The following is a 44,775-nucleotide window of genomic DNA, read 5'->3' as shown; positions in this document are numbered from 1 at the left end:
AAAATTTATTATTCATTCAGATCACGGCATTCAATATTCTTCTCAAGAATTTGTAAGTTTTATTAATTCTATTAATGGCGTTATATCAATGTCAAGAATAGGAAACTCACTGGATAATCGAGAAATTGAATATTTCTTTTCTATATTAAAAACTGAAATTTTTCCGAACTTCTATCAAACCGTTAAAACACTTACTTTTATTGAATTAAAAAATAAAATAAAAGAATTTATAGATTGGTATAATAATGAGAGATTTTTAAAAAAATTTAATTTAAAAACACCCCAAGAATTATGGGATGTTTACAACAACAAAAATTTTACAATTTAGTCCAAAATTTTTGTCCTAGTTTAAAATGAGTCCTTTTTTGTTTTAAAAAATTATTCTAAATGCTATTCAATTAAATCCGTTGAATGCTCAAATGATAAGAATGATAAAGACTTATCTTGTGCGCAAAGTCTAAATATATTTTCAATTAACTTAACTTTTTTATTATATGTTTCTTCATCTTTAGCATGAATTATAAATTTAGTATTACGTTCTAATTTTCGCTTAGGATTAATTCGCTTAATAAAGTTTTCCATCATACTAAAAGGCATAGTGGTATGGTAATCGGGTTCAAAATGTCCAAATGTTCCTTCAAAAGTGCTTGGAATATGGATAATTTGATCTTTATATTCATCGCGTGGCGCAAATGAAATACTTAAAAATGGTATGTAACGTATTCCTTCTTTAAATACAATTTCTTTGCTATTATAAAATTGTGTAAATTCTTGATTATTTTCTAATTCAAAATTATATAGTTTAGAGATAAATACTTTACCATTAAAACCACTAAATAAGGATAATTTATTATTTGATATAGATCTGTTATATCATTCATCTAAATCTAGCTCAGTTTTTCCATTAACTGTTTCTAAAAATGGAGAAGCAAAATTAATACTTATTTTTTTAATACTATCAGGAATAATTACTTCCTTTAGAAATGGAAATGCGCCAGCTGGTTTGCTATTAATGCCTAAAGCAACAGTTTCATCTGCATCTAATAGTACGTCATTAGCAAACACTAATTTTTCACATGCTGATCAGAACTTTTCAAGGCCATTGATTTTTCTTGCAAAACTATCAGTAATATATAGTTCTTTACCAAAAGAAGCAAAAGTATTTATATTAGCACCTTTTTGAATTCATTCATCATTATTTAATGTAGAACTACCATTTACAGTATCATAAAGTTTATAAAGGATTTTTTCGTCATTATTAGAAAAAGATAAATTAATTGTAATTTTTGTAAGTGAAGTAGGTAAAATTATATTTCTTAATCTTGGAATATGCCCATCACTAAATTTGTTTGCAATAATATCTTTAGTAAGTTCGGTAATGCCTTCTGCAAATTCTATTTCAGAGAAATAAAAATCTTCAAAGCATTTTATATCAGCCCCACCAGGGTTTGTTCTGAATTGAGACAATGCCGAATTAGATATAAACAATTTACCACCAAAACCATTAAATGCACTAGGATGTATATCATTGCCTGGTTTAAGTCAATCATCTAGATTCAATATAGTTTTTCCATTTATTGTGCTAATTCCGTCAATTAAACTAGATGAACCAAAAGCTTTTTTACCTATATTTTTAACTGATTCAGGTATTACTAAATTTTGAATTTTACTATTGAAAAATGCTTTTTCGCCTATAGTAGTTAAAGTATTTGGCAATTCTAACTCTTCTAAAGTATCACAAGAAGGATCTAAGAAATTAGCAGGTATTTGTGTTACACCATTTTCAAATTTTATTGAACGGACATATTTAAGTCTTGGAGTAGAAGTGGTAGGGTTATTTGAAAAAATAATTTTACCAGCAAATAATTGAAGTAAATATCCAGGAACTTCTGAAGCATTAATAGTTGTTTTTCCATTAATGCTTAATATTTTATTTTTTGAGCCACTTAAATTAATACCATGATTTGTTAAAGTGGTTGGATATGTAATATGTTCTAAATTAGGACAATCATTTAATGCATCATTTTCTAAAGTAGTTATACCCGAATTAATAACTAATGTTGAAAATAGTTTGTGATTAAAGTAGTTTGCAGGTATTTTATTAGCATTAAATGTATTAGTAGTTGCAATAACTTTACCCTTAAATAAACCAAAAACAAATTGTTTATTGGTAATATTATTTCAATCACCTAAACTTAATTCATTTTTTCCATTAATAGTGTTAATTCCTAAATCTTTAACATTTGAAGCTTCTTCAGTATAACCAAAAGCATCTATACCAATATTTTGTAAGTTTGTAATGTGTCTAAAATCAAGTTCTTTTAAATTAGCATTTAAAAAGGCCATTGTTCCAATGTGAGTTAATGAACTAGGTAATGTAACTTTAGTTAATAAATAACTATTTTTTAAAAATGATTCGGGAATTATTTTATATCCTTCACCAAAATGAATTTCTGAAAAACTACTATTTTCAAACATATGATTAGTTAAAGTAAAGCTTGGATTTAAATAGGTTAAATTTAATTTGATATTAAACTTCTTAAATATTTTAATTAAAGATGGGCTTTTTAATTCATTAAGTGATAAATTATCTTTGTCATTTAATGAAGTAAAATTACTTGAGGTATCTCTATTGTTAAAATATTCTAAATCACATGAATCTAATAAATTCAAAGGAAGAGATAAATTTAATTTTCCTGTGTTTTTATCAGAAATAATATTATTAATTGAATTTTCGCCTAATATTTCTCTTAATTTTGTATTAGAAAAATCTAATGAAGCACAATTATTAATTGAACTAAAAGAATTATCAATTGTTTCTAGAAGAGAACCATTAGAAAAACTTATTGTATTATTTCCATAAAGATGTATATTATGAAATGAGTTAATAATTTTTTTAACGCTTGTTGGAAACTTAATTTCTTTTACAGATGTTTGATGAAGGCTTAGATTAGTCAACCCAAATTTTTGAAAACTTTTTCAACCTATATTTTTAATTATTTGAGTACCTTCTTCAAATTCTACAGAGTTTGCAACCAAAGAAGATTGTTGCAATATATCATAATCAAAATCATTAGAAAATACAATTTTATTATTAAATGCAGATATTAGCGTTTTTAAATTATTTACTGACAAAGTCTTCCATTCATTAGTAGTCAATATATTTTTACCATTAATCATGCCTAATTGTGTAAATGCATTTTTACCAATAGACGTAGTAGGAGTAATAGAATTACTAATTAAATTTATACATTGATTATTAAATGCTTCATAAACAAAACCTTGAACTTCATCATGAGTTTTTATGTTTAGTGGTCTATTTCTATCAAGCATAAATTCAGGAGTGATTCCTTTTATATACTCAATTCCCTTACCATATTCAACAAGTTCCAAATTACGATATGGAAGGACTAAATCACCATGTGTATTAGTGCAGAAAAACTTATATCATTCTTCCAATGATGCAATTTTATAATTCATACCATTTACCCATGAAACATCGCCAATATAGTCATATAAAGATTTAGGTATGAAAATATTTCTTAAGACAAATCTTGAAGCAAGCAAACCTTTAGCATAAAAGAATTTAGGAAGTATTGTATCTTCATGCATGCTAATATTTGTAATATTAGCACATCCTGCAAAAACATTATCATTTTTAATATCGGCAACTGCACTAATATTTAGTTTTGTAAAATCATTATTAGCAAAAGCTTCATCTCAAATTTCTAAATTTTTTGAGGTGCCAAAATCAATACCTTTTGAAAGACCACAATTTTCAAAAGCTTTAGCATCAATTTTTCTTAGTGATTTAGGCAATGTAAGTTTTTCTAATTTAACATTTTTAAAAGCACTATTTTTAATTTCTTGTAGCCCTTCTCTTAATTCAAGTTCTTTTAAAGAAGTATTATTTTCAAATAATGAACGATCAACAATTTTTAAATTGCTTAATACTAATTTTTTAATATTGTATGTAGCTAATACTTCTTTACCTAATTTATTAACTAAATCATTAACAATAAATTCTTCTACTTGTATATCTTTTATTGAATCACTTGTAATCTTTTCAGCTTTAGATAAATCTAATTTTTTAAGTGCCTTAGAATTAGCAATAATATTAGCACCAATTGTTTGGACATTATTTAGTACAAATGTTTCAAGTGTAGTAATATTAGCAAAAGCATTTCTACCCAATTTATTTAAACTATTAGGAGTAACTACATTTATTAATTTGGAATTTTCAAAAGCTTTTTCACCAATTTCTACTAATTGATCATTAAAAATAATTTGGCTAATTGAACTATTTTGAAAGGCTTCATCATCTATTTTAAGAACTTTAGTACCTAATTTTAATGATTTTAATGAAGTTAAATCATTAAATACACCCTTTTCAACATTTTCAAATTGGTTAGATAACAAAACATTTTCTATTTTAGAATTATTTAAAGCATCTTTACCGATATAAGATATTTTAGTATCACTTAAATCTAAGGTTTTAACACTACTATTATTTTTAAATGCATTATATGAAATTGTAGAAACTCTTAAAAGTTCTGCTTTTGTTAAAGTAGCCTTATTAAACATAGCTAAATATTCAGCTTTAGAAGCATTAACTACATTATTATCTTCTTTTCTTCCAAATTGAAATGCGGTATTATCACTAGCTAATTTAGGAAAATCATCTAAACTTAAAATCGAAATAGAATCAGGATTTTCAAATGTGATTTTTTTTAAGCTTGTCATCCCCGAAAAAGCTTCATAACCAATTTTATTAAGTACACAATCTTTTTCAAAAATAATTTCTTCAATGTACTTAAAATCTTTAAAAGCTCCAGCGCCTATTTCTTTAATTTTGCCTGTAATTCTTAATTTATTAATTTTTGGTTTATTTTTAAATTCATTAACATTCTCTGAAGTTATAACTTTATCTGCATTTTGCAAAATAGCATCAAATTTAATTTGTTCTTCGTTTTCAAATTGAGGGTTAACTTTTGGTACATTTTTTAACATACCTTCAATAACAACACCTGCTACTAATTGAACAGAAAAAATAGATATCAAAGGAATAGACATTATTTTAACTAATTTCAATTTACTTGTATCTTTATCTGATAGTATTGCAGATTTATTTTTTTTAAGTTTTTTATTATTAGTGTGATCTATATTAGCAATATCTTTAGAAACATCTTCTGAATTGCTTTTAATTTCATCTTTTTTAATTTCTTTACTTGCTTTCATATAATTTTCCTTTAAGTCTAAATATTGTTTTAATTTTAGTATATAAAATACTAATAAATCTTATATATTATTATTTAATTAAATCCGTAGAATGTTCAAATGACAAGAACGATAATGATTTATCTCTTGCACAAATTTGGAATAATTTTCTAATTTGATCAACTTTTTTATTATAAGTTTCATCATCTTTTGCATGAATTATAAATTTAGTATAACGTTCATCATCATACCCATTGAATTTTTTACTAAAAATGTTTGCTGGATAAAAATAATTAAGTCAATTATCTTCTAAAAATTCTAATGTGCTAGGTATATGAATAATTTGTTCTTGATACTCTCTTCTTGCACCAAATGAAATACTTAAAAATGGTAGGTATTGTATTCCTTCTTTAAAAACAATTTCTTTACTGTTGACAAAATAAGCAAAATCAGATATATTTTGAAGAGCTTCTGCTTGATTTTTAGAAATAATAACTTTATTATTAAAACCACTAAAAACTGAAAATATTTCTTCAGGTTTATTAATGATTCCTTTTGTTTGTCAATAATCTAAATCTAATTCGGTTTTACCATTTATTTTTTCTAAAAATTTTGAAGAGAAATTGCCTCTAATTTGCTTAATATTTTCAGGCAAAATTAATTCTTTTAAGTATGGAAAAGCTGATTCTCTTTCAGATTTCCCTCTAAACGATATATATTCTATATCATCAGAAAATCTTAATGTTTCACAAGCAAAACTTATTTTTACATCGTATTTTCTAAACTTGTTATTAAGTGCACTTGAAACAACTAGTTCTTTGCCAAAAGATGAAAAAGTATCGATGCCTACGTCTTTATTAAATCAATCATCATAATTTAAAGTTGAATTACCATTAATAGTATCAAAAACTTTTAAATTGCCAAAATAGCCCAAAAAACTATCTTGGGGTGAAAAATGAAGATTTATATTTATTTTTTGAAGTGATGTTGGTAATATTATATTTTTTAACCTTGGATTAAAATATGTGTTAGGATATATATTATTAAATATATTTTTAGTAATTTCTGTTATGCCTTCTTGAAATTCAATTTCAGAAAATAAAAATTTATAAAAACTTTTATTCGGAATCTTAGATAATGCATTTTCGGAAATTATTACTTTTCCACCAAATCCGTTAAATGCACTTGGTTTGACATCATAATCAGGCTTTAACCAATCATCAAAATTTAATTCTGTTTTACCATTAATTGTTTCTATTCCATTTTCTAAACTTGAAGAGCCAAACGCAAAATAACCAATGCTTTTAACTGAAGATGGTAAAACTAAATTCCTAATTCTTGAATTTTCAAATGCATTGTCCCCAATTTTAATAAGAGTATTAGGAAAAACTACTTCAGATAATTCATTAGTATTAAAAGAAGTTGGACCAAAATTTTTAGGTATTTCAGTAACACCAGGTTCAAATACTAGCGAAGTTACATGATTAAGCATTAAGTTTTCAGGAGGATTATTTGAAAACACTATTTTTCCCGCAAATGCTCTAAGTAATTCTCTCGGAATATTATTAGCATTAATTTCATTTTTACCATTAATTGTTAAAATTTTATTTGCATATGTGCTAAAGTTTTCGCCATCTTCACCATAATTTATTATTGTATTGGGAAGTGTAATATGTCTTACATTAGCCATATATTCTACAGCTTTATTTTCTAATTCTCTAATGCCTGATTCTAAAATCAATTCAGAAAACAAATTAGAAAAAAAGTATTTTGTAGGAATTTTATTATTTTCAAAAGTGCTAGCAGATGCAGTAACTTTCCCTAAAAATAAACCAAACACAAATTTTTTATTAGTAATAGCATTTCATTCACTTAAACTTAATTCTGCTTTCCCATTAATTGTATCAATTCCATATTTGCCTTGTCAACCTTCGTTATATTTAGTAAAACCAAATGCATTTTCACCAATGCTTTGCAAATGAGTAATATGTCTAAAATCAAGATCTTTTATTTTTGTATTTACAAAAGCATTTGATCCAATATGAGTAAGAGTAGTAGGTAATGTAAGCTTAGTTATTTCACTATTAAATAAAAATTTATCAGGAATAGTTGCATATCCTTCATCAAACACAACTTCAGTAAACTTACTATTTTCTAACATATTATTAGTCATGGTAAATTCTGCAATATATGATAAATTTAATTTAATTTTAAATTGTATAAATGCTTTAATTAATGCAGGGTTTTTTAATTCGTTAAGATTTAATACATCTTTATTATTTAAAGATGTGAACTCAGAAGATTCATTAGTATCGGAATTAAAGTATGTATGATCATATGAATCTAATAAATTTAACGGCAATGATAAATTTAATTGTTTTGTTTGCTTATTAGCTTTTATTTTATTAAAGGAATCACTTCCAATTATTTCATGTAATTTAGTTTTAGAAAAATCTAGCGAAGTACAGTTAGTTATATTATTAAATGAATTTTCAATTGTTTCTAAAAGGCTACCTTCAGAAAATGCTAATTCTGTATTATTATCACATCTAAAATTAGCAAATGAATTAACAATTTTTTTAACGCTATTAGGTATTATTATTTTTTTAACTGTTGGTTTAGAATCATATAAATCATCTAAGCCAAATTTGAAATTTTCTGCTCATTTAATATTATTAATAGTTTCAATACCATTTTCAAATTCAACACTATTAGCAACTAAAGCAGTTGTACTAATACTATCAAAGGCAAAGTCATTTGAAAATAATATTTTTCCCGAATAAGAATTTAATAATTTTTGAAAACTTTCAATATTCATTTCTTTAAATTCACTAGTAATTAATGTATCTTTACCATTTATCATACCTAATCTAGTAAAAGCATTATCACCAATAATAGTTTTTGAATTAATTGAATCACTAACTATATTTATATTTTGATTAGCAAAAGCATTTGTTGAAAATCCTTTAATAGTGTCATTAATTTTTATATTAATTACTCTATATTTATTAAACATATGTTCAGGTGTAATGCTTTTAATATATTTAACACCTTTACCATATTCAATAAAATCAATATTTTTATAAGGGAGTTTATATGAATCTGTTGTAGAATCTTTTAGACAGAAAAAACTGTATCAAGATTCATCAAAAGATTGATCCCTTTGCGTTAAACTATCATTTCAAATAGTTTCTGAAATATTTTGATATAAAGATTTTGGTACAAATATCTTTTTTAAAGTATATCTAGATGCTAATAATCCTTTTGAATAAAATGTTGTAGAAATTTTTACATCTTCATGCATGGTAACATTTTGAATATTAGCACAACCTTCAAATACATTATCATTTCTAATTTCAGCAATTGCACTAATATTTAAATTAATAAAATTATTATTTTGAAATGCTTTATCTCCAATAAATAAATTTTGCGATAAACCAAAATCAATACCTTCTTCTAATCCACAATTAGCAAATGCTTCACTATCAATTGTTTTTAATGAATTAGGTAATGTAAGTTTAGATAATTTAACATTTTTAAAAGCTTTTTCTTTTATATCTGACAAGCCTTCTTTTAACTCAACTTCTCTTAAAGTTGTATTATTTTCGAATAAAGAACTGCTAATTGATTTAACATCTTTTAATACTAACTTTTTAATATTAAAAGTTGATAATATATCACTACCTAATTCATTTACTAAATTATTTATTATTAATTCTTCAACTTCAATGTCACTAACAATATCAATTGAAGCTTTTTTAGTTTTAGATATATCTAATTTTTTAAGTGCTTTAGAATTAGAAATAATATTTATTCCAATAGTTTCTACATCGTTTAAAACAAAAGTTTCAAGTGTTGTAATATTAGCAAAAGCATATCTACCTAAAGTCTTTAAACTCTCAGGCATAACAACATTTATAAGTTTAGTATTTTCAAAAGCACTTTCACCAATTTCTAATAAATTATTACCAAAAGTAATTTCAGAAATGGAACTATCTTTAAAAGCTTCGTCCGATATAACTTTAACTCCTAAGCCTGTATCTAATGATTGTAATGAAGTTAAACCATCAAATATACCTTTTTCAATTTTTTCAAAATTGTTAGATAACAAAACATTTCTAATTTTTGAATTTTTAAAAGCATCTCTACTAATATTTGAAATTCTAGTATCAGTTAAATCTAGAGTTTTAACAGTACTATTATTTGCAAATGCATTATAAGAAATTGTAGAAACTCTTTCAAGTTCTGCTTTTGTTAAAGTAGCCTTATTAAACATAGCTAAATAATCAGCTTTAGAAGCATTAACAATATTTTTATCTTCATTTCTTCCAAATTGAAATGCAGTGTCATCATTAGCTAAATTAGTAAATTCGTCTAAATTTAAAATTGAAATAGAATTAGGATTTTCAAATGTAATTTTTTTAACTCCTACCATTCCTAAAAATGCTTGATAGCCAATGCTTTTAAGATCACAATCTTTTTCAAAAATAATTTCTTCAATGTGTTTAAAATCTTTGAATGCTTCTTCGCCAATATGTTTAATATTGCCAGAAATTCTTAATTTATTAATTTTAGGTTCGTTTTTAAACCTTAAAATGTTATTTGATTCAATAGTGTCCCCTATTTTTCTCATAATAGTATCAAATTCTAATTGTTCTTTACTATCATAAGTGGGAGTAATTTTAGGTGTTTTTGATTGCAATAGTCCTTCAATAGCAATACCCGCAACAATTTGCACAGAAAAAATAGATATCAAAGGAATTGACATTATTTTAACTAATTTTAATTTGTTAACATCTTTATTTAATGATGTTTTAGATTTACTTTTTAATAAATCATCAATGTTGTAATTGTCAACCTCTCTTTGAATACTTTTTTCAAATTTTTCGTCTTCCTTGCTTGCTTTGAGTTCGCCCTCGTATTTTTTAAGTTCTTTAGATTCTGCCATGATGTTTCCCTTCATTAAATAATATTTTATGAGCCTAAAAGTGCTAATAAATATTACATATTATACATTATTAAATAGATTAATATTTATAATGAGGACAATGAAATTCTAAAATGCACTAAAAATTTAACAATAATAAAAATGAAAGCATATTTTTGCTTTCATTTTCGTAAGTAGAAATTAATTATTTACTAGTTTTTTAAATTTTTCAGTAGCGTCAACTAAAGCTTCTGCTATACCTTTTTCTTTAGATGAATGCCCTGCGGCATTAATAAAATTGAGTTCACAATTATTTAATTGTTTTGATAATAAATATGCTCCTAAGGGACGACAATCCATGTCGTATCTTCCATGAATAATAATTGTTTTGATGTCTTTAATTTTATATGCATTGTTTAAAATGTAATTATCATCATCTAAAAAATTATGATTTACAAAATAATGATTTTCTAATCTTGCCAATTCTAAATTAGCTTTTGTATCTTGTAAATATTTTTCTAATTCTAGAAGGGGATTTAATGTTATTAAACTAAGTTCTCATTTTGCCCAGTGATATGCAGCTTTTAATGCAATATTTTGATCAGAAGAATTTAAATATTTATGATAAGCTTGGATTAAATTTGCTTGTTTATTTTTAGGAATAAAGTTTTTAAATTCATCATATAACTCAGGAAAATAGTTTGAAGCTCCATCTTGATATAAATAATGATTATCTTCGTCTCTAGCTAAATAAATTCCACGTAAAATTAATCCGCTTACATTTTGTGGATAATTTATTGCATAAATTAAGCTTAAGGCTGACCCTCAAGAACCACCAAATAAAATTCATTTATCGATGTTAAGGTATTTTCTTAGTTTTTCCATATCACTAACTAAGTCTCAAGTTGTGTTTTCCTTAATTTCAGCACTTGGTATACTTTTACCGCACCCTCTTTGATCAAATAAAATAACATGATAATGCTTGGGGTCAAAATATTGACGACTTTTTTCATCGAAACCACCACCAGGGCCACCATGCACAAATAAAATAGGTATACCTTTTTTATTACCAACTTCTTCAAAATAAATTGAATGTAAATCACTAACCTTTAATAATCCTTTATTAAAAGGTTCTACTATTTCATATAATTCCATAATTTGTTCCTCTACAAATTTATTCTGATTCAGTTGAATTAAAATAAATTTGATTTAATGATAATTTGTTTTCTTGTAAATCAAGTATATCAATATTATTATCTTTTGCTATTTGATATATTTTGATTTTTTCTTCAATATTATTTAATTTAATTAAAATTGAATTTTTAGTTTCAAATATATTAAATTTTAATAGTTCCAATTTCTTAAACAATAAAGCATTATTAGTTGAATTAATTTTATAATTAAATTCTTTATTTCTAATTTTTTCCGAAATTTTACCACTGTCTTTAACTTTACCATTTTCTAAAACTGTAAATGAATCAATATACTTTTCAAGTTCTGCAAGAATATGTGATGACATCAAAATAGTTTTACCTTGTTTGTGCAATTTTGAAATTGCTTCATAAAACTCAATTCTAGCTGAAGGATCTAAGTTAGCAGCCGGTTCATCCATAATTAAAATATCAGGATCATTTAACATTGCTTGCATTAATAATATTTTTTTCTTTTGGCCAGATGAAAGCTTTTCGGCTGACTTATTAAATTCCTTAGAAGAAAAACCATATTGAATCATTAAACTATTAACTTTTTCTTTAGCTTCTTTTGTGGATAATTTGGATAATTTTGCAAAATAATATAAGTATTCAAAAATAGTTAAATTCTTGGGAAAAACAGAAATTTCAGGAATATATCCAATTCTATCTTTTGATTTTTTATTAATTGAATCTATTCCATTAATAAAAATCTTCCCATATCCATCTTTGTAATAATTTAAAATCATTCTAATAGTTGTAGTTTTACCTGCTCCATTATTTCCTATAAAACCATGAAATTCACCTTTTTTAACTTCAAAAGAAATATCATCTAAAGCTCTAAAAGGTTGCCCTAAAGTATTTTGAAAAATTTTTGTTACATGTTGAATTGAAATAGCAATATCATCTTTAGCTTTTTCTATTTGTTTTTCAACTTCTAAAGCTTTTTTCTTATATTCATTATTAACTTTGTAATTATCCACAATTTTGTTAATGATATTTGACTTAGATTTATTGCTATTTGATGAATCTTCGGTTCTAATTTCGTTTTTATTTTTTACCATGATTAGTCCTTTAAATTATGAATAATTATTTTTTCTTGAATATATAATACTACCGACTACTAAAAGTAGCGTTGCAAAAGTTATTTGAGATAATATACTTGCATATCATTTTATAGTACGTTTTGTTCCAAATTCAATTATATTATTATTATTTAATTCAATAATTTTTAAACCTGATAAAGAATTTAAAATATTAACTTTTGATTTAAAATCATTAATATTAAAGTTTTGAATTAATGAACCATTATTGTTTTTGATCATTTTGGCTAGTAAATACATAATTGCTGTTGATTTAATCATATTATATTTAACAACTAAGTTGGTAAATATAGGGTTATCTTTTAATTGATTCATTTGTGTTTGATTGTACTTGGCTAAATTTTCTTTAGAATATTCAGGTTGTTCAAACACAACTTTTTCGATAGCAAAATTTTTAATTATTTCAAATACATCATTATCATTTCCAAGACCTTCAAGTAAATTAAGAATATTACCTTTTGAAATTACTGGAAAAGTTAAATTGAAAATTGCCTTTTTATCTTCATACAATTTGTCTAATTTGTTAATTAAATAATTGTATATTTCGTCAAACCCTGTTTTACGTTCATTTGTCATTGATTGTTCATTACTGTTTGATAAAAATTCAGACAAATCATCAAAAATTGAATCAGACCCTTTTTTGGGTGTAGCAATTGTACTTAAAATAGAAATATTAAAAGTTAAACCAAAATATGAAGTAATATCATTACCGCTAATGTCTTTGTCTACTAATTTAAATACAAATTTATTATCATTTAAATCATTATTAAATTTATCTTCATTGTATTCAAATTTTTTAACAGTCATAAATTCTTGTGAAATACCATTTTTTCTCTCAACAGTAAAAAATAATGAATTGAAATAAGAAGTTGCATCTAATCAAAATATTTTGTTATATAAAGTTTGGTTTGAATTATGCACAATTTTGCTAAAAGTTTCTTTAGTTGAAAACTTGTTTTCAATAGGAAAAGAAAAAACATTTACATCTAAAGGGTTACCAATAAAACTTCTAATGTATTTTTTATCTTTTTCTGAAATATTTTCTTTTAGAACTGTAGCATTTTTTAATTTTGCAATTGGAGAAATTAAATTAATTTTTGTTTTTGCAGGCGAAGAAATGAAAAATAAAATCATAATAATAATCATTGGAATTCAACCAGCTATAAATTGGTATGCTTTGGATTGAACAAAATTATGTCCAATAGCACCTATACCTATAGAAATTATGGCTATTAAAGCAGAAGCTAAAAAATAAACTAATCATGATAAAAATTTATCTTTAACTGCTAAAGTTGGTATTAAAAAGGTCCCAATTAAATATCCGACGCTTGTAATAAATATTTGTGAAGTAACACAAATTATAGAAGCAAAAATAGTTGCTCAATATATTTCCATTCTAGTTATCGGTTTAGATTGCATTACATAATAAATGCCTTCTTCTTTATATTTATAAAACAAAGTTTGCGCTGCAAAAGCTGAAGTCATAAATGCAGAGCAAGTTCCGAACATAACCATAAATGATCTAAACATTGCTGGGGCTTCTGAACTATTTATTAATTTGCCTGAAGGATCAGCAACTTTTAATGATATATATAAAGCTACAGCTATAGCAATATTTAAAAGTGAAAGAACAAAAGCAGCAATGTATGATGATATTTGCCGATAAAAAATTTTTAATTGCATCTTAAAAAAACTATTCATATCTTCCCTTTCATATTTTTGTTTAGTTAATAAATTATACCAAATTGAAAAATAGTAAAAAAAAGTTTAATAAAAACAATGTATTACTACATTGTTTTGTTTTTTGTATTTTGTTTGCTTAATTTTTCATTAAGTTGTTTTAATTCTTCTAAAATTAATTGTTCAGTTGTAGGTTCAGGTTCTTTTTCTTCTTCGATAGGTTGTTTTTTAGCTTTTCTATATTCTATTGCATTTTTGATTGCAAATATAATTAAAAGTGCTAAGAATATAAATAATGAAACAATTACAAAGTTAATTAATGCTGCTAAGAATTTGCCAATATATATACCATTAATTTCTCATTTAGCAATATCACCACTTCCGCTTCAAACTTTAGCAATTGCAGCCATAATAACATCGTTTGCTAAAGATGATACAACAGCACCAAATGCAGCACCTAATAAAAGACCAATGGCTAACATAAACATGTTGCCTTTTAAAACTGTTTTCTTTGCATCTTTATATGCATTTTTGATACAATGTTTTTTATTTTCTAATTCGTTTTTTGTCATAGTAAAATTATTATACTTATTTTTTTAAAAAAATAAAATAAAAAAATGGCGATCACAGCGGGAGTCGAACCTGCGACACCAAACTTAGGAGGTTTGTGCTCTATCCACTGAGCTATGTGACCAATACCATTTATATATTATAATATTTTGATGAATTAATCTTTTAATTTATTCTTATTAAAAATTTTGTAATTGTTGTAAACCAGCAATTCAAATTTATTTGGATCAGTATTATTTTCTAAAAATAAGTCGTCCAAGCCATCTTCAATATTCCTTTTTTCAGCTTTCTTAATAATTCATTTATTAAGGTAAGGAGAAATTAAAATTAATGCCCAATATCCAAAGTAAAATAACATTTCTATATATTTAGGACCAGTTTTGTTATTTACGAAAAATAGTCCTCATTTTAAAGTTTCATTATGATATATTTCTAAACTAAGTTGAGTTAAATATATAACATTTGCTCCAATTGAACCTATAATTGCAAATATAGAAATTATTCAATAAAGAACACTATTCATTTTCTTTGTTGCAAACGTTTTTCTTTTATGTAAATAAAAGCAAATAATTAAACCATAAAAATTAAAGAAAATCATGGTTGGTAAATTTGACAAACCATCAAGTAAATAATCACTTTTGGTTATAAATACAATAGTTGAAATAATTATTCAAATAACTAAATAAATTAGAGGAACAGTAAAAGCAATTAATTGCTTTAAATTATATTTTTCCTTAAGTTTTTTAGAATTAATCATTAAATTAGCATTGTAAACATTATTAATATCATAACTAAAAGTTGCAACAAAGCCATTAAGCACACCAAATGTAGAAATAAATAGGAAAATATTAAACAATATTAGTGATGCCTTAATTGCTTTTTGCTTTGAATTAATATCTAAAGCATTTTTCAATATTTCTTCAACAGATCCTGAATTATGTAAGATTGCTGACAAAGCAATTAAACAATAAATAATAACAATAGATAGCATTCCAAAGAGGATTGCTAAAGGGATTTTCTTTTCAGAATGTTCCATGTTAGAACCTACAGATCCAACACTTAAAAAAGCATCATAAGCAAAAAGAGCAGCTGGTAAAGAAACAAACATACCACGTAAACCTTTTGCAGTAAAAGGTTTTAAAAATGTGTTTGCTCCACCACTAAAGTTTTTATTAGCAAATATAATTCCTACAATAATTGCAAATAAAAGGGGAAGTAATTTAATTACTGTAGTAATGCTTTGAATTCACTTACTATTTTTTATACTTAACATTAAAGTTAAAAAAATAATTGTAAATATACTTAAAGCACAAAATGGCAAAACATAAATAGGAACATTTACATTAAAAATAGATTTAATTAGTTCTAAAAAAGTTTCAGCACTAAAAAAACTAATAATGCATATTAAAAGACCGCCATAAAAAAATGTTCAATTGAATGCAATAAAATAACCAAATTTTTTGTTTTTAATTTGGGTCGATCAATTAGCAAGTCCAGAAATTTTAGAATTTTTGAGTGTACCTATTTCTCAATAACTAAGTGCACAACAAATTGCAATAATTCCTGAAATAATTCAAGTTAAAAGTCAAGCTATTCCTTCACTATCAACAGTTTTTTTAATAGAAATATTTTTAAAAAATATACCTATACCAACAACTGTTCCAACAATCATTGTAAGAGCTAAACCAAAACTTATTTTTTTAACATTTTTCTGGTTCAATGTTTTTTCCTTTTTATAATTTAATTATCTTAATTATCAAAATAATCTTGTAATCTATATAAAGCATTTATATAGATTTCTAGAGATTCTTTCATTTCTTTAAATGAATATCTTTCATTACTTGCATGCATTAATTTAACATCACTAGTTGCCCCAAAGGCCACACAATTATCAAACAATCTTGCATATGTACCAGCACCCATAGCAATAGGTTCTAGTGAAGTTTTATGATATTCATTATAAGTGTCCATCAATATTGTAACTAACTTATCATTTCTATCTAGAACTTTGGCACTTTTGGTTGAAATAGGTTCAATATGAATTTTTTTATTCAATGTAGAAATATATTTAGATAAATCACTAAAGATATTGCTTTTAGTAAATGTTACCGGAACACGCAAATCAAATGATAAAACATAATATCCCGGAATAGTTCTAATCATACCTAGGTTTGCAGTTAATTTACCTGAATGATCTTCATAGTTAGGAAAAATTTCTTTTAGGCTGAAATCATTTTCATCACTAAAATTTTGACTAAAAAACTTAAATAAAGCATTGTTTTTTAATTTAGGTTCTGCTTTAATAAATTCTTTAAAGAATTTTAAAATAGCATTTTCCCCTGAAGCTGGATCAGATCCATGTCCTGAAATACCATTAACTTTTAATATATTAAGTTTAGATTCGTATTTAGTTTCGCCTTCTGGAAACTTATCTTGCAGTTTTTCAATATTTGGATATTGAACATAAATAGAATCAGGAATTTGATTTACAACTTTACCTGCTTCTATTGCGAGTCCTTCAATTGCAGGGAATCACAAATTAATATGGTAAATTAATTTTTCTGCATATACTACAGGTCAACATCCATCAGGAGTATAAGCAATTAGCGGTTCTCCAAAATCATGTAAGTAAGTTTTCATAGAAAGCATACTTGTTTCTTCAGATAAACCAAAAACTAATCTTATTGCTCAATCGTCTTTTAAAAGGTTGTGGTCCTTAATATATTTCATTGCATATAAATTAACAATTGTAGGTCCTTTATCATCAACACTACCTCTAGCATATAAATCAGTTGCATTCTTTATTGGCAAAAACGCATTAGTCGTAAGTCACTTTGCGCTATTACCTTCAGGAACTACATCAAGGTGTGCTAAAATAGCAATAATTTTATCGCCTTCACCAATTTGAGCAAAACCATACATTTTGCTTGGATCTTTGTGAATTTTAAAACCAAATTCTTTAGCTAATTTTAATGTATAGTTTAAAGCTTTATTACATTCAACACCAAAGGGATATTCTGCATTTTTTGAATATTCACTAATAGAAGGAATTGAACAAAGGCTTGCTATTTTTTTTACCATTTCATTAAATTCTTCTGGGCTTTGTGTGTATCTTATTAATTTTTTTGCCATATTTTTCTCCATATAAATTAAAAAAGTAATGAAATTAAAATTTCATACTTTTTTTTCATATTTTATTATTTAGATTCTATTTTTTTAGGAGCAGCTTTTTTTACTGTTTCTTTTTTAGGCGCTGCTTCTTTTTTAGCGGTTGATGCTTTAGGTTTAGCTTCAACTTTTTTTACTTCTTTAGAAGTAGTAGTTTTACCATATTTTTCTGCTCTTCTTAATTCTCTTGCTCTTTCTTTAGCAAGTTTTGCTTTTCTAAGTTCAGCACGTTTTTTATTTCTTTGTCTAATTTCTATTCTCATAATAATTCCTTTTTTTGTAAATAAGTTTCTATTAATAAAATTTGTTAAATAAATTAATTGTTTTTGAATTTAATTAAAAATCTATTATATTTTAAACTATTTCTTAAATTTTTTTCAAATTTTAAAATCACCACTACCATTTAAAATTTTGTCTAAATCTAAGTTTTCCATAGCTTCAATTTTTTTATCAACACTTTCTTTAGTTACAGGCTTTGTATTTTTCTTTGGCTTTTCTTCTTCTTTTTCTTTACCAAATATTTTTCCAACATCTAAAGCAGATTCTTCCGTTTTTGTAAAATCTAAATCCACTTCAGTGACTATATCATCATCAACGGTTCTAAAGTCTTCAGAGTTATTTTCATCAGTAAGACTTCTTTCTTGTAATTTGACTTCAATACTTGTGTTTTTGTCAATTTCACCAGAAATTGCAATTTTGTTGTCTTTTAATTTTGAAAGAATTTCTTTTTCTTCATTTTTATCATAAACTGTATCTTCAAAAATGTATCCATGTTTAAAGATTACAGATTCAGCACTTTGTGTTACATCAAGATCATTTTCTTCATATTCATGATTTTGTTTTCTTAATTCATCACGTGCAGCATCAATAACATTTTTATCACTTAATTCATTAACTTTATATGGTTGAATTAAAAATCCGATATTATTTACATTTTTAATTCTAACATTACTGATTGGTTCTTTTAATGGTGAAGGGTTAATTGATTTAAGTTCAAATTTTTCGGGTTGATTTTCTGAATTAGTAAAATAGTATGAAATTTCTTTAGTTCAACTTTCAATACCAGTTACTTCAGATTTGACAGTTTTTGAAGGGAAGTAGAATATTTTTCCACGTGAATTTCTACCAACAGGCTTAATTTCTTTAATTCTACATTTTTTAAATTGACCCTTGTTAGTACATAAAATCATTCTTTCATTAAATGGTCTTAAAGTATTAAATGCTTCAACATATGAATCATCATCTAACTTAAGTAAAGATATTCCGCTTGCCTTAGCTGAATATTCACTAACAATTTTGTCATCAAAGAAGTAATAAATTCCGCCTGTTATTAAAATGAATAACATTTTTTCTACATTAGAAACCTTAACGTCAACTAATCTATCATCAGCTTTTAAAGGCATACATGTTCTTTTTCTTGCAACGTATTTATCTTCAAAATCATTTAAACTCATTTTTTTAGCATAACCTTTTCTAGTTATCATAATAAGTTTTGCATATGTTTGGAATGAAGTAACTTCCATGATTCTAACAATGCTTTCACCATTATCAAGAGCAACAATAGAAGATACGTGAGTTCCTAAATCTTTTCAGCCACATTCTTTAATAGTATGTGCATCTAAAATAAAATAGTTACCTAAGTTTGTGAAAAATAACATTTTAGATAATGAATTTATTTTATCAAAATAAAATATTGCATCATTTTCTTTTAATTTATATGAAGAAAAATCATTTGACATTCTTGTCTTTTTACTAATTCTTTTAATATATCCTTCTTGAGAAATAAAGAAATAATAATCTTCATTTTTAGCAAGCAATTTAGTATTGACAACATTTGATACTTTTTCTTCAGAAATTTCTGTTTTTCTAGGCATGCCATATTCTTTTTGAATATCTTTAAGTTGTGCAATCAAAAACTTATCAAATGCATCAGGGTTATTTAAAAGTTCATTGCAATTAGCAATCAAACCTTCAAGTTCTATTTTTTCTCTAGCATATTCTTCTTGATCCATTCTAGATAATTTATACAATCTAAGTTCAGCAATAGAAGTAGCTTGAAGGTTAGTAAAACCAAATTCTCTTTCTAAAGCTTCAATAACACCTTTCTTAGAATTATCCGAATTTCTAATTACTTTAATAACTTCATCAGAAATTAGTGCTACTTTAATAAAACCTTCAACAATTTCAAGTCTTATTTTATATCTTTCTAAATCAAAAGTAATACCTTTGGTATTAACGTCCTTTAAGTGCAATAAATAAGCATACAATAAACCTTGAAGATTCATAAGTTTAGGTGCATTTTCAAAAATTGCAACCATATTGTAGTTATATGATATTCTAAGATCAGTTTTTGACATTAAATAGTTAATGATAGCTTCGGGGTTAGCTTCTTCTTCAAGTTCTAAATAAATTGAAATGCCTTCACGATTTGATTGGTCTCTAACTTCAGCGACACCATTTATAGTTTTATCAATAACCAAAGTATCAATATCAGCAACTAATTTTGATTTAACAACGCCAAAAGGAATTTCATAAATATCAATTCCAATTATTTTCTCAGGATCTTCTTCACTATAAACATATTTAAACTTAGAAGATAAAATTATTTTTCCTTGTCCTGTTTCAAAAGCTTGATCGATTCCTTCAAGTCCATTTATAAGACCACCAGTTGGAAAATCAGGTCCTTTAACAATTTCTCTTAATTCTCTAAAAGAAGTGGTTGGTTTCTTAATTAATTTAATAGTAGCATCTAAAATTTCATTTAAATTGTGCGGTGGAATTTCAGTGGCAAAACCTGCTGCAATACCTTTAGCACCATTAATTAATAAGTTAGGTATTAGCGAAGGTAAAACAATGGGTTCATATTCACTATCATCAAAGTTAGGCGCCATAGAAACTACTTTACGGTCTAGGTCTTTAAGTAATAATTCGCTTATTCTTTCAAGTCTAGATTCAGTATAACGCATAGCAGCAGCTGGGTCATCATCAATAGAGCCTTTATTACCGTGCATTTCAATAAGTGGATAATTACTCTTTCATTCTTGACACATTCTTACAAGAGCTTCATAAATAGAAGAATCGCCATGTGGGTGATATCTACCAATAACATCCCCTACAATTCTGGCTGATTTTTTAAAGGGTTGATTATTTTTCAAATGTAAATTTCACATTGAATATAATATTCTTCTTTGAACTGGTTTAAGCCCATCACGAGCATCAGGAATAGCACGTTGTTGAATGATATATTTAGAATAACGTCCAAATCTATCATTCATAATTTCAATCATATTTTTCTCAATGATATTCTCAATATAAAGATCTATTTCTTCTTTTTTACTTTTATCATCATTATTTTGATTCCTTTTATTTTTATCATTTTTAGACATTGTGCAACTCCTTTCTATTTATTAATATCAGTTTTAATTTGGAAATCATCTTCATCAGAAAAATCAACGTGAGTGTTAATTCATTCTTTTCTTCCACCAATATCATCGCTCATTAGTGTACTTACATTTCTTTCAGTAAGAGCTTCATCATCAATTCTAACTTTAATAATGCTTCTAGTTTTAGGATTCATAGTAGTTTCTCAAAGTTGTTCGGCATTCATTTCACCAAGACCTTTATATCTTTGAATTTCATAGTTAGAATATTTTGTTGTAAGTTCTTTTAATTCTTCTTCATCTCAAGCATAGTAAATTTTAGTTTTAGCTGATCTTACGGTCACTTTATAAAGTGGAGGAAGTGCTATATAAACCATACCATTATCAATTAATTGTTTCATAAAACGATAGAAGAAAGTTAAAAGTAATATTTGAATATGCGCACCATCAGTATCAGCATCGGTCATAATAACTATTTTTCCATATTGACAATTCTTAAGATTAAAGTTTTCTTGTATGCCCGCACCAATAGTATTAATAATTGTAGCGATTTCTTCATTGCCTAAAATATCTACTAACTTTGCTTTAGCAGTATTTAGTACTTTACCACGCAATGGTAAAATCGCTTGAGTAACACGGTCACGACCCATTTTAGCTGAACCACCAGCTGAATCTCCTTCGACTAAGAAAAGCTCTTTGATTGCTGGATTTTTTGATTGAGCAGGTGTTAATTTACCTGAAAGAATTTTTTTAGCTTCAAGTTTAGTTTTAACTTTTCTTATTTCATTACGAGCATTTCTAGCAGCTACCCTAGCATCATATGCTTTTTTAATTTTAGTTAAAATAACATCAGCTTCTTTTTTGTTTTCATTTAAATAAAACATTAAATTTTCTGATAAAAATTCTTCAACCGCTTCACGTGCTTCAGCTGTTCCTAATTTATCTTTTGTTTGACCAACAAACTCTAAAATAGATTCAGGAACTTTTAAAGAAATTACTGCAACAAGTCCTTCTCTGACATCATTTCCTTCAAAGGTCTTATTTTTCATTATACCTTGTGCACTTGCGTATTCATTAATAGTTTTAGTTAATGCAGATTTAAAAGCAACTTCATGAGTTCCACCATCACGAGTTTTAACATTGTTAACAAAACTAAAGATTGATTCGTTATAGTTATCTGTATAAACCATAGCAATATCAATATCTATTTTTTTATGTACGCCTGAAGCGTGAAATACACTACCAATTAAATTTCTACCTTCAGCTATATATTTAACATATTCTTTAATACCTTCATTAGTTTCAAAAATAACTTTATCGTTATTTAGTTCACTTGTAAAATATATTTTTAAATTAGGAATTAAAAAACTTGATTCACGTAATTTTTCTTTAACTATTTCACTTGAAAATTTAGATTTCTTAAAAATAGTAAAATCAGGTCAAAATTGAATTCTTGTACCTCTTTTAGTTGTGCTACCAATTTTATGAGTTCTAGTTACGATTTTTTCTTGTTCAAATTCAGTTTCATATTCTTCTTTATCACGATAAACTTTAGCAATTAATTTTGAACTTAAGGCATTTACTACTGAAGATCCAACCCCGTGTAATCCCCCACTAGTTTTGTAAACTCCTTCTTCAAATTTTCCACCAGCATGAAGTTCTGTAAAAATTAATTCAACACCAGTTTTTCCACCTGAGTGTTTATCAACAGGAATACCACGCCCATTATCTTCAACAATACATGAACCATCAGCTTTGAGTGTAACTTTAATTTCGTTGGCATATCCTGCTAAAGCTTCATCTAAAGCGTTATCAACTATTTCTCATATTAAGTGGTGAAGCCCAGTACTATCAGTAGACCCGATATACATACCAGGTCTCTTTCTAACGGCTTCTAAGCCCTTTAAAACTTTTAAATCTTTTGCATTATAATTAGACATATTTAAAATTATAAAATAATTATTTTAAGATTTACAAATATCTGTTTTTTATTTTAAATATTATTTAAAATAAAAGAATAAAAGAAAAAAATAATTAAACTAGGACAAAAATTTTGGACTAAATTGTAAAATTTTTGTCCTAGTTTAATTTTGTAAAAAAAATTACAACTTTGAAATGAACGTTTCATTAACAAGTTGTAATTCTAATAACAAAATTTAATATATTATTTTTAAACATGGTAAGAAGGATCTTTTTCCATTCCTTCAATTGTAATGTTTTGCATTCAATTACATTTTAAGGCAATAATTTCATAAACAATTAAACGTACAAAATCAAACCCAAAGAATAAGAAATAAGCTAATGGTAAAGATAAACTTGGAAAATATCTTTTTAAAACAAATACTATTATTAAAAGTCAACCAAAAGATAAAATGTTTGCAGTGAATGTAGTAATCGAACTTAAATAATTTTTTCCCCCAGCTCTAATTAATGCAGAAGTTGTATAAAATCAGCATCATATAGGATTAATACCAATAAATACATAACATGAATTTATAAAAGTAGTTCTAAAGAAATTTTTTCCTTCAGTAATTCTTTCTAAAATAAATGAAGGCTGCAATTCAGATACATTACTAAGTGATAGATTATATTCATTATTAATACTTGCAAGATTATTATTATTAGCGAAATAACCCCCAATATATTCTTGTACACCCTTTGCACTTGAAGGTAAATATGCTATAACATAAATTATACCAATCATAAGCACTGAAGAAATAACTCCACAAATTGTATGAAATCCTCTTAAAGCATATGCATGCTTTTCAGCTTCTTCAAATTCATCTCTTCCTAAATGTCTTGCAACAAAGTATGTAACATTATTTGAACAAGCATAAGTTATAGAAGAAGCTACACTAGAAAGACTTTCAACAAGCCCTAAAATAGTTACACCACTAATACCCATCCAAACCTTTCCAACACTACTTTCGGGAAAACCACGAGTTCAAATCATCATTCTAAGAGGAATAGTAATCATTGCAATAATCATAAAAATAATTGCAGGTAATCTTCTAAAAATTTGTTTGGCAATAGGCTTAGTAATGTTAAATAATTTAAATGGCGACATAAAAATATTTCTGTCTTTAAAATAAGCAAATAATAAATCGCTAATTAAACAAATAACATTAGAAATTATAGTTCCAATTGCTGCATAGTAAGGAAAAGGTTTTTTAAGAGCAAATAATGTAATAGCATTAATTGTACAATTTGATAATAATGTAAGAGTTGAAGACACTAATGCATATTTAGAATGTCCGGTTTCAATTAATAACATATTTGTATTAAAGTTATAAGCGCATATTAATCAAACAGCAGTCATTAATAATAAATACTTTCTTGCATTTGCTAAAGCATGCGTAGAAATGCTCTTTCCGCTGACGGCTATAATCATACTGTTTGGACTAATTCAACTCGGCAAAGCGAAGCAAAATGCTATAAATAAGAACATTCAAAAACGAACGTTCATTATTTGATTAATTTTATCATATTCTTTTTTACCATAATATTGACCTACGAACATAGAAAGTATTCCTTGAATAGCAAAAAACATAGTTGTTAATAGTCCTGTTCAAGTATTGGCATAAGTTAGAGAATCGACTCCTTGACTTAGGTGGCTAACCATAAAATTATCAAGAAATCCGTTTAAGCAAAAAATTACTTCGGCAAATATAATTGGCAAAGTTTTAATAAAATATAATTTCCAATCACTTCTAGATTGTGGAAATATTCTTTTAAAAAAATTTTTCTTTTTTGCTTTTTCAATTGTTTCCATTTTCTTATAATTTCCTTATATACTTATCAAGATCAAATTTTTTCTTTTAAATCTTTTATAGTTGTTTTGTCATCAATATTTAGTAATTTTAAGATTTTAATTAATTCTCTTTTTTGATTAATTTCTTTAGCTAATTTATCAATGTCTTCATTTGACATATGAGTATTAATATAAATCATTCTTTTGACATCGTCTTCAGAATAAGCTTTAAGTTCTCTTAAGAGAGATTTTTTATCTAATGCTAAATAATATTTAGTTCTTTTATCTTTTGGTTTTAAATTTTTAATACTATTGGTATAAAGTCAATATCCAGCAAATGAAGCAATTGCACCATTTCTATCTAACATTTGATTTAAAACTAAATCATCTGAATAATTCATTTTAATTATTTTTTTAAGTTTAGAAAAATAATTGTCGGTTATATATTTAGCAGTTAATTTAGAAAGTGAAATGTTTTTTTGGCTTATTAATGGTTTGGTTTCATTTTCGGGAAAAAGTCTTTTTATACATTTTGTTTCTAAATCAGGGTTATGTCCTATAAAAATAATATTTTTTATATTAACATGTTTATTAATTTTATTTATATCTTGAATTATAAATTTTCTTAAAATAATTCAAATTGAAGTTAATGTATTATGCATTGTAAAATCCATAACAAATGTTTTAGTTTCAAATTGATTTTTTTCATTAAGTAAACCTAAAGTATATGCAAAAGGAGTACCACTAGGTAAATTTATAAGTCTAGCAAATGGATTACTAATAGCTTCAAAGTCAATATATACTTCTGTTTTTTCCATGTTTTGCCTTTCAATATAAAATATTAATTGTAATAAATACAATTATAGTATTCTTAAAAATAAAACTCAAAAATCTAAATTGTAAAATTAGAGTTTTGAGTTTAGAATTAAATTTAGTTAATTATTTTTTATTCATTTGTTCAGCAACTTCAGCTGCAAAATCAACGCTTTTCTTTTCAATACCTTCGCCAACTTCAAATCTTTGTGCTTTAACTAATTCAAGTTTTGCTTCTGATAAAATAGTAGCAACAATTTTTGAGTCTTCCATAACAAATGGTTGGTATAAAAGAACACCTAAGTCGTTATATTCTTTTTTAAGCATTCCAGCCTTAATGTTTTCAACAATTTTTTCTGGTTTGCCTGCAAGTTTAGGACTTTCATTAATTGATTTTTCAATATCTTTTAAGGTTTTTTTATCAACATCTTCTAATAAAATGTATGAAGGATTAAGGGCAGCAATATGCATTGTTATATGTCTTAAAACTTCTTCATTATCACCTTTAGCAAGAGCTATAACAGCAATTTTATTGTTAGCATGTGTATAACCTGCAACAACTTCACCTTTTTTAGCTTCTAATTTTTCAACACGTCTAAGAGATATTTTTTCACCAATTTTAGCAGTAAGATCTTTACAAAAATCTTCAACAGTTAATTTACCTAATTTTAATTTTAAAACATCATCAAAGGTTTTAAATTTTGAGTTTGCTAATAATTCTTGTAATTGATCAGCAAAATCTAAAAATAATTTATTTTTAGCAACAAAGTCAGTTTCTGAGTTAAGTTCAAATAAAACTGCAATGTTATTTTTAATATACGCTCTAGCAATACCATCAGCCGCAATTCTACCTGATTTTTTAGCAGCTTTAATAATACCATTTTCTTGTAATCAAGCTATAGCTTTTTCAATTTCATAGTTTGTAGCTTCTAAAGCTCTTTTACAATCAATAAGAGCAGAATTGGTTCTTTCTCTTAAATCTTTTAATATTTCTAATTTATTGTCAGCCATAATTATTCCTCATCGTTTTTATTTTCTTTTTTTGATTCTGATTTAGAAGAATTGTCTTCACGTTTTGATTCTTCATTTTTATGGAAGTTTCTTTCTTTATTATTGAAAGATCTTTGGTTATTATTTCTAAAATTATTTCTTTGTTGGAACTTTCCTCTATTTTGTGTTTGATTTTGTTCTTTTTTAGGTTCTTCAGGTAAAATAATTTCTTCATTTGGTTTGTAAGCAAATAATTGTTTATTTCCTCTAGCAGCACAAATAGCATCAGCTAAAATAGTTAATACTAATGTAAGTGATTTAACTGAATCATCATTTGCTGGAATTACAAAGTCTGATAAATCAGGATTTGAGTTAGTATCATTAATTGTAAAAATTTTAATACCTTTTTTTCTAGCTTCTTTAATTGCAATTTCATCATCTATTGGACTTGCACAAATCATAACTTGTGGAAATGTTCCTTTATTTGCAAGTTTTCTAATTCCACCTAAGTTCTTTTGAAGTTTAGCTATTTTCTTATCAAATAACATTCCTTCTTTTTTGCTATATCCTTCATAGTTGTTTGCTTTTAATTCTTCTAATCTATCTAATTCTTTAACACTTCTAAAAATTGTTTGTGAGTTTGTTAATGTACCGCCTAATCATCTTTCTGATACATAAACTGAATTAGTTCTAGCAGCAGCTTCTTCAATAGCTTTTTTAGCATGTTTTTTAGTTCCTACTCAAATAAATGAAATAGGCTTTTGAGCCATTTTGTTTAATAATTGATAAGCGAATTCTAATGCTTTTTGAGTTTTAGCAATATCAATAATATGAATTCCTAATCTTTTTCCATAAATGTATTGTTTCATTTTTGGATTTCAATGACTTACTCAGTGTCCAAAATATGTTCCAGCTTCTAATAATTTTTCACGTGAAACAATTTCTGGTCCTTTTTGAATATTATCAGCAGGTTTTGCATTTTTTTTGTCTTCTGCTTCTTTTATTCTAAATTCTTTAGTAATAGTTAAATCTTCTTTTGGACTAGATTTTCTAACTACTTTTTTTGATTCTTCTTTTTTAACTTCAACTTCTTTTTTAGAAGTTTTTGCTTCTTTAAGTTCTTTTGCTTCTTTATTAGAAACATCAGAAACTTTTTTAGCAGTTTCTTTTTTTGCTTCTGGCATAAATATTTCCTTTTTTAAATTTTTATTTGTTAAGCTTCCTATTACTTCGAACAATTAACATTACTTATAAAGTAACACATGCAATTGAATTCATAATAGTGTTTGATTAATTAATAAATTTGTATAAATAATCAAGTACGAAAAGTACATTAATATATTACCACTTTTTAATAAAAAAACATAAATAATTATTAGATTTTATAATAAAGTAAAAAATGTTTTTTTAAAAGTATTTTTTGTAAAATATAATTATAAATTAAGGAGTAAATAAATGAAATCAATTGATTTAGTTGCAAATAATTTAAAAGTTTCACATTCGCAAGTTGAAAATACTTTAACACTTTTAAATGAAGGAGCTACAGTTCCTTTTATAGCTAGATATAGAAAAAATGTTACAGGTAATTTAAATGAAGAAATTATTGAAAAAATATTTGAACAATTTAAATACAATGAAGAACTAAACAAAAGAAAAGAAGCAATAATTAAAATTCTTAGTGAAAGTAAACTGCTAACAGATGAATTAAAAAATGCTATTGAAAATGCCAAACAAAAACAAGAACTAGAAAATATTTATGAGCCATTTAAAGTTGGCAAAAAAACAAAAGCTTCTGAAGCTATTGAAAAAGGTTTAATGCCTTTTGCTTTAGAAATACTTAATAATAAAGACGACAATTATAAAATATTTAAAAATGCTGAAAAATACTTAGATAAGTTTAGTACTAAGGATGAGGTAATTGAAAATGTACAATATGTTATCGCTCAATTAATTTATCAAGATATTGAAAATAGAAATCTAATTAAAAAATATGTTTATGAAAATGGAAAGATAATTACTAAAATTAAAAAGAATGCAAGAGATGAAAATAAAGTATTTGAACAATATTATGATTATTATGAAAAAGTTAAATATATACCTAATCATAGAATATTAGCTATATCTCGTGGAGAAAATTTAAAAATACTAAGCTATGATATTACATTTTATATTACGCCAATTGAAAAAGAATTAAGAGAAAAATATTTTAAATCTCGTGCCACAGCACACTATATTAATTTAGCAATTAATGATTGCCTAAATCGATTATTTTTTCCTTCAATAATTAGGGAAATAAAAAGTGATTTATTTGAAAGAGCTGAACAAGATGCAATAGAACTTTTTGGTAAAAGTTTAGAACAAATGCTTTTGGCTCCTGCAATTAAAAATAAAATTATTTTAGCAATTGATCCTGGTTTTATTAATGGTTGTAAAATAGCTATCTTAAATGAAAATGGAAAATTACTAGATAAAAGAATAATTTATCCTAACACACAAAAAAATAATTCAAATCAGGATGAAAAATTAATTAATTTTTTAATTGATAAATACTCAATTGATTTAATTGTAATTGGAAATGGAACTGCCAGTCAAGAAACAAAAGAATTTATATCTAAAGTATTAGATATAAGGAAAAAAGAAAATTTTAAAGATCATGTAAAATGTTTAATTGTTTCAGAAATTGGAGCGTCAGTATATTCAGCTTCAAAAATTGCAATTGAAGAATTTCCAAAATTAAGTGTAGAGGAAAGAAGTGCAATAAGTATTGGTAGAAGATTTCAAGATCCGCTTAATGAATTAGTTAAAATTGATCCTAAATCTATCGGAATTGGTCAATATCAACATGATGTTAATCAAAAAGAATTGTCAAAACATCTTGAATTTAAAGTTAATAAAGTCGTTAATATGGTAGGCGTTGATTTGAACACAACCAATAAAATTATTTTATCTTTTATTTCTGGACTTAATGAAAAGCTTGCTAACAATATTATTGAATACCGTGAAAAAAATGGGATTTTTTCTTCAAGAAAAGAATTACTTGATGTAAAAGGCATTAATGAAAAAGTTTATGAACAATGTATTGGATTTTTAAGAATATTTGATTCAAGTACATTTTATGATAAAACCAACATACACCCTGAAAGTTATAACAATGCTAATAAATTAGTTAAATATTTAAATATTGATTTAAATAATATAAATAAAGAAATTTTAAAAAATGTTAACTTAGACTTATTAGAAAAAGAACTTAACATTAATAAATATGATTTAACTTTAATAATTGACTCTCTTTTAAATCCAGGAAAAGATATTCGTGATGAAAAAGAAGGATTTATTATAAATGAAGGAATTAAATCATTTGAAGATCTAAAAGTTGGTCAAGAACTAATTGGGCATGTTTCTAATATCACTGATTTTGGTGCATTTATTTTTATAGGAATTAAAAACAATGTTTTAGTGCATATTAAATACATGAAAAAAAGTCCTAATCAATTTGTTAGTCATCCTTCTGAAGTTTTATCTATTGGAGATAATGTAAAAATTAGAATTATCAACATAAATAAAGAAAATAAAAGAATTCAAGGTCAAATATTATGATAAATAAATTTATCTATATTTTCAGTTATGGAACCTTACAAGATGAAAGATTATTAAAAATTCTTAACATTAAAGTTTATAAATCATATGATGGTATATTAAATAATTATGCTAAATTTAGTGATACAAGTCCCTATTTAGGCATTATTGAATATAAAAATAAATTTGTAACCGGAAAAGTTTTGAAAATTAAGAAAAACGATTTATGAAAAATTGAATATTGAGAAGATAAGCCTGAATACATTGAACAAAATGTTAAAGTATGAATTAATAGTGAAAATAAGTTTATTGATGCATGAGTTTATATTAAAGAACCAATTGAAAAATATTATTTAATTGGCGATGATAAATTAACCAATTTAGAAAAAATGTATCATAATGCTTTAATGTCCTTAGAATCAAAAAAACATTTTTTTAAAAACACTAATTGTAGTTTAACTTTCGGAGTTAAATATACTTTTAATCTTGATGATAATATTTTTAAAAATAAAACTAATAATAAAAAATTTAGTAAGTTTAAGCAAATTATTTTAAATATATTTAAAAATAATAATATTTACTTTTTAAATTCTGATAATTTTAAATACTTATTTGTATTAAAAGATAAAGACAAACAATACAACTTATATTTATTTTCATTTAATAATATAATTTCAAAGTTTAAAATAAAAAAATATATTCAAGAAATTAAAAATCAATATTTTAATTTTGAATATATAAATAAAAATATATTAAAGTTTGTTGATATTAAAGCAGAATATAAAAATTCTAATTTAGTATATTTAATAAATAATAAAATATATAATAAAAACAATAAATGTTTAACTGCACAAGTATTAAATACTTTAAATACTGAATTAGAAATTAAAGCTCTTATTGATATTTTGAAAAAAGAATCTTAATTATTTATTAATAATTAAATAAAAAAATACCCGAAGGTATTTTTTGTTTATTCTCTGAAAACTGAATTAGACTTAATTTAAATCACTTCTATAGAACAACTATTAAATCGTTCAATTTATTAGTACTGGTCAGCTGAATACATTACTGTACTTACACCTCCAGCCTATCAACCTCATAGTCTATAAGGAATTTAAAGGGAATATTCATCTTTGAGGGGGCTTCCCGCTTAGATGCTTTCAGCGGTTATCCCGTCCAAACTTGGCTACCCAGCTATGCTCTTGGCAGAACAACTGGAACACCATCGGTTTGTCCATCCTGGTCCTCTCGTACTAAGGACAGCTCTCATCAATATTCCAACGCCCACATCAGATAGGAACCAAACTGTCTCACGACGTTTTGAACCCAGCTCGCGTACCGCTTTAATCGCCGAACAGGCGAACCCTTGGAACCGACTCCAGCTCCAGGATGCGATGAGCCGACATCGAGGTGCCAAACCTTCCCGTCGATGTGATCTCTTGGGAAAGATAAGCCTGTTATCCCCGGGGTAGCTTTTATCCGTTGAGCGACGGCCTTTCCACGAAGAACCGCCGGATCACTAAGTCCTGCTTTCGCACCTGCTCGACTTGTAAGTCTCACAGTCAATCACACTTCTACCTTTATGCTCTTTAATACGGTTTCTGACCGTACTGAGTGTAACTTTGAACGCCTCCGTTACCCTTTGGGAGGCGACCGCCCCAGTCAAACTACCCACCACACACTGTCCTCTTGCCAGATAATGGCAACAAGTTAGAAGTTCAATGTAACAAGGGTGGTATTTCAACGTCGACTCCATAGGGACTAGCGTCCCTACTTCAAAGTCTCCCACCTATCCTACACAAGTTAAATCAAACTCCAATATGAAGTTATAGTAAAGCTCCACGGGGTCTTTTCGTCTAGATGCGGGTATGCGGCGTCTTCGCCGCAACCATAATTTCACCGAGTCCAATGTTGAGACAGTTAAGAGATAATTACTCCTTTCGTGCAGGTCAGTATTTAGCCGACAAGGAATTTCGCTACCTTAGGACCGTTATAGTTACGGCCGCCGTTCACCCGGGCTTCACATCAACGCTTCGCATTGCTAACGCCTTTGCTTAACCTTCGGGCACTGGGCAGGAGTCACCCCATATACATTGTCTTGCGACTTAGCATAGAGCTGTGTTTTTGGTAAACAGTTCCCCCTTACTCTTCACTGCGGCCTATGTGTTACCATAGGCACCCCTTCTCGCTAACTTACGGGGTTAATTTGCAGAGTTCCTTAACATTGGTTTTCTCGCTCGCCTTAGAATACTCATCTTGGGGACGTGTGTTCGTTCTCGGTACGGGTTCATAAAATTTATAGTTAGAAGCTTTTTTAAGAAGCATGAAATCATCTAATTTGCTACTTGGTTACCCTTTCACTATGCATCGCATCTCCCGGTTAAGCGCTGCGGATTTGCCTACAACGCCCAGTTGATACTTACCCCACAATCCAGTAAGTGGTAAGACTATCCTTCTCCGTCACTCCATCACATTTTACTCAGTACAGGAATATTAACCTGTTGTCCATCGGCTACACCTTTCGGTCTCGTCTTAGGTCCCGACTAACCCTGGGTGGACGAACCTTGCCCAGGAAACCTTCCCCAATAGGCGTCAAAGATTCTCACTTTGAATCGTTACTCATACCGGCATTCTCACTTCTAAGCGCTCCACTAGTCCTTACGGTCTAGCTTCAAGGCCCTTAGAACGCTCCTCTAACGCATCACTGCCCGTAGCTTCGGTATTGTGTTTTAGTCCCGTTGAATTATCGGCACAGAATCTCTCGACTAGTGAGCTATTACGCACTCTTTAAACGATGGCTGCTTCTGAGCCAACATCCTAGCTGTTTAAGAAACTCCACAACCTTTCTCACTTAACACAATTTTGGGACCTTAGCTGACGATCTGGGTTGTTTCCCTCGCGTGCATCGACGTTATCACCGATGTACCGACTGCATAATAATACATGGCAGTATTCGGAGTTTGATTATAGTCAGTACGACTAGGCGTCGCCATTCCATATTCAGTGCTCTACCCCCACCACTTAACATTACACGCTAGCCCTAAAGCTATTTCGAGGAGAACCAGCTATCTCCAAGTTCGATTGGAATTTCACCCCTACCCACAAGTCATCCGGGCACCTTTCAGCGTACTGCGGTTCGGTCCTCCACTTAGTATTACCTAAGCTTCAACCTGCTCATGGGTAGATCACCTGGTTTCGGGTCTATATCAACATACTAAAGCGCCCTATTAAGACTCGATTTCTCTACGGCTTCGCTTTAATCCACTTAACCTCGCATGTTGACATAACTCGCCGGTCCATTCTGCAAGATGTACGCCATCACCCATTAACGGGCTCTGACTAATTGTAAGTAATTGGTTTCAGAATCTATTTCACTCCCCTCCCGGGGTTCTTTTCACCTTTCCCTCACGGTACTAGTTCACTATCGGTGTCTGGTTAGTATTTAGCCTTACCGGGTGGTCCCGGCGGATTCAGACAGGGTTTCACGTGCCCCGCCCTACTCAGGATACTACTAGAAGATTTACACATTTCGCTTACGGGAATTTCACCCTCTATGTTAAAGCATTCCAACTCATTCTGCTATATGTAAATATTTGTCAAACTTCATTAAGTAGTCCTACAACCCCAACAACAAGTGTTGGTTTAGGCTTTTCCCCGTTCGCTCGCCACTACTAGGGGAATCATTCTTTATTTTCTCTTCCTGCTGCTACTGAGATGTTTCAATTCACAGCGTGTCTCGTCATTCGGCTATGGATTCACCGATTATGACAATTAGGCATTACCCTAATTAGGTTTCCCCATTCGGAAATCTCCGTCTAAATGCTCATTTCCAGCTAAACGAAGCTTATCGCAGGTAATCACGTCCTTCATCGACTTCCAGACCCAAGGCATCCACCAAAAACTCTTGCTTATTTAATAGTTATATATTTTAATTACGTATAAGTATTTTTGACCTATTGTTTTGTTTTTGTATTTGTCTCTATATTTTTGAATATTCTATAGGTTGATCTAAATTTTTGAATATTAATATTTTAATTTTCAATGTCTAATTCAGTTTTCAAAGAATAAATGAGAGATAGTTCTCTCAAAACTGGATACGAATATTGGGCCATTAACTATTTATGAAGTATGGATAACTTCAATTGTACTCCGTAGAAAGGAGGTAATCCATCCCCACGTTCTCGTAGGGATACCTTGTTACGACTTCACCCCAGTCACCAGTCCTACCTTAGGCAGTCGCCTCCGAGGTTAGCAAACCGACTTTGGGTATTACCAGCTCCCATGGTGTGACGGGCGGTGTGTACAAGACCCGAGAACGTATTCACCGCAGCGTAGCTGATCTGCGATTACTAGCGATTCCGACTTCATGAAGTCGAATTGCAGACTTCAATCCGAACTGAGATCGGCTTTTTGAGATTTGCTCCATGTCGCCATATTGCTTCTCTTTGTACCGACCATTGTAGCACGTGTGTAGCCCCACTCGTAAGAGGCATGATGATTTGACGTCATCCCCACCTTCCTCCCGGTTACCCAGGCAGTATCTCTAGAGTCCTCGACATGACTCGTTAGTAACTAAAGATAGGGGTTGCGCTCGTTGCAGGACTTGACCAAACATCTCACGACACGAGCTGACGACAACCATGCACCATCTGTCACCCTGTTAACCTCTACTATATCTCTATAGCTTTGCAGGGGATGTCAAGAGTGGGTAAGGTTCTCCGCGTATCTTCAAATTAAACCACATGCTCCACCGCTTGTGCGGGTCCCCGTCAATTCCTTTAAGTTTCACTCTTGCGAGCATACTACTCAGGCGGATCATTTAATGCGTTAGCTGCGTCAGTAGTTTTCCACCGACTAATGATCATCGTTTACAGCGTGGACTACCAGGGTATCTAATCCTGTTTGCTCCCCACGCTTTCGTCCCTCAGCGTCAGTATAGACCCAGTAAGCTGCCTTCGCCTTTGGTGTTCTTCCATATATCTACGCATTTCACCGCTCCACATGGAATTCCGCTTACCTCTATCTAACTCTAGTTTACCAGTATCCAAAGCGAGCCAGGGTTGAGCCCTGGGATTTGACTCCAGACTTAATAAACAGCCTACGAACGCTTTACGCCCAATAATTCCGGATAACGCTTGCGACCTATGTATTACCGCGGCTGCTGGCACATAGTTAGCCATCGCTTTCTAACAAGGTACCGTCAGATTAGAAGCATTTCCTCAACTAACTGTTCTTCCCTTGCAACAGCACTTTACAACCCGAGGGCCTTCATCGTGCACGCTGTGTCGCTCCATCAAGCTTTCGCTCATTGTGGAATATTCCCTACTGCTGCCTCCCGTAGGAGTTTGGGCCGTATCTCAGTCCCAATGTGGCCGTTCAGTCTCTCGACCCGGCTAAACATCATAGCCTTGGTGGGCCATTACCTCACCAACTAGCTAATGTTCCGCACCCTCATCTCTTAGCGGAGCAAACGCTCCTTTCACAACGAAGTCATGCGACTTCATGCGTATCCGGCATTAACCAATGTTTCCATTAGGTATTCCAATCTAAAAGGTAGATTAAGCACGTGTTACTCACCCATTCGCCGCTAAAGTATTGCTACTTCCGCTCGACATGCATGTATTAGGCACACAGCCAGCGTTCATCCTGAGCCAGGATCAAACTCTTAAAATTTGTTTTGTTTTTGTTTTTTTCGTATTATCTGAAATTGACGTTAATGGTATTCGTATCCAGTTTTCAAAGAACTATTTTAGCTTATAAATGCATAAGCAAATAACTATTATACATACTTTAAAAAAATGTGCACAAAAAAATAGAAAAATTTATTTAAAGATTTTTGTGTCGATTTAAAAGAAATATTAATTAATTATTTGTAATTTTTATAAGCCCTATATTAAACAATTAATATAGCAATAGATATGATACACTATAAATAAAAAAATGTTTAAAAAAAATAAAAAATTTTTATTAAAACATAAAAAGATAAAAAAACACAAATAAGTCTTAATAAAACAAATTTGTGTTTTTAATAATTATTTAATGCTTAGAATCTTAATTTTGTATTTCTTAGGAGCTTCAACTTCAACGACATCTTCTACTTTTCTTCCTATTAAAGCACGCACTAAAGGTGAAGTGTTTGAAATTTTTCCCGAAAAAGGATCTGCATCTAAAGAACCAACAATAATAATTTTTGAAATTTTATCATCATTTAAAGAAATAATATCAACAGTTGAACCTAAATGTACTGTTGCACTAGAAGCTGCTTTAATAATTTCATAGTTTTCTAAAATGTGTTGAATTTCTAAAATTTCGTTTTCAATTGCTGCTTGCTTATCACGAGCAGAGTCATATTCAGCATTTTCAGATAAGTCACCTTGATTTCTAGCTTCTTTAATTTCTTCAATAACTTGAGGTCTAGCAACTTCTTGAAGGAATTTTAATCGTTCAGTATATTGTGCATAACTTTCTTGTGTTAAATAAATTTTTTCCTTTTTAGCCATTTTAATCTCCTTGCATTAATAATTTATCGTGTAAATTATCTTTTGCTAATAAAATAAAGTTTCGTTTATTAAAACTTATTGTTTCATATCTAATATTTTCAATATTTTTTAATTCCTTAATATCTTTTAAAGAATTATATTCCAAAACTAGCATTGTGTTTAATTTGAAATTGTTTAGATATTTGTTTACGATATCTATTATATTAGAATAATCACTTAATGATATTAAAATATCATATTTTTGTTTTTCATCTAGAATAGTATCTTTTATGTTTAAATTAGAAAGATCTATTTCAGTATTATTTTTAATTTCAGTTAATTTACTTTCAAAATTTTTATTTTTTTCTAAATTAACATCCTTTGATAATAATATAGATAAAGAAATAGCTAAATAATCATTTTTATCTAATAAATAAATACTTTGATATTTGTTGACAAAAATTGTATTAACTAGAAAAGCAACTAATAAATCATCAACTAAAGGTGTTGAATAATATTTTTTAATACCTTCTAGTACTATTCCGTAATTAGGATTTTTTGCTGCAAAAGCTTTTAATTGCTTTTCATTATCTAAAAGATAATGTTTCTTAAGAATTTTTTTTCTAATTGCTACAGTTATAAAAAATGTAACAACTATGACTACTAAAACAATAAGTGCAGAAATACCTAGAATTAATTTTAATTTTGGATTTAATTTTTGCATTATTCTTGATCTTCTTCTTCATCATCTTCATAAATAAGTTCATTATAAAGATCTTTTAAAGTTTTTGTTTTGCTATTTAAACAATATATTTTGTTTACATCTAAAAATTCTTCTAATACGTCTGAAAGTATTTCTGCTTCTTTATCGTCATCAATTAAAGTAGTTTCTTCTGAATCATCTCTCTTTTTAAGAAAAGCAAACATATCAATACCATCTGTTGTACAAATATATTGAGTGTCTCCTTCTTTAATTACTAAAATAATATAAAAGTTAACTTTTTCATGATCTACAGTTTCAACAATAATTTTTCTTTCTTCTGTATAAATGTCTAAAACATCACTGGTTTTAGCTTCTAAAAATTCTTTTTTAGCAGATTGTTTTAGTTCTTCTAAATTATTAGTGCTTTTAGATTTACTGTTAGTTTTTGGTGTTTTCATTTTATTTCCTTTCTAAATAAGATTCTAAAATTAGTTGTGCTGCTAAAGAGTCTTTCTTTTGCTTGCGTTTTTGCTTAGAATAATTTGCTTGCATTAAAATATTTTCAGCATTAATTGTACTTTGCCTTTCATCTTGATAAATAATAGGCAATGTAATTTCTTTTTCTAACATTAATTTAAAATTTTCAACCATTAATGTTCTTTCACTTTTAGATAAATCCATTCTTAGAGGATAACCTAAAATAATTGCATCAATTTTGTTTTTATAATCTGGTAAATTTAAATATTCTTTAACTTTATTAATAACTTCAGAAAATTTTCTTTCTTTAAAGAAAAAGTTTTCTAAGCCTGTTGAAATAATTCCTAATTCATCAGAAATTGCAAAGCCACAAGTTTTAGTGCCTAAATCTAGACAAAGTTTACGCATTTAATTCCTTTTTAATTGCTTCAATTAATTTTTCTTCAGTATCTTTAAAATTAATTGAACCTTGACAAATTAAATTATTTCCGCCACCTTTGCCTTCAAACTTACTTGTAAGTTTATCAAAGTATTTTTTAGCATCATAATCTTTTGCTCCAATTGTTAAATAATAATTGCTTTCTAACTTAGCAAAACCAATAATTACAAATGAAGGGTTTTGTTCTCTTAATAATAAGCATGCTTTACGTAAAACATTCAAATTATTTTCGCTTATTATATAGTAGTTAATATTTTTAATTTTAATTGGTACATATTTTGCAAGATCAACATCTTTATTTTGCGATTCTTTTAAAAGTTTTTTATAATCTTCTCTAATATCGTTTTCTTTAACTAATAAAGAAGTTAAATATTCTTCTTTTTCTTTATTAGATTTAGCTACTATTTTATTAAGTTTATAAACATAAGATTTGTTTAATTCTTTATTTTTAGCAATTAGTGATTCAATAAGTTGAAGTTCTTTATTAATTTCTTCATCTAAAAATTTAGCCACAGCTTCTTTAGTAGTAATTGCTCTTAAACGATAGATTCCTGTTCCTTTAGAATCAACTGAAGTAATTTTGAAATCTTCAATATCGCTAGTATTTTTAACGTGAGTTCCACCACATAAATCTAATGTAATATTACCAAACTTAACAACTCTTACGCAATTAGCATCATGGTATTCACTTTCATCAATGGTCATTCAAGCCCCCATTTGTTCGGCTTTTTTGATTGAAGTAATTATATATTCACGATTAACTTTTTGATTTATTATTTCTCTCATCTTAGTTTCAATAGCACTAATTTCTTCTTTAGTAGGTTTATGATCAATACCAAAGTCAAAAGTAAAGTGATCATAAGATATATTAGAACCTAATTGATCAATTCTATCATTTGGATATATTTTTCTAAGTACTGAATACATTAAGTGAGTTGAAGAGTGTCCCCTAGCAAAACCAGCACGTTTAGTTGCATCAACAAAACATTTAATAGGTAAAGATTTATCAATCTTTCCTTTTACTTTATGAATATAGTTTCAATGTTTGTCTTTAAAAACATCAAGTACTTCAATTTTTTCTTTACCTTGTAGCATATAACCTAAATCATGGTTTTGTCCACCACTAGTTGCATAAAAAGGAGTTTTTTCTAAAACTAAATATGAAATATCATTCTTTGAAGTTTTTGAAAGTTCTTTTTCTTCATTTAGTAAATATAAAATTTTAGTTTCGTTTTCTAAAAAATCATATCCAATAAATTCAGAAACTAAATCAGGAATTAAAGTTAATGAATTAATAACTTTAGCCATACCAACTTCAACATTTCCCCGAGATATATCTTGGTGTTTTTTGATTAAATCTTGAAATTGTTGATTAGTTCAATTTCATTTGATATTTTTTTCTTTTAAAATCTCTTCTGTAAGTTCAATAGGAAAGCCATAAGTATCAAACATTTTAAATGCTATATCAACATTAACTGAACCATGCTTTTTAATTTCTTGTTCAAGTAGTTTTTCACCTTCTTGAATAGTTTTAGCAAATAGTTCTTCTTCATCTTTAATTATTTTAGAAACTTTTTTAACATCAATATCATAAATAAGTGAGTCTTTAACTATTTTAGTTAATTTATATAAGAAACTTTTTTCTTTAATTCCAAGTGAAATACCTGCACGATAAGATCTTCTTATTAATCTTCTTATAATATAACCACGTCCGACATTTGAAGGACTAACGCCATCATTAATAGCATTAACTGAAGCTCTAATATGATCAGCTATTATTTTAAAGTATGTATTAATTTTGGCTTGTTTAGGTTCTTTGGTAAAGTAGTTATTAATGTCATATTTATACTTAGTAAGTTTTTCAACTTCATGAATTATTGGTAAAAATAAGTCTGTGTCAAAGTTAGTAGGAGCATCTTGAAAAATTGCAGTAATTCTTTCTAAGCCTGCACCAGTATCAATATTTTTAGTAGCAAGTTCAGTGTAATTATTTTGCCCATCATTATTAAATTGAGAAAATACAATATTTCAAATTTCAATATAACGATCATTTTCCAAATCGTTAACTAAAAGTTCAATACCTCTTTTATCATATTTTTCACCACGATCATAAAATATTTCCGTATCTGGTCCACAAGGCCCTTCACCAACGTCTCAAAAGTTAGTATCACGACTACCTTTTATTAAATGTTCTTTAGCAATTCCACAACTTATTCATTTATTATAAGTATCTAAGTCTTCTGAATAATAAGTAATATAAATTCTTTCTTTAGCTAATTTTAAAACATCAAAAATAAATTCGTAAGCAAATTCAATAGCTTCATTTTTAAAGTAATCGCCAATTGAAAAGTTACCTAACATTTCAAAAAATGTATGGTGTCTTGCTGTAAGCCCAACATTATCAATGTCATTTGTGCGAATTGATTTTTGAGAGTTTGTTATTCTCTTACATGGCGGAATTTTTTTACCACTAAAAAAATCTTTTAAAGTAGCCACACCTGAATTTATTCACAAAAGTGATGGGTCATTATGTGGAATTAAAGATTTAGATTCTACAACTAAGTGATTTTTAGATTTAAAAAAATCTAATCACATTTGTCTAATTTCTTTTGAAGTTTTAGATATCATTTGTTTCTCCTTTAATAATTAATAACAATTAATAAATTATATATAAGTTTTTTCTTTACCATCATAAAATACTTTATCTATAATAGCCCCTAAGATAACTTTGTCTTTTTCGTATACTACAACTTGTTGCCCAGGGGTAATAGCTTCTAAGTAATCATATTTTATAAGAACTTTATTATTGTCTAGAATTTCTAAGTCAATTTTAATATCTTTTTGTCTATATCTAAATTTAGCAGTTAAATTATTTTTATCAAAATTGGTTTCTAAAAAATTTGTATTAATAGCAACTAATGAATTTGAAAGTAAATATTCTTTATTGCGTTCATTAGCAACATACAAGATTCTATCTTTTAAATTATGTCCTACTACAAAATAAGGCAAGGCATATCCGCCTAAATTAAGCCCTTTTCTTTGTCCGATTGTATAATACATGGCTCCGATATGTTTACCAACTACTTTATTAGTTGCAATGTCAATTATATTTCCGGGCTTTGAAGGAATATAATTTTCAAGAAACTCAGTAAATTTTCTTTCGCCAATAAAACAAATCCCTGTAGAATCTTTTTTATTTGCAATGGACAATCCTAATTTGTTAGCTATTAATCTAACTTCTTTTTTAGTTATTGAATCTAATGGAAAAATTACTTTTTCTAATTGTTTATTAGAAAGTTGCGCTAAAAAATAAGATTGATCTTTAGTATCATCAAATGCTTTATATAATTTGCAATCTTTAGTTTTAGCATAGTGTCCTGTAGCAATATAATCTGCATTTAATTTATTAAATGCAAAGTCAGCAAATTTTGCAAATTTAATATATTTATTGCAAAAAATATCTGGATTAGGTGTTCTTCCTTTTTTATATTCTTCAATTAGATAACTAAAAACATCATCTCAATATTCTTTGACAAAATCAACTCTATGTAATTCTATGCCAAAAAATTTTGCAACATCTTTTGCATCTTCATAATCTTTTTCTTGTGGGCATTGATCATCAAAACTAGTTTTATTACCTAAAAAATCATTGTTAAGAAATGAATCTCAATTTCTCATAAAAAGGCCAATTACTTCATAACCTTTATTTTTTAATAAATAACAACTAATAGCTGAATCTATTCCACCGCTTAGTCCAATAACTACTCTTTTTTTTCTTTCCATATTTTTTTAAATTAATTTTCTTTCGTATGTAACCATTAATAATGCTTTGAAATTAACTCAATAAGTAACAGCCACTACTCTTCAACCTTTAGCAGCTTCTTCATTAACATTTTCATTAAAATGTTGAGAGTTCTTATATTCAACACATTTATATTCATATTCTTGTTTATACATTTTATCAATATCTTCTGGTCTGTACATAATAGTTCCTTAATAAATAATTTTATTTAATTAAAATAAAAAACTTACATACATTGAATGTAAGTTTTAATTATTATTTAAGTTCTGCTTTCTTTTGCACTAAAGCTTTTTTTGCTTTTTCAACAATTTGATTAAACACTGTTGGTTGATTAATTGCAAGTTCAGATAACATTTTACGGTTAATAAGAATGTTAGCTTTTTTAAGTCCTTCAATTAATCTTGAATATGTAACACCTAATGGTCTTACAGCAGCATTAATTCTAGCTATTCACAATTTTCTGAATTCTCTTTTAATTTGTTTACGATCTCTAAAAGCATAAGTTCATGATTTTACAACTTGTTGTTTAGCAACTTTGTAACCAATTGATTTATGTCCTCAATAACCTTTTGCAAGTTTTAATCATTTATTACGTCTTCTTCTTGTAACTATTCCGCCTTTTGTACGCATAATAATTCCTTTCTATCTATAAACTAATTAAATTAGTTCCTTATATCTTTTAAAATCTGAATGTGATAATTCTGATGATTTACGTGAGTGACGCTTTTGTTTTGTTGATTTGTTTTGTGCTAAATGTGATCTATAAGCATTGCCTCTTTTAACTTTACCATTCGCTGTAATTTTTACTCTTTTTTTAATGGCACTTTTAGTCTTCATTTTTGGCATTGTCTTCTCCTTCTTTAATTTTGTCTTCATCTTCTTTATTAGAATTATTAAAAGACTTAACTTTTTTACTATCTTTTTCAATAAACATATCTAAGAATTTGTCATTAACCATCATTGCAGGTTTAGTAATTTTTGCAACATCTTCAACCATCGCAAAAAACTTATCAAGAATTTCAGTTCCTAATTCAGTTCTAGTTTTTTCACGTCCTCTAAATTTAACTGAAACTTTTACTCTAGCATTATCTAAAATAAATTCTCTAGCTTTTTTAGCTTTGGTTTTTAAGTCGTGATCGCCAATTAATGGGGTTAATCTAATTTCACGATTGGTTGTTTGACTTTGTTTTTCTTTATTTAGTTTATTTTTTTTCTTTTTATCATATTTAAATTTACCATAGTCCATAATTCTTGTGATTGGACGATTATTATCTAAAGCAATTAAAACTAAATCCATATTACTTTCTTTAGCTTTTTCAATTGCTTCAGTTTTTAACATAACACCTATTTTTTCTCCATTTTCATCAATAACAAATACTTTATTGTATGGAATTCTTTCATTAACAATGTGTTCTGCTTTTGGCAATTTACTATTTATATTTGAATTTTGTTGTATAACTTTCTCCTTAAAATAAAAAGTGGTTTTAACAAAATCCACTTCTCTAATTAACTACAAAAAATAATAATATTAGTTATTTTTCTTTACTGTAGCAACCCAACAATTTACTCATTTAGGTGAGAAATGAATCTTCTTTCTGCTATTTAAAGCGAATTTATTATAACATAATATTTTTATATATCTCTAAATATTTTAGGTTTTTACTAAATGAATAAAAAGTTGGGAATTTTAAAAATATATACTTATATATAATATATATAAGTATCGAAAAATAAAAGTCTCAAATTAATAACATTTTTATGTTTTTGAATGAAAATTATTTCAAAGAGGTAAAAAATGAAAGATCATAATAAAAAACAACCAATTAAGAATCTTGGTGATATAATAAGAAAAAATACTATTTCGAAAAAAGATTTTATTTCAAGAATTTCACAATATAAAAATGTTAAATATTTTGAAATGGTTTTCAAGAAAGAAAAAGAAAATTTATATTTTTGTGCAGTATGCAATGTGGAGGATTTTAAAGAAGATATGCCTAAAAAACCATTTGATCCAGATCAATTCGCTAAAGATTTAATTTTAAATGTTAAGGTAATGATTCAAAATGAAATCTTCCCTATACTTGAAAAAATAGAAAATAGATTAGATAAAATTGAAGCTAGACTAGATAAAGTTGAAGCTAGACTAGATAAAGTTGAAGCTAGATTAGATAAAGTTGAAAAAGATATTACTGAAATTAAAAAAGATGTTGCTATGCTAAAATCATTTCACATTAAAGACATTGAAGAATATAATAAAAATATGGCCAATAATTAGAGCCATAGCTTGAATGAAGTATGAAGTGCAATACTTGTTGCTTACAACTTTATTCTATTACAAACAAATTAAAATATTAAAAAATTGCAAACGAAAAATTGCAATTTTTTAATTGCTGTATTTTTGGTTATGGTTTTCTATATTACAATGATTCTATGGTTTTATTATAAGCATCAACATATAGTTCTTCAGCTGATTTATAGTTTAAAGTTTTTCTTAGTCTTTTATTTATTAG

General features: G+C 27.2%; 29 protein-coding genes, 1 tRNA gene and 2 rRNA genes. 4 read left to right on the top strand and 28 right to left on the bottom strand.

Features of this window, described 5'->3' with window-relative positions; genetic code table 4:
* On the top strand, positions 1–328 hold a 328-nt coding region (locus F795_RS0101485; protein ID WP_022935969.1), incomplete at its 5' end, for an IS3 family transposase.
* Positions 329–390: 62 nt separating this feature from the next.
* Here F795_RS0101485 and F795_RS0101480 read toward each other — a convergent pair.
* From F795_RS0101480 to rpsB, 16 genes are all read right to left on the bottom strand, one after another.
* Positions 391–5,238, bottom strand: a complete 4,848-nt coding sequence (locus F795_RS0101480; protein ID WP_022935968.1) for a leucine-rich repeat protein — start codon at positions 5,236–5,238, stop codon at positions 391–393.
* A gap of 70 nt (positions 5,239–5,308) precedes the next feature.
* Positions 5,309–10,165, bottom strand: a complete 4,857-nt coding sequence (locus F795_RS0101475) for a leucine-rich repeat domain-containing protein (RefSeq protein WP_022935967.1) — start codon at positions 10,163–10,165, stop codon at positions 5,309–5,311.
* A gap of 180 nt (positions 10,166–10,345) precedes the next feature.
* The gene (gene pip, locus F795_RS06450) at positions 10,346–11,299 is read right to left on the bottom strand and encodes a prolyl aminopeptidase (protein ID WP_022935966.1); all 954 of its coding nucleotides are present in this window, start codon (positions 11,297–11,299) and stop codon (positions 10,346–10,348) included.
* A gap of 19 nt (positions 11,300–11,318) precedes the next feature.
* Positions 11,319–12,398, bottom strand: coding sequence for an ABC transporter ATP-binding protein (locus F795_RS03385; protein WP_022935965.1), 1,080 nt, complete (start codon positions 12,396–12,398; stop codon positions 11,319–11,321).
* Between the two features lie 15 nt (positions 12,399–12,413).
* Positions 12,414–14,138, bottom strand: coding sequence for a hypothetical protein (locus F795_RS06445; protein WP_022935964.1), 1,725 nt, complete (start codon positions 14,136–14,138; stop codon positions 12,414–12,416).
* 86 nt (positions 14,139–14,224) lie between these two features.
* Positions 14,225–14,689: a large conductance mechanosensitive channel protein MscL gene (locus F795_RS0101455; RefSeq protein WP_022935963.1), complete on the bottom strand. Its 465-nt coding sequence runs from the start codon at positions 14,687–14,689 to the stop codon at positions 14,225–14,227.
* Between the two features lie 46 nt (positions 14,690–14,735).
* Positions 14,736–14,811 (bottom strand) — tRNA-Arg (locus tag F795_RS0101450).
* Between the two features lie 33 nt (positions 14,812–14,844).
* Positions 14,845–16,407 carry an APC family permease gene (locus tag F795_RS0101445; RefSeq protein WP_022935962.1) on the bottom strand — a complete coding sequence of 521 codons (1,563 nt, stop codon included), beginning with the start codon at positions 16,405–16,407 and terminating at the stop codon, positions 14,845–14,847.
* Positions 16,408–16,436: 29 nt separating this feature from the next.
* Entirely contained in the window at positions 16,437–17,819 is a 1,383-nt protein-coding gene (locus tag F795_RS06440; RefSeq protein ID WP_022935961.1) for a Sapep family Mn(2+)-dependent dipeptidase, read from the bottom strand.
* Positions 17,820–17,884: 65 nt separating this feature from the next.
* A complete protein-coding gene (locus F795_RS0101435) occupies positions 17,885–18,118 on the bottom strand; it encodes a hypothetical protein (RefSeq protein ID WP_022935960.1) in 234 nt (77 codons plus the stop codon).
* Between the two features lie 96 nt (positions 18,119–18,214).
* Positions 18,215–21,241, bottom strand: a complete 3,027-nt coding sequence (locus F795_RS03380) for a DNA topoisomerase (ATP-hydrolyzing) (protein WP_022935959.1) — start codon at positions 21,239–21,241, stop codon at positions 18,215–18,217.
* A 14-nt stretch (positions 21,242–21,255) separates the two neighbouring features.
* A complete protein-coding gene (locus F795_RS0101425; RefSeq protein ID WP_022935958.1) occupies positions 21,256–23,175 on the bottom strand; it encodes a DNA gyrase/topoisomerase IV subunit B in 1,920 nt (639 codons plus the stop codon).
* Between the two features lie 230 nt (positions 23,176–23,405).
* Entirely contained in the window at positions 23,406–25,007 is a 1,602-nt protein-coding gene (locus F795_RS06435; protein WP_027120253.1) for an MATE family efflux transporter, read from the bottom strand.
* Between the two features lie 23 nt (positions 25,008–25,030).
* Positions 25,031–25,804, bottom strand: a complete 774-nt coding sequence (locus F795_RS06430) for a hypothetical protein (RefSeq protein ID WP_022935957.1) — start codon at positions 25,802–25,804, stop codon at positions 25,031–25,033.
* Between the two features lie 121 nt (positions 25,805–25,925).
* On the bottom strand, positions 25,926–26,810 hold the full coding sequence (tsf, locus tag F795_RS0101410) for a translation elongation factor Ts (RefSeq protein WP_022935956.1): 885 nt from the start codon (positions 26,808–26,810) through the stop codon (positions 25,926–25,928).
* 2 nt (positions 26,811–26,812) lie between these two features.
* The gene (rpsB, locus tag F795_RS03375) at positions 26,813–27,793 is read right to left on the bottom strand and encodes a 30S ribosomal protein S2 (RefSeq protein WP_051129977.1); all 981 of its coding nucleotides are present in this window, start codon (positions 27,791–27,793) and stop codon (positions 26,813–26,815) included.
* Positions 27,794–28,244: 451 nt separating this feature from the next.
* Here rpsB and F795_RS0101400 point away from each other — a divergent pair, with 451 nt between their 5' ends.
* Both F795_RS0101400 and F795_RS06425 read left to right on the top strand, forming a co-directional pair.
* The gene (locus F795_RS0101400) at positions 28,245–30,389 is read left to right on the top strand and encodes a Tex-like N-terminal domain-containing protein (protein ID WP_022935954.1); all 2,145 of its coding nucleotides are present in this window, start codon (positions 28,245–28,247) and stop codon (positions 30,387–30,389) included.
* Entirely contained in the window at positions 30,383–31,288 is a 906-nt protein-coding gene (locus F795_RS06425) for a gamma-glutamylcyclotransferase family protein (RefSeq protein ID WP_022935953.1), read from the top strand. Before F795_RS0101400 ends, F795_RS06425 begins: the two co-directional genes overlap by 7 nt.
* Before the next feature lie 98 nt (positions 31,289–31,386).
* On the opposite strand, the gene F795_RS0101390 is transcribed toward F795_RS06425, so the two are convergent.
* The 12 genes from F795_RS0101390 to infC form a co-directional block, all read right to left on the bottom strand.
* Positions 31,387–34,283: ribosomal RNA gene (locus tag F795_RS0101390) — 23S ribosomal RNA — on the bottom strand.
* A 237-nt stretch (positions 34,284–34,520) separates the two neighbouring features.
* Positions 34,521–36,038: ribosomal RNA gene (locus F795_RS0101385) — 16S ribosomal RNA — on the bottom strand.
* Together the 16S and 23S rRNA genes form the textbook arrangement of a ribosomal RNA operon.
* Positions 36,039–36,397: 359 nt before the next feature.
* Positions 36,398–36,865, bottom strand: a complete 468-nt coding sequence (gene greA / locus F795_RS0101375; RefSeq protein WP_022935952.1) for a transcription elongation factor GreA — start codon at positions 36,863–36,865, stop codon at positions 36,398–36,400.
* A gap of 1 nt (position 36,866) precedes the next feature.
* Positions 36,867–37,568 (bottom strand): BC85_0335 family putative methyltransferase, encoded by a 702-nt coding sequence (locus tag F795_RS0101370; RefSeq protein WP_022935951.1) that lies wholly within the window; start codon positions 37,566–37,568, stop codon positions 36,867–36,869.
* Positions 37,568–38,005, bottom strand: a complete 438-nt coding sequence (locus F795_RS0101365; RefSeq protein ID WP_022935950.1) for a hypothetical protein — start codon at positions 38,003–38,005, stop codon at positions 37,568–37,570. Before F795_RS0101365 ends, F795_RS0101370 begins: the two co-directional genes overlap by 1 nt.
* Position 38,006: 1 nt before the next feature.
* Positions 38,007–38,432 (bottom strand): Holliday junction resolvase RuvX, encoded by a 426-nt coding sequence (gene ruvX, locus F795_RS0101360; RefSeq protein WP_022935949.1) that lies wholly within the window; start codon positions 38,430–38,432, stop codon positions 38,007–38,009.
* A complete protein-coding gene (alaS, locus tag F795_RS06420; RefSeq protein WP_022935948.1) occupies positions 38,425–41,091 on the bottom strand; it encodes an alanine--tRNA ligase in 2,667 nt (888 codons plus the stop codon). The genes ruvX and alaS overlap by 8 nt, the downstream gene beginning before the upstream one ends.
* Positions 41,092–41,127: 36 nt before the next feature.
* On the bottom strand, positions 41,128–42,246 hold the full coding sequence (mnmA, locus tag F795_RS0101350) for a tRNA 2-thiouridine(34) synthase MnmA (RefSeq protein WP_022935947.1): 1,119 nt from the start codon (positions 42,244–42,246) through the stop codon (positions 41,128–41,130).
* 6 nt (positions 42,247–42,252) lie between these two features.
* On the bottom strand, positions 42,253–42,447 hold the full coding sequence (locus tag F795_RS06415; RefSeq protein ID WP_022935946.1) for a DUF4177 domain-containing protein: 195 nt from the start codon (positions 42,445–42,447) through the stop codon (positions 42,253–42,255).
* A gap of 73 nt (positions 42,448–42,520) precedes the next feature.
* Positions 42,521–42,898: a 50S ribosomal protein L20 gene (rplT, locus tag F795_RS0101340; RefSeq protein WP_027120252.1), complete on the bottom strand. Its 378-nt coding sequence runs from the start codon at positions 42,896–42,898 to the stop codon at positions 42,521–42,523.
* 24 nt (positions 42,899–42,922) lie between these two features.
* Positions 42,923–43,111 carry a 50S ribosomal protein L35 gene (gene rpmI / locus F795_RS0101335; RefSeq protein ID WP_022935944.1) on the bottom strand — a complete coding sequence of 63 codons (189 nt, stop codon included), beginning with the start codon at positions 43,109–43,111 and terminating at the stop codon, positions 42,923–42,925.
* Positions 43,092–43,691 carry a translation initiation factor IF-3 gene (gene infC, locus F795_RS0101330; protein WP_084254393.1) on the bottom strand — a complete coding sequence of 200 codons (600 nt, stop codon included), beginning with the start codon at positions 43,689–43,691 and terminating at the stop codon, positions 43,092–43,094. The genes rpmI and infC overlap by 20 nt, the downstream gene beginning before the upstream one ends.
* A gap of 369 nt (positions 43,692–44,060) precedes the next feature.
* On the opposite strand from infC, the gene F795_RS03660 reads away from it, so the two are divergent.
* Entirely contained in the window at positions 44,061–44,540 is a 480-nt protein-coding gene (locus F795_RS03660; RefSeq protein ID WP_022935943.1) for a hypothetical protein, read from the top strand.
* Positions 44,541–44,775 lie beyond the last annotated feature (235 nt).

The organism is Metamycoplasma orale ATCC 23714, from assembly GCF_000420105.1.
Lineage (GTDB): Bacteria > Bacillota_I > Bacilli_A > Mycoplasmatales > Metamycoplasmataceae > Metamycoplasma > Metamycoplasma orale.
The sequence above is the reverse complement of the archived record's forward strand: the minus strand, read 5'-3'. Positions and strand labels throughout refer to the sequence as shown.